General features: G+C 71.6%; 53 protein-coding genes (2 of these 53 running past the window's edge). 4 read left to right on the top strand and 49 right to left on the bottom strand.

Going from position 1 to position 56,610, the window contains the following annotated elements; translation table 11 throughout:
* The 7 genes from G514_RS0112175 to G514_RS0112145 all read right to left on the bottom strand — a co-directional run.
* Positions 1–647, bottom strand: the 5' portion of a protein-coding gene (locus tag G514_RS0112175) for a dihydroorotase (protein WP_028651962.1). The gene continues 637 nt to the left of window position 1, outside the view; 647 of the gene's 1,284 nt are visible here — the first part of the coding sequence; it begins with the start codon at positions 645–647; its stop codon lies off the left edge, out of view.
* The gene (locus G514_RS0112170) at positions 644–1,600 is read right to left on the bottom strand and encodes an aspartate carbamoyltransferase catalytic subunit (protein WP_028651961.1); all 957 of its coding nucleotides are present in this window, start codon (positions 1,598–1,600) and stop codon (positions 644–646) included. Before G514_RS0112170 ends, G514_RS0112175 begins: the two co-directional genes overlap by 4 nt.
* Complete coding sequence (gene pyrR / locus G514_RS26490) at positions 1,597–2,196, bottom strand: bifunctional pyr operon transcriptional regulator/uracil phosphoribosyltransferase PyrR (RefSeq protein ID WP_036564625.1); 600 nt, start codon at positions 2,194–2,196, stop codon at positions 1,597–1,599. Before pyrR ends, G514_RS0112170 begins: the two co-directional genes overlap by 4 nt.
* A gap of 193 nt (positions 2,197–2,389) precedes the next feature.
* Positions 2,390–3,511, bottom strand: coding sequence for an NAD(P)H-dependent amine dehydrogenase family protein (locus G514_RS0112160; RefSeq protein WP_245582186.1), 1,122 nt, complete (start codon positions 3,509–3,511; stop codon positions 2,390–2,392).
* Positions 3,512–3,543: 32 nt separating this feature from the next.
* Positions 3,544–4,563, bottom strand: a complete 1,020-nt coding sequence (locus tag G514_RS0112155; protein WP_028651959.1) for an NADPH:quinone reductase — start codon at positions 4,561–4,563, stop codon at positions 3,544–3,546.
* A gap of 27 nt (positions 4,564–4,590) precedes the next feature.
* Positions 4,591–5,928: a MinD/ParA family ATP-binding protein gene (locus G514_RS0112150; RefSeq protein ID WP_028651958.1), complete on the bottom strand. Its 1,338-nt coding sequence runs from the start codon at positions 5,926–5,928 to the stop codon at positions 4,591–4,593.
* A 124-nt stretch (positions 5,929–6,052) separates the two neighbouring features.
* On the bottom strand, positions 6,053–7,429 hold the full coding sequence (locus tag G514_RS0112145) for a dihydrolipoyl dehydrogenase family protein (RefSeq protein WP_028651957.1): 1,377 nt from the start codon (positions 7,427–7,429) through the stop codon (positions 6,053–6,055).
* Positions 7,430–7,503: 74 nt separating this feature from the next.
* Here G514_RS0112145 and G514_RS0112140 point away from each other — a divergent pair, with 74 nt between their 5' ends.
* On the top strand, positions 7,504–8,382 hold the full coding sequence (locus G514_RS0112140; RefSeq protein WP_157544762.1) for an MOSC domain-containing protein: 879 nt from the start codon (positions 7,504–7,506) through the stop codon (positions 8,380–8,382).
* Positions 8,383–8,437: 55 nt separating this feature from the next.
* Here G514_RS0112140 and G514_RS0112135 read toward each other — a convergent pair whose 3' ends face one another.
* The 4 genes from G514_RS0112135 to efp all read right to left on the bottom strand — a co-directional run bounded on the left by G514_RS0112135 (position 8,438) and on the right by efp (position 11,912).
* Positions 8,438–9,265, bottom strand: coding sequence for a DUF1206 domain-containing protein (locus G514_RS0112135; RefSeq protein ID WP_028651955.1), 828 nt, complete (start codon positions 9,263–9,265; stop codon positions 8,438–8,440).
* A 78-nt stretch (positions 9,266–9,343) separates the two neighbouring features.
* Positions 9,344–10,726: a dihydrolipoyl dehydrogenase family protein gene (locus tag G514_RS0112130; protein ID WP_028651954.1), complete on the bottom strand. Its 1,383-nt coding sequence runs from the start codon at positions 10,724–10,726 to the stop codon at positions 9,344–9,346.
* A gap of 180 nt (positions 10,727–10,906) precedes the next feature.
* Positions 10,907–11,335: a transcription antitermination factor NusB gene (gene nusB / locus G514_RS0112125; protein WP_028651953.1), complete on the bottom strand. Its 429-nt coding sequence runs from the start codon at positions 11,333–11,335 to the stop codon at positions 10,907–10,909.
* Between the two features lie 13 nt (positions 11,336–11,348).
* Positions 11,349–11,912, bottom strand: a complete 564-nt coding sequence (gene efp / locus G514_RS0112120; protein WP_028651952.1) for an elongation factor P — start codon at positions 11,910–11,912, stop codon at positions 11,349–11,351.
* Positions 11,913–12,055: 143 nt separating this feature from the next.
* On the opposite strand from efp, the gene G514_RS0112115 reads away from it, so the two are divergent.
* Positions 12,056–13,120 (top strand): tetratricopeptide repeat protein, encoded by a 1,065-nt coding sequence (locus G514_RS0112115; protein ID WP_028651951.1) that lies wholly within the window; start codon positions 12,056–12,058, stop codon positions 13,118–13,120.
* 8 nt (positions 13,121–13,128) lie between these two features.
* Here G514_RS0112115 and G514_RS0112110 read toward each other — a convergent pair whose 3' ends face one another.
* From G514_RS0112110 to G514_RS0111990, 25 genes are all read right to left on the bottom strand, one after another.
* Entirely contained in the window at positions 13,129–13,569 is a 441-nt protein-coding gene (locus tag G514_RS0112110) for a type II 3-dehydroquinate dehydratase (protein ID WP_028651950.1), read from the bottom strand.
* Positions 13,566–14,633, bottom strand: coding sequence for a 3-dehydroquinate synthase (gene aroB / locus G514_RS0112105; RefSeq protein ID WP_028651949.1), 1,068 nt, complete (start codon positions 14,631–14,633; stop codon positions 13,566–13,568). Before aroB ends, G514_RS0112110 begins: the two co-directional genes overlap by 4 nt.
* Entirely contained in the window at positions 14,630–15,100 is a 471-nt protein-coding gene (locus tag G514_RS0112100) for a shikimate kinase (RefSeq protein ID WP_036564808.1), read from the bottom strand. The genes aroB and G514_RS0112100 overlap by 4 nt, the downstream gene beginning before the upstream one ends.
* Before the next feature lie 53 nt (positions 15,101–15,153).
* The gene (aroC, locus tag G514_RS0112095; RefSeq protein WP_211222125.1) at positions 15,154–16,335 is read right to left on the bottom strand and encodes a chorismate synthase; all 1,182 of its coding nucleotides are present in this window, start codon (positions 16,333–16,335) and stop codon (positions 15,154–15,156) included.
* Positions 16,336–16,425: 90 nt separating this feature from the next.
* The gene (locus G514_RS29245; RefSeq protein WP_051247397.1) at positions 16,426–17,241 is read right to left on the bottom strand and encodes a prepilin peptidase; all 816 of its coding nucleotides are present in this window, start codon (positions 17,239–17,241) and stop codon (positions 16,426–16,428) included.
* Positions 17,238–18,065, bottom strand: a complete 828-nt coding sequence (locus tag G514_RS0112085; RefSeq protein ID WP_084152073.1) for a shikimate dehydrogenase — start codon at positions 18,063–18,065, stop codon at positions 17,238–17,240. Before G514_RS0112085 ends, G514_RS29245 begins: the two co-directional genes overlap by 4 nt.
* A 42-nt stretch (positions 18,066–18,107) precedes the next feature.
* Positions 18,108–19,262, bottom strand: a complete 1,155-nt coding sequence (gene mltG / locus G514_RS0112080; RefSeq protein WP_028651945.1) for an endolytic transglycosylase MltG — start codon at positions 19,260–19,262, stop codon at positions 18,108–18,110.
* A complete protein-coding gene (gene ruvX / locus G514_RS0112075) occupies positions 19,259–19,741 on the bottom strand; it encodes a Holliday junction resolvase RuvX (RefSeq protein WP_028651944.1) in 483 nt (160 codons plus the stop codon). Before ruvX ends, mltG begins: the two co-directional genes overlap by 4 nt.
* Before the next feature lie 130 nt (positions 19,742–19,871).
* The gene (alaS, locus tag G514_RS0112070; RefSeq protein WP_028651943.1) at positions 19,872–22,580 is read right to left on the bottom strand and encodes an alanine--tRNA ligase; all 2,709 of its coding nucleotides are present in this window, start codon (positions 22,578–22,580) and stop codon (positions 19,872–19,874) included.
* A gap of 11 nt (positions 22,581–22,591) precedes the next feature.
* Entirely contained in the window at positions 22,592–22,852 is a 261-nt protein-coding gene (locus G514_RS26480) for a DUF6167 family protein (protein WP_051247396.1), read from the bottom strand.
* Between the two features lie 73 nt (positions 22,853–22,925).
* Entirely contained in the window at positions 22,926–23,432 is a 507-nt protein-coding gene (locus G514_RS0112060; protein ID WP_028651942.1) for a hypothetical protein, read from the bottom strand.
* A gap of 11 nt (positions 23,433–23,443) precedes the next feature.
* A complete protein-coding gene (locus tag G514_RS0112055; RefSeq protein ID WP_084152072.1) occupies positions 23,444–24,823 on the bottom strand; it encodes a replication-associated recombination protein A in 1,380 nt (459 codons plus the stop codon).
* On the bottom strand, positions 24,810–25,919 hold the full coding sequence (locus G514_RS26475) for an ABC transporter ATP-binding protein (RefSeq protein ID WP_245582218.1): 1,110 nt from the start codon (positions 25,917–25,919) through the stop codon (positions 24,810–24,812). Before G514_RS26475 ends, G514_RS0112055 begins: the two co-directional genes overlap by 14 nt.
* Before the next feature lie 206 nt (positions 25,920–26,125).
* Entirely contained in the window at positions 26,126–27,241 is a 1,116-nt protein-coding gene (locus G514_RS26470; RefSeq protein ID WP_051247395.1) for an ABC transporter ATP-binding protein, read from the bottom strand.
* 22 nt (positions 27,242–27,263) lie between these two features.
* Positions 27,264–28,283 carry an ABC transporter permease gene (locus G514_RS0112040; protein ID WP_245582185.1) on the bottom strand — a complete coding sequence of 340 codons (1,020 nt, stop codon included), beginning with the start codon at positions 28,281–28,283 and terminating at the stop codon, positions 27,264–27,266.
* Positions 28,284–28,433: 150 nt separating this feature from the next.
* Positions 28,434–30,197 (bottom strand): ABC transporter substrate-binding protein, encoded by a 1,764-nt coding sequence (locus tag G514_RS0112035; RefSeq protein ID WP_028651939.1) that lies wholly within the window; start codon positions 30,195–30,197, stop codon positions 28,434–28,436.
* A 79-nt stretch (positions 30,198–30,276) separates the two neighbouring features.
* Positions 30,277–31,296, bottom strand: coding sequence for an ABC transporter permease (locus G514_RS0112030; RefSeq protein WP_028651938.1), 1,020 nt, complete (start codon positions 31,294–31,296; stop codon positions 30,277–30,279).
* A gap of 149 nt (positions 31,297–31,445) precedes the next feature.
* Positions 31,446–32,669: an ABC transporter ATP-binding protein gene (locus G514_RS26465; protein WP_425411444.1), complete on the bottom strand. Its 1,224-nt coding sequence runs from the start codon at positions 32,667–32,669 to the stop codon at positions 31,446–31,448.
* A 5-nt stretch (positions 32,670–32,674) separates the two neighbouring features.
* Complete coding sequence (locus G514_RS26460) at positions 32,675–33,880, bottom strand: ABC transporter ATP-binding protein (RefSeq protein WP_157544812.1); 1,206 nt, start codon at positions 33,878–33,880, stop codon at positions 32,675–32,677.
* 35 nt (positions 33,881–33,915) lie between these two features.
* Positions 33,916–34,911 (bottom strand): ABC transporter permease, encoded by a 996-nt coding sequence (locus G514_RS0112015; protein ID WP_028651937.1) that lies wholly within the window; start codon positions 34,909–34,911, stop codon positions 33,916–33,918.
* Positions 34,912–35,018: 107 nt separating this feature from the next.
* Entirely contained in the window at positions 35,019–36,800 is a 1,782-nt protein-coding gene (locus tag G514_RS0112010) for an ABC transporter substrate-binding protein (protein ID WP_211222124.1), read from the bottom strand.
* A 50-nt stretch (positions 36,801–36,850) separates the two neighbouring features.
* Positions 36,851–37,864 carry an ABC transporter permease gene (locus tag G514_RS0112005; RefSeq protein WP_028651935.1) on the bottom strand — a complete coding sequence of 338 codons (1,014 nt, stop codon included), beginning with the start codon at positions 37,862–37,864 and terminating at the stop codon, positions 36,851–36,853.
* 149 nt (positions 37,865–38,013) lie between these two features.
* Positions 38,014–39,807 carry an aspartate--tRNA ligase gene (gene aspS, locus G514_RS0112000; protein WP_028651934.1) on the bottom strand — a complete coding sequence of 598 codons (1,794 nt, stop codon included), beginning with the start codon at positions 39,805–39,807 and terminating at the stop codon, positions 38,014–38,016.
* The gene (gene hisS / locus G514_RS0111995; RefSeq protein WP_028651933.1) at positions 39,804–41,138 is read right to left on the bottom strand and encodes a histidine--tRNA ligase; all 1,335 of its coding nucleotides are present in this window, start codon (positions 41,136–41,138) and stop codon (positions 39,804–39,806) included. The genes aspS and hisS overlap by 4 nt, the downstream gene beginning before the upstream one ends.
* A 4-nt stretch (positions 41,139–41,142) precedes the next feature.
* Complete coding sequence (locus tag G514_RS0111990; protein ID WP_028651932.1) at positions 41,143–41,829, bottom strand: MBL fold metallo-hydrolase; 687 nt, start codon at positions 41,827–41,829, stop codon at positions 41,143–41,145.
* A gap of 94 nt (positions 41,830–41,923) precedes the next feature.
* Between G514_RS0111990 and G514_RS0111985 the strand changes: the two genes are divergently transcribed.
* On the top strand, positions 41,924–43,159 hold the full coding sequence (locus G514_RS0111985) for a DUF349 domain-containing protein (RefSeq protein WP_028651931.1): 1,236 nt from the start codon (positions 41,924–41,926) through the stop codon (positions 43,157–43,159).
* Positions 43,160–43,282: 123 nt separating this feature from the next.
* Here the strand turns inward: G514_RS0111985 and G514_RS0111980 are convergent, their stop codons facing one another.
* The 10 genes from G514_RS0111980 to ruvC form a co-directional block, all read right to left on the bottom strand.
* Positions 43,283–43,600, bottom strand: coding sequence for a DMT family transporter (locus G514_RS0111980; RefSeq protein WP_028651930.1), 318 nt, complete (start codon positions 43,598–43,600; stop codon positions 43,283–43,285).
* Positions 43,600–43,944 (bottom strand): DMT family transporter, encoded by a 345-nt coding sequence (locus G514_RS0111975; RefSeq protein ID WP_028651929.1) that lies wholly within the window; start codon positions 43,942–43,944, stop codon positions 43,600–43,602. The genes G514_RS0111980 and G514_RS0111975 overlap by 1 nt, the downstream gene beginning before the upstream one ends.
* Positions 43,945–43,995: 51 nt before the next feature.
* The gene (locus tag G514_RS0111970) at positions 43,996–46,227 is read right to left on the bottom strand and encodes a RelA/SpoT family protein (protein WP_028651928.1); all 2,232 of its coding nucleotides are present in this window, start codon (positions 46,225–46,227) and stop codon (positions 43,996–43,998) included.
* A 186-nt stretch (positions 46,228–46,413) separates the two neighbouring features.
* Positions 46,414–46,956 (bottom strand): adenine phosphoribosyltransferase, encoded by a 543-nt coding sequence (locus G514_RS0111965; protein WP_028651927.1) that lies wholly within the window; start codon positions 46,954–46,956, stop codon positions 46,414–46,416.
* 10 nt (positions 46,957–46,966) lie between these two features.
* A complete protein-coding gene (gene secF / locus G514_RS0111960) occupies positions 46,967–48,214 on the bottom strand; it encodes a protein translocase subunit SecF (protein ID WP_028651926.1) in 1,248 nt (415 codons plus the stop codon).
* The gene (gene secD / locus G514_RS0111955) at positions 48,214–50,097 is read right to left on the bottom strand and encodes a protein translocase subunit SecD (protein ID WP_028651925.1); all 1,884 of its coding nucleotides are present in this window, start codon (positions 50,095–50,097) and stop codon (positions 48,214–48,216) included. The genes secF and secD overlap by 1 nt, the downstream gene beginning before the upstream one ends.
* Before the next feature lies 1 nt (position 50,098).
* Positions 50,099–50,458: a preprotein translocase subunit YajC gene (gene yajC / locus G514_RS26455; protein ID WP_245582184.1), complete on the bottom strand. Its 360-nt coding sequence runs from the start codon at positions 50,456–50,458 to the stop codon at positions 50,099–50,101.
* 79 nt (positions 50,459–50,537) lie between these two features.
* Positions 50,538–51,569 (bottom strand): Holliday junction branch migration DNA helicase RuvB, encoded by a 1,032-nt coding sequence (gene ruvB, locus G514_RS0111945; RefSeq protein WP_028651924.1) that lies wholly within the window; start codon positions 51,567–51,569, stop codon positions 50,538–50,540.
* The gene (gene ruvA / locus G514_RS0111940) at positions 51,566–52,165 is read right to left on the bottom strand and encodes a Holliday junction branch migration protein RuvA (RefSeq protein WP_028651923.1); all 600 of its coding nucleotides are present in this window, start codon (positions 52,163–52,165) and stop codon (positions 51,566–51,568) included. Before ruvA ends, ruvB begins: the two co-directional genes overlap by 4 nt.
* Positions 52,162–52,674, bottom strand: a complete 513-nt coding sequence (ruvC, locus tag G514_RS0111935) for a crossover junction endodeoxyribonuclease RuvC (RefSeq protein WP_211222144.1) — start codon at positions 52,672–52,674, stop codon at positions 52,162–52,164. Before ruvC ends, ruvA begins: the two co-directional genes overlap by 4 nt.
* Positions 52,675–52,789: 115 nt before the next feature.
* On the opposite strand from ruvC, the gene G514_RS0111930 reads away from it, so the two are divergent.
* Entirely contained in the window at positions 52,790–53,950 is a 1,161-nt protein-coding gene (locus G514_RS0111930; RefSeq protein WP_028651921.1) for an SGNH/GDSL hydrolase family protein, read from the top strand.
* 122 nt (positions 53,951–54,072) lie between these two features.
* Here the strand turns inward: G514_RS0111930 and G514_RS0111925 are convergent, their stop codons facing one another.
* The 3 genes from G514_RS0111925 to G514_RS0111915 all read right to left on the bottom strand — a co-directional run.
* Positions 54,073–54,837, bottom strand: a complete 765-nt coding sequence (locus tag G514_RS0111925; protein WP_028651920.1) for a YebC/PmpR family DNA-binding transcriptional regulator — start codon at positions 54,835–54,837, stop codon at positions 54,073–54,075.
* Between the two features lie 31 nt (positions 54,838–54,868).
* Positions 54,869–55,471, bottom strand: a complete 603-nt coding sequence (gene pdxT, locus G514_RS0111920; RefSeq protein ID WP_028651919.1) for a pyridoxal 5'-phosphate synthase glutaminase subunit PdxT — start codon at positions 55,469–55,471, stop codon at positions 54,869–54,871.
* A 404-nt stretch (positions 55,472–55,875) separates the two neighbouring features.
* Positions 55,876–56,610 carry the end of an OmpL47-type beta-barrel domain-containing protein gene (locus G514_RS0111915; protein ID WP_028651918.1) on the bottom strand. The gene runs 1,857 nt beyond the window's last position, so the window shows 735 of its 2,592 coding nt (coding positions 1,858–2,592); its start codon lies beyond the right edge, outside the window — the gene reads right to left on this strand; its stop codon occupies positions 55,876–55,878.

The following is a 56,610-nucleotide window of genomic DNA, read 5'->3' as shown; positions in this document are numbered from 1 at the left end:
AGGCAGTCGCGGGCGATGATCGCCTCCTCGGCGACCGCGGGCCAGCCGGCCAGGCCGAGCCTGCCGGAGAGCTCGCCCTCGTTCATCTGGGCGTGCTCGGTGAGCCGGGGCTCCTGGGCGTGCTGGGCGACGACGCCGTCGAAGGCCTTGACGTACTCCAGCGCGCGCCGCATCAGCACGGCGTCGCTCACGCACTTGCCGTCGTCGGAGAAGACCCGGACCCGGGCAGCGGAGTCGGCCATCGCGCCGAGCTCGGCGAGCCGCTCCCCGGCCAGCCCGACGGTGACCGCGCCGACCGGGTAGACGTCGCAATGGCCCGCCTCGCGGCCCAGCCGCCAGACCTGCTCGACGACGCCGGCGGTGTCGGCCACCGGGTCGGTGTTGGCCATCGCGTGGACGGCGGTGAAGCCGCCCAGGGCCGCGGCCGCCGTACCGCTCTCGACGGTCTCGGCGTCCTCGCGGCCGGGCTCGCGCAGGTGGGTGTGCAGGTCGACCAGGCCGGGCAGGGCGACCAGCCCGTCGGCGTCGACGACCTCGGCGCCCGCCGCGGACAGGCCGCGGCCCACCTCCGCGATCACGCCGTCGTCGAGCAGCAGGTCGCTCGGCGTGCCGCCCAGGACGGCCGCGCCCTTGATGAGGTACTTCACTCGTCTCCTCCGACCGCGGGCTCGGACCCACCGAGCAACAGGTAGAGCACGGCCATCCGGACGGCGACGCCGTTGGTGACCTGCTCGACGATGACCGAGCGGGCCGAGTCGGCCACGTCGGCGGTGATCTCCATGCCGCGGACCATCGGCCCGGGGTGCATGACGATCGTGTGGTCCTGGAGCGTCGCCATCCGGCGGCCGTCGAGGCCGTAGCGGCGGCTGTACTCCCGCGCCGTGGGGAAGAACGCGGCGTTCATCCGCTCGCGCTGCACCCGCAGCATCATGACGGCGTCGGCCTTCGGGATGACGGCGTCGAGGTCGTACGACGTCTCGACCGGCCACGTCTCGACGCCGACCGGCAGCAGCGTCGGCGGCGCCACCAGCGTCACCTCGGCACCGAGGGTGCGCAGCAGGAGTGCGTTGGAGCGCGCGACCCGGCTGTGCAGCACGTCGCCGACGATCGCGACCCGCCGACCCTCGAGCCCACCGGGCTTGGACTCGCCGATGTGGCGCCACATCGTGAACGCGTCGAGCAGCGCCTGGGTGGGGTGCTCGTGGGTGCCGTCGCCGGCGTTGACCACGCTGGATCGCACCCAGCCCGAGTGCGCGAGCCGGTGCGGCGCGCCGCTGGCGCCGTGGCGGACCACGACGGCGTCCGCGCCCATCGCCTCGAGGGTGAGCGCGGTGTCCTTGAGGCTCTCGCCCTTGCTGAGGCTCGAGCCCTTCGCGGAGAAGTTGATGACGTCGGCGCTGAGCCGCTTGGCCGCGGCCTCGAAGGAGATGCGGGTGCGGGTGGAGTCCTCGAAGAAGAGGTTGACCACCGTGCGGCCGCGCAGCGCGGGCAGCTTCTTGATCGGCCGGTCGGCCAGGGAGCGCATCTCCTCGGCCGTGGTGAGGACGAGCTCGGCGTCCTCGCGGGTCAGGTCGGCGGCGCTGAGCAGGTGTCGTTTCATGACGTGGCGTCCTCGATGGTGACCGCGTCGGCGTCGTCGGGGCTGTCCGGGCCCGCGACGCTGACCTTGACCCGCTCCACGAGGGAGGTCGGGAGGTTCTTGCCGACGAAGTCGGCCCGGATGGGCAGCTCGCGGTGGCCGCGGTCGACGAGGACCGCCAGCCGGACCGCGCTCGGCCGGCCCACGTCGTTGAGCGCGTCGAGCGCCGCCCGGATCGTGCGGCCGCTGAAGAGCACGTCGTCGACCAGCACCACGACCTTGCCGTCGATCCCGCCCTGCGGGATCTCGGTCGGCAGGAGGGTGCGGGCCGGCTTGAGCCGCAGGTCGTCGCGGTACATCGTCACGTCGAGCGACCCGACCGGCACGTCGTAGCCCTCGACCGCGGCGATCCGCTCGGCGATCCGCGCCGCCAGCGGCACGCCGCGGGTCGGGATGCCGAGCAGCACGAGGTCGCGCGCTCCGCGGTTGCGCTCGAGGATCTCGTGGGAGATGCGGGTCAGCGCCCGCGCGATGTCACGGTCGTCGAGGACCGTCCGTCCGCCCGCCGGTGGCTGGGACGACGCTTCCTGCCGAGCAGGGCTGGGTTGTGCGCACATCAGTGCAATGACCCCCTTGTCCGCCTCTCTGGACGGCCCGTTGAAGGATGTCTGAACGTCGCAGACCCTACCGCCCCCTAGCCGACCGTGACACCCGGCTCACCGGTCCGTTGCGGGTCGGGCCGGGCGCTCGGGATAGTCCCTGACGTTCGGGCCCCTGGCGACGGCGTGTCGTGGACCCGAACGTCAGGGACTATCCCGACGACGGGTGCCGGCCCACCTCGGGTGCAGCGCGTCCGGCGATGAGCGGCAGGTCGAGGTAGGTCCTGATCCCGGGCTCGGCGGCCACGACGTAGGGGATCGCGCTCACGCAGTGGTTGGCGGTCGACACGATGCCGGGGTTACGGACCAGGCCGGCCTCGACCGTCTCGGGCTGCAGCCCCTTGAAGGTCAGCTTCACGCTCGGGTCGCCGGTCACCTCGACCTCGAACCGCTCGCCCTCGGGCCCGAAGCCCCAGTCGGGGTCGAGGTGCTCCTCGCCCATCAGCCAGTTCACGGTGGCGGTGACGACCGGGACGCCGTCGACGAGCGCCCGCCAGTGGAACCGCCGGGCCGCGACCAGCCCCGGCTCGATCACCCCGATCGGCGACTCGATGGGCGCGGTCGCGACCGCGACCTCCTGCAGCGTCTCGACGTGCGGGTCGGCGTCGAAGCCGAGCTCGGCCACGACCATCCGCACCGACGCCCGGAAGCCGCTGCCGAGCAGCGCCGCCATCGGGCTCGCCAGCGCTTCTTCCGGCGTACCGCCGAAGGCCATCACGTGCCGGATCACGTCGGGTGCGCCGTAGGTCCGGATGTCGGAGAACTCCTCGGCCCGCACGTGGGTGATCCGCGCGCTGACCGCCGAGAGCATCAGCGGGAAGCGCTCGGTGATCCCGCCCGGGTGGATGCCGGTGCCGTGCAGCGTCGACCCGCCCTCCGCGCAGGCCGCCTCGATCGCCCCGACCTTGGCCGGGTCGGGGTAGATCCAGCCGACCGGCGTCACGACGTTCTTGCCCGACCGCAGCAGCGCGGCGACCTCCTCGTCGTTCGGCACGAGCGGGCTGTAGACGACGCAGTCGGCGTCGAGCGCGAGGATCTCCTCGGCGCTGGTGGTCGCGGTCACGCCGACCTGCTCCGTGCCGAGGAGGTCGCCGACGTCGCGGCCGTGCTTGTCCGCCGCGTGCACCCAGCACCCCACCAGCTCGAGGGCGGGGTGGCTGAGCACCCCCTCGATGGCCGCCCTGCCCACCCCGCCGGTGGCCCACTGCACGACCTTCAGCGGTCGCCGAGCCTCGGGCTGCACCGACGGCAGCGCCGCCTGACCGTCCGTCACCGGCCCGATTCAGCCGGGTCGACTGACACGTGTCAAGAGATGTCGAGCAGCACCTTGCCGACCACGCCGGCCTCGACCGCGTCGTGCGCGGCCGCGGCCTCCTCGAGCGGGAAGTGGTGGAGGGGCACACCGGCCTCCTCCCCCACCCGCAGCGCACCCGCGCGGACCGCCTCGGAGACGTCCTCGACCGCCGCCCGCAGGAACCGGTCGTCGAGCGTGTAGAGGATGAGGAACTGGTAGCGCAGGTTCTTCGAGAACGTCGCGCGCAGCGGCAGGGTGAGCTCGTCGCCGCCGTTGTTGGCGTAGATCGCGATGGTGCCGTGCACCTTGGTGACGGCGTTGTCGAGGTCGTTGTTCTGCGCCGGCGCCACCTCGACGACCAGGTCGACGCCGTCCGGTGCCACCGCGCGGATCGCCGCCTCGGCGTCGCTGTCGCGGTAGTTGACGACGTGGTGGGCGCCCGCCGCGGTCGCGAGCGCGGCCTTCTCCGGGCTGCTGACCGTCGTCACCACCGTCGCTCCCGACCACGCGGCCAGCTGGACGGCGGCGTTGCCCACCGCGCCGGCTCCGCCGGCGACCAGCACCGTCAGGCCGTCCATGGTCCCGGGGCCGAGCCGCGACGGGCCGAGGTCGGCGGAGGTCAGCGCGCGGTGCGCGGTGACGGCGGGGACCCCGAGCGAGGCCCCGAGGTCGAACGACGCGCCGTCCGGGAGCGGCACGACGTGGTCGGCCGACTGCACGGTGTGCTCGGCGGCGGTGCCGTGAGCCCGTTCGCGCTGGGCGAGCACCACCCACACCCGGTCGCCGACGGCCAGGCCGTCGACCCCCTCACCGACCCCCTCACCGACCGCGTCGACGTACCCAGCACCGTCCTGGCCCGGGGTGACCTCATCGTGGTCGAGGGGGTTCTGGCGGCGCTTCCAGTCGGTCGGGTTGACGCCCGACCGCACCAGCCGGACCCGCACCTCCCCCGGGCCGGGCTCGGGCAGGTCGCGCTCGACCACCCTCATGACCGACGACGGACCGGGCTCGGTGAAGACGACGGCGCGCATGTGCCGACGGTATCCGGCAGCGTGCGGCTACAGCGCGGACGCCATCCCGGCGCAGGCGCGCAGCCAGCTCATCCGGGTGCCGTGGGAGAGCTCGTTGTACGGCAGCACCGAGCCGGCGACGAGCGCCGGGTCGTAGGGCACGCGGTAGACCCCGCGCGTGCGCTGTTGGTAGACGTCGACCAGGTCGGCGGCCAGCTTGCTGTCGACCGTCGTCGACGGGTCGGAGAGCACCGTCACGGTCTTGTACTTGAGGTTCTGGTAGCCGGCGTCCTGGAGCGCGTCGAGCATCCACAGCCCGCTGTAGCCGGTGTCCTCGCGCACCGTGGAGGTGACGACGAGCAGGTCGGCGGCGTCGGCGGCGGCCAGCCAGTTCTCCGCGCGCATGTTGTTGCCGGTGTCGACGAGGATGACGCGGTAGAACCGGGTCAGCAGCTGGTGGATCGAGTTGAAGTCGTCGGCGTGGATCTGGCCGGTGACGTTGGCGCTCTCGTCGGAGGCGAGCACGTCGAAGTGGGCGTCGCCCTGGCTGCGCACGTAGGACCCGAGGTCGCCGATGCGCGACTGCGAGACGTCGGAGAACTTGTCGAGGTCGGCGAGCAGCTCCTTGGTCGTCTTGGTGTGCGAGCTGCGCGACCCGCGGATGCCGAGGGTGCCGCGCGTCTCGTTGTTGTCCCACGCGACCACGCCGCCGCCACGGACCGTGCCGAACGTGTAGCCCGCCGCCAGCACGCCGGTCGTCTTGGCGGCGCCGCCCTTGGGGTTGATGAACGCGATCGTGACCGGGCCGTCGAAGTCCTTCTGGATGAGCGCGCGGTCCTGGGTGTAGGCGCGCTCGGCGGAGCCCATCCGCGGCTTGATGGCGCCGCCGCTCCAGCGGCGGACCCGCCCGCGCCAGCCCCACGTGGCCGGGCCGGGCTCGGCGGCGTCGGCACGCCGGTCGAGGAAGTCCGTGGCGGTCATGAAGCGCTTCGGCTCCGCGCCCGCCGGGGGTGTGGCCGGGGGTGCCGCCGGCGGTGCGGCCGGTGGCGCCGACGGCGGGGCGCCGGGGGGCGGCCCGGAGGGCGGGCCGCCCGCGGGACGCGCGGGAGGCGCCGGCGGGGGCCCGCTGGGCGGTCCCGCCGACGGACCCGCCGGGGTGACCTGGCGCGGCGGGGTGGCGGGGGCGGCGGGCGGCGGCGGGAGCACCGGGCGGGGTCGGATCACGGTGTGCTCGACGTCGGAGATGGGGTCGGTGAGCGGGTCGGGGCGGCTGACGCCGCCCGGCTCGTCGGCCGGCGGCTCCGCCGCGGCGTACGACGCCAGCTCCTCGGGCGTGTAGAGCCGGTCGCTGGTGTCGTCGGACAGGTGGTGCATCGGGTGCGACATGGCTCCTCCTCGCGGCCGTCCTCACGGGGGCACGGTCGATGGGCTTCCTACCCCTCCGCCACCGTTCTACACGTGGCGGGCTCCGGTCTGGTCCAGCACCCCGGGCGGGAGCCGGCCAGCCCCGTCAGGCCAGCCGCTTCAGCGCGGCCTCGATGGTGCGGTGGAAGGTCGGGTAGGCGTAGTGCATCGTGCGCAGCCGCGACACCGGCACCTCGCCGTGGACAGCGGTGACGAGCATCCCGACCACCTCCCCGCCGTACGGCGCCACGACGGTCGCGCCGACCAGGACCCCGCGGTCGGCGTCCTCGACCACCTTGACCAGCCCGGTCGTGCCCGGGCCGTGCAGCCAGCCGCGGGCGGACTTCTCGACCTGGGCGAGGCCCACCCGCACGGAGAGCCCGGCGTCGCGCGCCTGCTGCTCGGTCAGGCCGACCGCCGCCAGCTCGGGGTCGCTGAAGACCACCCGGGAGACGGCGCCGTAGTCGGCCGGCGGGCCGTCGTGCCCGAGGATGTCCGCGACCGCGCCGGCCGCCTGGTAGCGCGACACGTGCGTGAACGCGCCCTTGCCCGTGATGTCGCCGACCGCCCAGAGCCGCTCGCCGGCGCGCAGGTGCCCGTCGACGTCGATGGTCTCCGCCTCTGGGTCGAGCCCGACCGTCTCGAGCCCGATGTCCGTCAGGTTGTTGCGACGGCCGGTCACCACGAGCAGCTGGTCGGCGTCGAGGACCTCGCCGCCCACCCGCAGGTGGAACTCGCCGTCGTGGTCGACGCGCTCGACCTCCGCCCCTGCCCGGACGTCGACGCCCTCGTCGCGCAGGATCCTGGCGAGCAGCTCGCCGGCCTCCGGCTCCTCCTGCGCGGCGACCCGGTCGGCCGCCTCCAGCAGCGTCACCCGCGCGCCGAAGCGCGCGAACACCGTGGCCAGCTCGAGCCCGTTGGGCCCGCCGCCGAGCACCACCAGCCGGTCGGGGACCTCGGTGACCTTCATCGCCTCGCGGTTGGTCCAGTACGGCGTGTCCGCGAGCCCGTCGATCGGCGGACGCATCGGCTCGGTGCCGGTGTTGACCAGCACGCCGCGCGTGGTGCGCAGCACGGTCGTGGCTCCGTCGAGCTCGACCCGCACCGTGCCGGGCCCGTCCAGCCGGCCGTGGCCGCGGACGATACGCACCCCCGCGTGCTCGAGCGGCTCGACGTGCTGGTGGTCGCTCCAGTCGTGGTTGGCCTCGCGGATCCGGGCCGCGACCAGCGACCAGTCCGGCCGGATGCGTGCGTCGCCGGCCAGGCGGTCCGCGCGGTGCACCTCGGCGACCAGGTCGGAGGGTCGGACCATCAGCTTGGACGGCGTGCAGCCCCAGAACGGGCACTCGCCGCCGACCAGCCCACGGTCGACGCCGACCACGTCGAGGCCGGCCTCCGCGAGCTTGCGGGCAGCGTACTCCCCACCCGGACCCACACCGAGCACGACCACGTCGCACTCGCGGACCGACTCCGTCGCCGTCATGGCGACAGCCAACCATCCGGGTCCACAGCGCGGGCCCGCCGGTGGAGGGGGTCAGGGGCTGGGAGACTGTCGTCGTGACCGACCCGGGAGCGCTGACCCTCACCGAGCTGCGCCGCTACCCGGTGAAGTCGTGCCGGGGACAGGGGCTCGAGACCGCGGTCGTGGAGCCGTGGGGACTCGCGGGCGACCGGCGCTGGATGCTGGTCGACGAGACCGGGGAGACCGTCACCGCGCGCGAGCACCGGGAGATGCTGCTCGTCTCGCCCCGCCTGCGGGCCGACGGCGGTCTCGAGGTCAGCCCGCCGCCGGGCAACGACCAGGGCGAGCTCGTCGTGCCGCGGCCGCCCGCCGGGGGCCGCCTGGTCGAGGTGACCGTCTTCGGTCGCGCGTCGTTCGGCGCCTCACCGGCCGGCCACGAGGCGGACGCGTGGTTCAGCAAGCTGTTGTCCGAGCCCGTGCGGCTGGTCTTCGCCGACGACCCGAACCGTCGCCAGGCCAACCCGGCCTACGCCGGCCCCGGGGTGCCGATGCACTTCGGCGACGGCTACCCGCTGCTCCTGGCCACCGAGGCGTCGCTGGCCGCGCTCAACGACCTGGTCGCGGCCGGCCCGAAGGCCGACGAGGGGCCGTTGCCGATGGTGCGGTTCCGTCCCAACCTCGTCATCGGCGGGGGCCTCCCCTGGGCCGAGGACGGCTGGCTGCGGCTGCGCGTCGGCGAGGCGGAGCTGCGCGTCGTCAAGGGCTGCGACCGGTGCGCGATCCCGACGACGGACGAGACGACCGCCGTACGTCGCAAGGAGCCGACGTACACCCTGGCCCAGCACCGCCGCTGGGACGGCGCGGTGTGGTTCGGCATGAACGTCGTGCCGCTCACGCCGGGCGCCACCCTGCGCGTCGGCGACCCGGTCGAGGTCCTCGACTCCCGGGCGGCCCCGGACGGGCCGCCTCGCTGACCGACGTGGGTGAACGCTCATCAACCTCACGGGTTGATGAGCGTTCACCCACCTGTCAGTCGTTGAAGTGCCGGGCGCGCGCGAAGCAGAACAGCCCGTAGCAGGCGAGGCCGAGCGCGATGACCACGAGGAGGAACGGACCGAACGGCTGCTGGAGCACCTTGTGCAGCGCCTGGTCGAGCCCACCGGACTTCTTCGGGTCGTGCGTGAGGCCGGCGTAGAGGAACAGGGCGCCGACGACGCCGAAGGTGACGCCCTTGGCCGTGTAGCCGGCCTTGCCGAACCACAGGTAGGCCTTCCCGGTCTCGCCGGTCTTGCCCTCGGCGTTGATGTGCTTGGCGAACTTCTCCGTCCACGCGCGGTGCACGAGGTAGGCGCCCATGCCGATGATCACCAGGCCGACGACCACGACGATCGCCTGCCCGCCCGGCCAGCCCATGATCTTGGCGGTGGTGGAGTCGGTGCCGTCCTTCTGCGACGACGAGGGTCCGGTCGCCGCCCGCACGGCGCTCACGCCGATGACGACGTAGACCACCGCCTTGCCGGCGGCCGTGACGCGCTTGCGGACCCGGGTGAAGCCCTGCTCCTGCCGGTAGCCGAACAGCGCCTCGAGGGCCTGCCAGAGCGCGAGCAGGAACATGCCGATGCCGACGGCCCACACGAGCGCCTCGCCGAACGGCTGCTCCGCGAGCTGCTGGACGGCGCCCTGGGAGTCGGCCGAGCCCTCGTTGTCGCCGAGCGCCAACTGCACGGCGAGCCAGGCGAGGACCAGGTGGACCAGGCCGTAGGCGACCAGGCCGATCCGCGCCGCGTGGTCGAGCCACTCGCTCTGGTGGGCCTGGCGCCCCACCGATCCGGCTTGCGTCGTGATGCTGTTCGTCATGGTCCCTGTCTCCCTTTCCCCCAGGACCAGATACCCGGTGGGGTGAGCAGTCATGCGGGAGGCACGACGTCGGGAGGGTCAGGACAGGTCGGCCAGCGCGGCCTCGATGGCCCGGTGGAAGGTCGGATACGCATAGATCATCGAGCGCAGCGTGTCGACCGGGACCGCGGCGTGCACCGCCACGGCGAGGAACCCGATGATCTCCCCGCCGCCCGGCCCCACGACCGTGGCCCCGACCAGCACCCCGCGGTCGGCGTCCTCCACCACCTTGACCAGCCCGCGGGCGCCCGGGCCGTGGGTGAAGCCGCGCGTCGACTCCTCGAGCCTGGTCCGCCCCACCCGCAGGGTGAGCCCGGCCTCGCGCGCCTGCGCCTCACTCAGCCCGACGGCGGCGACCTCGGGGTCGGTGAAGGTCACGTGCGGGAGCGCGTGGTAGGCCGCGGGCGGGCCCTCCTCGCCGAGGATGTCGCGCCGGGCGATGGCGTTCTGGTACATCGCGACGTGCGTGAAGGCGCCCTTGCCCGTGACGTCGCCGATCGCCCACAACCCCTCGCCCGCCCGCATCCGGTCGTCCACCTCGATGGTGCGCGCCGCTGGGTCGAGCCCGACGGTCTCCAGCCCGAGGTCGTCGAGGTTGGGCGTGCGACCGGCCGCGACGAGCACCTGGTCGGCCTCGAGCTCCTCCCCGGTGCTGGTCGTGAGCCGGAACCGCCCCGAGGCGTACGACGTCCGCGTGAGCTCGACGCCCAGCAGCACGCGGATCCCCTCCTCGGCGAACACCTCGGCGAGCAGGGCCGACGCCTCGGGCTCGTTGACGGCCAGCAGGCGGTCACCGTGCTGGACGATCGTGACCTGCACCCCGAACCGCGCGAACACCTGCGCCAGCTCGCAGCCGATCGGGCCGCCGCCGACCACGACGAGCGACCCGGGCACCTCGGTGACCTGCACGGCGTCGCGGTTCGTCCAGTACGGCGTGCCGGCCAGTCCCTCGACCGGCGGCGTCGCCGGCCTCGTGCCGGGGTTGAGCACCACGCCGCGGGTCGCCTCGTAGGTCACCGGGTCCGAGCCGTCCGTGGGCGTCACGGTCACCCGGCGTACGCCGGCGAGCCGCGCCACGCCGTGCAGCACGGTCGCGCCGGCCTTCTGCAGCCGCTCGACCGCCACCCGGTCGTCCCAGTGGTCGGTGGCCTGCACGGAGACGCGCTCCGCGACCGGAGCCCAGCTGGACCGGACGGTCACGTCACCAGCCAGCTCGGCGGCCCGCCCCGCCTCGGCCAGCGCGTCGGAGGCGCGGACCATCATCTTGGTCGGCACGCACCCGTAGTAGGGGCACTCGCCCCCGACCAGGTGCTTGTCGACCGCGACGACCGCGAGCCCGGCGCCGGTCAGGGCGTTCGCCAGGGCCTCGCCTCCCGGCCCGAGCCCGACGACCACCACGTCCACCTGCTGCGCGTCGCTCATGGAACACAGACTGCCGCACCTTGGTCAGTCGATGACCGGGCCACCGCTGGTCGACCTTGTCGAGACCTCCGCAGCAAGGGCCTTTGGGTGGGTTCCAGCGCGGGTTGCGGAGTGTTTCGACCCGCTGTCGCGACTTCGTCCCTCAGTCGCGACGCTTGCTCAACCTTCGCGAGCCCACGGTCACCGCTCGTCCCTCGCGGTGCCCTGCTCGCGAACCTTGTTGCGCACCACGGCACCCAGCACGCCGTTGACGAACGGCGGCGACTCGTCGGTGGACAGGTCGCGGACCAGCGCCATCGCCTCGCTCACCGCGACCGCGTCGGGCACGTCGTCCACGAACAGCAGCTCGAAGATCCCCAGCCGCAGCACGTTGCGGTCGACGACCGGCATCCGGTCGAGCGTCCAGCCCTCGCTGTAGGCCGCCAGCACCTCGTCGATCCGGGCCTGGTGGTCCACCACCCCGCGCACCAGCTCGGAGGTGTAGTCGTTGGTCGGCCCCTCGCCCTGCTCGATCGCGCGGTCGAGGGCCTCGGCCGCCGACTCACCGCGCAGCTCGGAGGCGTAGAGCAGGTCGAGAGCGCGCTTGCGCGCCTTGGAACGGGCGGCCACTACAGAGCCGTCATCAAGAGGTGACGCGGCCGAGGTAGGAGCTGTCGCGCGTGTCGACCTTGATCCGCTCCCCGGTGGTGATGAACAGCGGCACCATCACCGTCGCGCCGGTCTCGACCGTCGCGGGCTTGGTGCCGCCGGTCGAGCGGTCGCCCTGCAGGCCCGGCTCGGTGTAGGTGACCTCGAGCTCGACCGAGGCCGGCAGCTCGATGTAGAGGACGCGGCCGTCGTTGCTCGCGACGATGGCCTCCTGGTTCTCCAGGAGGAAGTTGGCGGCGTCGCCCACGATCTCCGGCGAGATCTCGACCTGGTCGAAGGTGCCGGTGTCCATGAACACGTACGACGTGCCGTCGTTGTAGAGGTACTGCATCGTCCGCTTGTCGACGTTCGCCACCTCGACCTTGACGTCGGCGTTGAAGGTCTTGTCGACGGTCTTGCCCGACTCGACGTTCTTGAGCTTGGAGCGCACGACCGCGCCACCCTTGCCGGGCTTGTGGTGCTGGAACCAGATGACCTGCCAGAGCTGGCCGTCGAGGTTGAGCACCATGCCGTTCTTCAGGTCGTTCGTCGTTGCCATGTGGTGGGGTTCGGCCTTCTCGTCGAGTTGTCGAAGCGCGTACGTCGGTGGTCGCTGGACCAGCGCAGGAGTCTACCCAGTCGCGGCCCGATCGCCCGCTTCGCCTCTGGCGCGACGAGTCGTGCTGGGCTTGACTGACACAGGTGACGGGGGAGCTGGATCGCGCGCACGCGCTGGTGCTAGATCCACGCCGGTTCGGGACGGTCGCCGAGCGGGCCGAGTACCTCGCCGCCCTCGAGGCCCGCTACCTCGACGTCGAGACCGCGATGAACCTGCTGATGGCGCTGCCGTCCTGGGACGAGCGCTCGCGCACGTGGGTCGACGACCAGCTGACCCTCGCGACGGCGGTGGTCCACCAGGTCGGCACGCTGCGCGGAGAGTACGACGACGCGCAGGCCTGGGGCGACCGCGCGCTCGACCTCGGGCGGGACGGCTCCCTCCTCCCCCGGGCCGACCTGATGCTGCACCTCTCCGAGGTGCACCGCGTGACCGGCCGGGCCGAGCGCTCCGCGGCGCTGGTGCGCGAGGCCGCGGGGCTGCTCCGGCTGCACGACCTCTCCCCCGAGGACCTCGACGCGCTCGCCCCGGTCACCTGCCACGCGCTGTTCTGCCTGGGCTCGCTCGCCTACCGCGAGGGGCGGCACGAGGAGGCCCGGCCGCTGCTGGGCCATGCCTGCGCGCACGGCGGCGACTCGGTCCCGCACCTGTGGTCTCTCGTCAACCACGCCCTCGTGCTCGCCGACAACGGCGACCACGGGGCCGCGCTCGCCTTCGAGGACGCCGCGACCGAGATGGCCGAGCGGCTCGGCGACGCGCTGGCCGGCACGGCGGTCCGCAACAACCGCGCCTGCACGCTGCGCCGTCTCGGCCGCCACCAGGAGGCGTACGACGAGTTCGCGCGGCTGCTCCCGGAGATCCTCGCCGACGACATCCCCGACGCCGTGCTGACAAGCTGCGAGGACTTCGCCTGCGTGCTGTTCGACATGGGCCGCGACGCCGACGGCGCCCTGCTCGTCGGCGCGGCGCTGGCCGAGCGCGACGGCGTCGGTGTGCCGCGCATGACGTTCCAGGAAGCCGCGCTCGCGCCGTCGGTGGAGGTCGGCTGCCGCCGCCTCGGTGACGAGTGGGAGACGCTGCTCGCCCGCGGCGCCGAGCTCGGCGTGCTCGCCGCGGTGGCCTCGGCGCTGCAGCCTGCGGAGAGGAGCTAGGCCGTGGCCTAGTCCCGCTCGGTGGCGGCGATCCGCTCGAGCGCCATCCGGTAGCCGTCGACGCCGTGGCCGGCGTACACCGCCAGCGCGTGCGGGGTCACCAGGGAGGTGTGCCGGAACTCCTCCGGTCGCTGTGACGGGTCGGAGATGTGCACCTCGACGAGCGGCGCGGTGAGCTGGGCGCAGGCGTCGAAGAGCGCGTAGGAGTAGTGGGTCCACGCGGCGGCGTTGAGGACGACAGGCCGGCCGTCGTCGGCGGCCTGGTTGAGCCAGTCGAGCAGCTCGCCCTCGTGGTTCGTCTGCCGGACGAGGACGTCGAGCCCGAGCTCGCGGCCCCACTCGACGCACCTCTGCTCGAGCTCGACATGCGTGGTGGTGCCGTAGATCTCCGGCTCGCGGCGGCCGAGCCGGCCCAGGTTGGGGCCGTTGAGCACCCAGACGGAGGTCATGACAGGGCCTCGTAGGCGGACCGCAGCAGCTCTTCGGACGGGCCGCTCAGCACGGCCGGTCGGGCCAGGCCGTCGAGCACGACGAACCGCAGCGTGGCGCCACGGGCCTTCTTGTCCACCCGCATCACGGCCAGCAGGTCGTCGAACGGCGCCCGGTGCCACCGGGTCGGCAGCCCGACCGAGGCCAGCACGGACGCGTGCCGCGCGGCGGTCTCGTCGTCCAGCCGGCCGGCGAGCCGCGCGAGCTCGGCGACGTAGACCATGCCGAGCGAGACCGCCTCGCCGTGCCGCACGGTGTAGCCGGTGACCTTCTCGACCGCGTGCGCGAGCGTGTGGCCGTAGTTGAGCACCTCGCGGCCGGGGTGCCCGTCGCCGCCCCCGGTCTCGCGGAGGTCGCTCGCGACGACGTCGGCCTTGACGCGAATCGACCGCTCGACCAGCTCGGCCAGCACGTCCGACGCCGGGTCGAGGACGGCGACGGCGTCCTTCTCGACCAGCGCCAGGATCTCGGGGTCGGCGATGAAGCCGCACTTCACGACCTCACCGAGCCCACTGACGAGCTCGGCCTCCGGGAGCGTCACGAGGAGGTCGAGGTCGCAGAGCACGCCGGCGGGCTCGTGGAACGAGCCGACGAGGTTCTTGCCCGCACCGGTGTCGATGCCGGTCTTGCCGCCGACCGCCGCGTCGACCATGCCGAGCAGCGAGGTCGGCACGTGGACGACGCGGACGCCGCGCAGCCAGGTCGCCGCCACGAAGCCGCCGACGTCGGTGGTCGCTCCCCCGCCCACGGTCACCACGGCGTCGGAGCGGGTGAAGCCCGCCGCGCCGAGCCGCTCCCAGAGGTCGGCCACGACGGCGGCGCTCTTCGCGCTCTCGCCCTCGGGGAGCTCGACGTCCAGCACGTCGTAGCCGGAGAGGTCCACCGAGAGACCCGGCGCGTGCAGCAGCGCCACCCGGCGCACGTCGTCGCCCAGGAGGGCAGGCAGGCGGTCGCGGACGCCGTGCCCGACCTCGACGTCGTACGGCGCGGCGCCGGCGACGCGGATCGTGGTCGCGGCGCTCACGCCAGCACCCGCACGATCTCCGCCGCGACGTCGTCGGCCGTGCGGTCGTCGGTGTCGACCACGTGGGTGGCCACGGACTCGTAGACCGGCGTGCGCTCGTCGAGCAGCGCCTTGATCCGGCCGCGCACGTTGCCCAGCAGCAGCGGGCGCGACGAGCCGAGCCCGACCCGCTTGACCGCCTCCGAGAGGCCGACCTTCAGGAAGACGACGCGGTGCCCGGCCAGCAGCTCACGGGTGCTCGGGTCGAGGACCGCTCCCCCGCCCAGGGCCAGCACGCCGTCGTGGGTCGCCAGTGCCTCCGCGACCGCCTTGCGCTCGAGGTCACGGAAGTGCGCCTCGCCCGACTCCACGAAGATGTCGGAGATGCTGCGCCCCTCGAGGGCCTCGACGTCCGCGTCGGTGTCGCGCGCCGCGACCGCCCACGCATCGGCCAGGAGCGCGGCGACCGTCGACTTGCCGGCGCCCATCGGGCCGACGAGCACCACCCGCGGCCCGCTCACCGGCCCGCTCACCGGATCGCTCACCGGAACCTCAGCGTGTCGAGGTAGGACTCGGCGTTGCGCCGGGTCTCCTGGACCGAGTCGCCGCCGAACTTCTCGAGCACCGCGTCGGCCAGCACCAGCGCGACCATCGCCTCGGCGACGATCCCCGCAGCAGGGACCGCACAGACGTCGGAGCGCTGGTGGTGCGCCCGCGTCTCCTCGCCGGTGGCCACGTCGACGGTGCGCAGGGCACGCGGGACGGTGGCGATCGGCTTCATCGCGGCGCGGACGCGGAGCACCTCACCGGTGGTCATGCCGCCCTCGGTGCCGCCCGAGCGGCCGCTGAGCCGGTGGATGCCCCCGTCGGTCATCACCATCTCGTCGTGCGCCTGCGACCCCGGCGTCGCGGCCAGGGCGAAGCCGTCGCCGACCTCGACGCCCTTGATGGCCTGGATGCCCATCAGCGCGCCGGCCAGGCGGGAGTCGAGGCGTCGGTCCCAGTGGACGTGCGACCCGAGGCCCGGCGGCAGCCCGTGCACCACCACCTCGACGACACCGCCGAGCGTGTCGCCCTGCTCGTGGGCCTCGTCGATCCGCGCCACCATCTGCGTGGCGGTGTCGGGGTCGAGGCAGCGGACCGGGTCGTCGTCGAGCCGCGCCACGTCGTCCGGCTCGGGCCACAGGCCGTCGGGCGCGCGGACGCCGCCGAGCTCGATCACGTGGGAGACGAGGCGGGCGCCGACCGACTGCTCGAGGAAGTTGGAGGCGACCCGTCCCAGGGCCACGCGGGCCGCCGTCTCGCGCGCCGACGCCCGCTCCAGGACCGGGCGGGCCTCGTCGAAGGCGTACTTCTGCATCCCCGCCAGGTCGGCGTGCCCGGGGCGGGGTCGGGTCAGGGGGGCGTTGCGGGCCGAGCCCGCGAGGATGACGGGGTCGACGGGGTCGGCGGACATCACCTGCTCCCACTTGGGCCACTCGGTGTTGCCGATCTGGATCGCGACCGGGCCGCCCTGGCTCTCGCCGTGCCGGATGCCGCCGACCAGGGTGACCTCGTCCTGCTCGAACTTCATCCGCGCGCCGCGGCCGTAGCCGAGCCGGCGGCGCGCCAGGGCGTCTCGGACGTCGTCGGAGGTCACCCGGACGTGGGCGGGCAGGCCCTCGAGGATCGCCACCAGGGACGGGCCGTGGGACTCACCCGCGGTCAGCCAGCGCAACGTCATCTTCCGGGCTCCCAGCCGAAGAGTGCTTCATCCGCGCGGAGCGCGTCCGGCGCGCGCTTTCGTGGGGTGGACGACATGCGGACAAGTGTCTCAGCCGTAGAGGGCGTCGATGACCGGCTGTCCGAGGAAGACGCCGAGCAGCGCCCCGACGAGCATGAACGGACCGAAGGGGAACGGCACCCGCATCAGGCGGTAGTCCCGCTTGGCGAGCGAGACCAGCACCCCGGGGAGGCCGAAGACGAGGAACCCGATCCAGACCCCGAAGAACACCTCGGCGGGTCCGAGCCAGCCCAGCACGAACCCGATCAGCGCGGAGAGCCGGACGTCGCCGAACCCCATCCCGGCGGCCCGGATGAACCACATCACCCAGAAGAACGAGCGCACCACGGCCAGCGAGACCGCCGCCCGCAGCAGGTCGTCGTGGTCTCCCGTGACCGCCCAGACGGCCAGGCCGGCGGCGACGACGTACGCCGTCGCGGGGAGCACGAGCCGGTTGGGGACCAGCCGGGCGCGCCAGTCGACCACCGCGATCGCGACCCCGACCGGGACCACGGGTGCGACGACCGCCAGTGCAGGATCGGCGCCGATCCACCAGCCGAGCAGCCCCCCGACCACCGCGCAGGCCAGCACGCACCCCACGAGCAGCCCGCGGACCCGCGCCATCTCGCGGTAGGGCTCCTTGTCGCGCTCGACGGCGTGCATGCCCCAGAGGGAGAAGTCGGGCACCGGCCGCCGCGGCCGGCGGCCGGCCGGCTCGACGTCTCGGCCGGGATCGGTGCCCTCCGCGGCCGGCTCCTCGGTCGGCTCCGGAGCCGACGGCTCCGGCAGGTGCCCGATCACCCACGGGACCGCCGCACCGCCGAGAGCGGCACCCGCGGCGCACGCCGCGGCGACCACCGCGCTCATCCGCCCGACCTCGCGGCCATGGCCTCCTCGGCCGCCCGGCGCATCGCGCCGACGGGCACGTCGAAGCGGCCGGTCATGGCGACCACCTGGTTGACCGCCTGCGCCACCAGCAGGTCCAGGCCGCTGAGCACGGTCCTGCCGGACCTCTGCGCCGCCACGGCCAGGGGCGTGGGCCACGGGTCGTAGACGACATCGAAGACGAGCGGCACCCTCGCCGTCGCCGCGACGAGCCCGGGCACCTGGGCCGACGCCGGCACCGTGGAGACCAGCACGTCCGCCTCGAGCTCCTCGACCTCGTCGAGCGCGGCCACGTCCACCGTCGGCGCCGAGCGGTGGGCGGCGACCGCGCCGACCGTGTCGGCCGCGCGGTCGGGGTCGCGGACGAGGAGGGTGGCGTGCGCCATCCCGCGCTCGGCCAGCGCGAGGAGCATCGAGGTCGCGGTGGCACCGCCGCCGAGCACCACGGCCCGCGTGACCGGCACGTCGTGCTCGCCGAGCACCATCAGCGCGCCGGTGACGTCGGTGTTGAGCCCGTGCCGGCTCCCGTCGGGCTCGAGCAGCACCGTGTTGCAGGCGCCGGTGTCGCGGACCCAGTCGTCGTGGGAGCCGAGGAGCGGCAGCGCTTCGCGCTTGAGCGGCATCGTGAGCGAGAGGCCGCGCCACTCGGCGGGGTCGAGGCCGTCGAGGAACCCCGCGAGGCCGCCGGCGGGCACCGGCACCGCGTCGTACCGCCAGTCGTCGAGGCCGAGGGCGGCGTAGGCGGCCCGGTGGATCACCGGCGACAGCGAGTGGTCGATCGGGTCACCCAGGACGGCGCAGCGCACAGCCCGCAACCTACAAGCCGGCGGCCTCGCCGAGAGCCGAGGTCAGCAGGCCTCGGAGGTCTCGCAGTACTGGAGGTACTCCTGCTTGTACTCCTGGAAGGTGTCGTAGTCGTCGGTGAACTTGGTCTCGCCGGTCTTGAGGTTCACCGTGACGTACCACAGCCACGGGCCGTCGGCCGGGTGCAGCGCGGCCTGGATGGCGTCGTCACCAGGCGAGTCGATCGGCCCGGGCGGGAGGCCGGGGTACTTCCGGGTGTTGTACGGCGAGTCGACCTCGAGGTCCTCGGAGGTGAGGCCGAGGCCGATGTCGTCGCGGCCGAGCGCGTAGTTGACGGTCGCGTCGATCTCGAGCAGGCCGTTGGTCAGCCCGTTGTCGGGGTTCTCGAGGCGGTTGTAGATGACGCGGGCGATCTTGGTGCGGTACTCCCCGCGGCCCTCGGCCTCGATCAGGCTCGCGATCGTCATGATGTCGTGGGTGCTGTAGCCGAGCGCCTCGGCCGCGGCGTCGAGGCCGTCGTCGTTCGCCGACTGCTGCCAACGCGCCACCATGTCGTGGAGCATGTCGGCCGGCTTCTTGTTCGGGCCGAAGGAGTACGTCGCCGGGAACAGGTAGCCCTCGGCGTTGCCCTCGGCGGCGGCGGGCAGGCCCAGCGCCTTGGGGTCCTTCAGCGCGGCCTCGAACTCGGCCTTCTTGAAGCTGGTCTGCTTCGCCAGCCGCGCGACGATCTGCTTGACCGTGAAGCCCTCCGGGATCGCCACCGTGGTGGTGTCGATGTTGGCGGGGTCGATGAGGACGTCGACCACGGCGGAGGCCTTCATCTCCTTCTCCAGCGCGTAGAAGCCGGCCTGGATCCTGTTGGCCTTCGGGTTCGCGCCCGCGGCGTCGATGAACGCCTCGACCGAGGCGACGACGCCGGCAGCCTTCAGGCCGCGGCCCATGTCGGCGATGCTGTCGCCCTGCTTGACCTCGAAGCTGACCGCCTCGCCGTTGCCGGTGCCGGAGTAGTCGTCGGCCGAGCTGAACTGGTCCTGGATCTTCTCGATGCCGGTGCTGACGCCCCAGTAGGCGACACCCGCGAGCACCGCGAGGATCACCAGCGCGATCAGGCAGCCCGGGCCGCGTCGGCGGGGCCGCTCGGCACGACGGCTCCCGCCTGTCGGCGTCTCGTCACCGAGGAGGCTCTCCATGTCGGTCATGGTTCGTCTGTCTCCTCGATGATCTCTCCCGGCGCGAGGCCGCTGGCTCGTTCGGTGTCCAGCACGTGCTGCAGGATCACCACCGCGGCGGCCTGGTCGACCACAGCACGGCGCTTGGCCCCCGACCGCCCACGGTCGCGCAGCATAGCCTCCGCGCTCACGGTGGTGAGCCGCTCGTCGGCCAGCCGCACCGGCACCGGTGCGACCGCGCGCGCCAGCCGCCGCGCCCAGTCGCGGACCTTCACGGCGGCCGGCCCCTCGGTGCCCGACAGCGAGCGCGGCAGCCCCACGACGATCTCGAGCACCCGCTCGGGGTCGCCGTCCTGCGCCTCGGCGAGCAGCTCGCGGATCCGTGCGAGGTCGCCGCGCCCGCGCCGGACGGTCTCGACGGGCGTGGCCAGCAGGCCCGACGGGTCGCTCTGCGCCACGCCGATCCGCGCGTCCCCCGGATCCAGTCCGAGCCGCACGCCCTGCCTCACGCCGCCCCACCCCGCCGAGTCGTCGTTACTGATGAGCAGTAACGCCGACTCGGCAACGACCCAGCCCGGCGAGTCGTCGTTACCGATGAGCAGTAACGCCGACTCGGCGTCGTGGGGCGGGCGGGTGCGGTCAGGAGGCTGCCTTCGCGACCTCGGAGCGGACCAGGGCGAGGGCCTCGTCGATCCGGGAGGCGTCGGTGCCGCCGCCCTGCGCCACGTCGTCCTTGCCGCCGCCCTTGCCGCCGACCAGCGGGCCGACGGCGCGGACGAGCTCGTTGGCGCTCACGCCGCGGGCCCGCGCCTCGTCGTTGACCGCTGCGACGACCGCCACCTTGCCGTCGGCCTCGCCGATGATCACCACGACGCCCGGCTGGCCCGCGGGGAGCCGGCCGCGCACGTCGAGCGCGAGCGTCCGCGCGTCACCGCCGGCCGCGCCCGGCGCAGCGGTCGCCACGAGAGCGATCCCGCCGACCTGCTCGGCCGCCGACGCGAGCTCGCCGGCCCGGGCGAGCAGCTGCCCCACCCTGACCTTCTCGAGCTCCTTCTCGGCGACGCGCAGGCGCTCGACGATGTCGTTGACCCGCTCGGGGAGGTCCTCCGGCCGCGCCTTGAGCGCCTCGGAGAGCTGCGCGACCAGCACGTGCTCGCGCGCCAGGAAGCGGTAGGCGTCGGCACCGACCAGCGCCTCGACGCGGCGTACCCCGGAGCCGATGCTGGACTCGCCGAGCAGCTTGATCACGCCGAGCTTGCCGGAGCTCCCGGCGTGGGTGCCGCCGCAGAGCTCGCGGGCCCACTCACCGACCGAGACCACGCGGACCCGGTCGCCGTACTTCTCGCCGAACAGCGCCATCGCGCCGGACTTGACCGCCTCGGCCTGGCTCATGATCTCGGCGTGCACCGCCAGGTCGTCGAGGATCACGTCGTTGACCCGCGCCTCGACGTCGGTCATCACCGACGCCGGCACTGCGCCCGCCGCGGAGAAGTCGAACCGGAACCGGCCCGGCGCGTTCTCTGAGCCCGCCTGGGTCGCGGTCTCCCCCAGCGCCTCGCGGAAGGCCTTGTGCACCATGTGGGTCGCGGTGTGAGCGCGCGAGATCGACAGCCGTCGCTCAAGGTCGACGACCGAGTGCGACTCGAGGCCGGGCGTGACCTCGCCGTTGAGCACCGTCGCTTGGTGCACGACCAGCCCGTTGATCGGCGCCTGCACGTCGTCGACGCGCAGCCGGGCGCCGTTGGAGAGCTCGATGATGCCGTGGTCGGCGAGCTGGCCGCCGCCCTCGGCGTAGAACGGCGTCCGGTCGAGGACGATCTCCACCTCGTCGCCCTCGGTGGCGCTGTCGACCACGCCGTCCGCGGTGACCAGGCCGCGCACCGTGCCGTCGGTGACGACCTCGCTGTAGCCGGTGAAGTCGACCGGCGCGCCCATCGCGTCGGCGACGGCGCGGTACGCCGTGGCGTCGCGGTGCGCGCCCTTCTTGGCGCGGGCGTCGGCCTTGGCGCGGTCGCGCTGCTCCTGCATGAGGCGCCGGAAGCCCACCTCGTCGACCGCGAGGCCCTGCTCGGCGGCCATCTCGAGGGTCAGGTCGATCGGGAAGCCGTAGGTGTCGTGCAGCGCGAACGCGCGGTCCCCGGACAGCTCGGTGCCGCCCGCCTGCTTCACCTCGCTCGCCGCGGTGTCGAATATCGTGGTGCCCGCGCGGAGCGTCTGCCGGAAGGCTTCCTCCTCGGCGAAGGCGACCTTCGCGATGCGCTCCCAGTCGCGGTGCAGCCCGTCGTAGGTCTCGCCCATCTTGTCGCGGCTGACCGGCAGCAGCTCGGGGAGCACCGGGTCCTCGCAGCCGAGCAGCCGCATCGAGCGGATCGCGCGGCGCATCAGCCGGCGCAGGACGTAGCCGCGGCCCTCGTTGCCCGGGGTGACGCCGTCGCCGATGAGCATCAGCGAGCTGCGCACGTGGTCGGCCACGACCCGGAAGCGGACGTCGTCCTCGTGGTCGGCGCCGTAGGTGTGGCCGGTGATCTCCTGGGCGCGCTCGATGACCGGGAACATCACGTCGATCTCGTACATGTTGTCGACGCCCTGCAGCAGGAACGCCACCCGCTCCAGGCCCATGCCGGTGTCGATGTTCTGCTTCGGCAGCGGCCCGACGATGTCGAAGTCCTCCTTCGACCGGACCGCGCTGAGCTCCTCCTGCATGAAGACGAGGTTCCAGATCTCGAGGAGGCGGTCCTCGAGCTTGAACGGCATGTCGGGACCGAGCTCCTCGGGCGTGAAGTCGGGCCCGTGGCTGCCGCCGCGGTCGTAGAGGATCTCCGAGCACGGTCCGCCGGGGCCGGGCACGCCCATCGACCAGTAGTTCTCCTTCTTGCCCAGCTTGAGGATCCGCGACGCCGGGAAGCCGGTGACCTGCTGCCAGATCGCGAGCGCCTCCGGGTCGTCGACGTAGACCGACGGGTAGAGCTTGCTCTCCTCGAGCCCCCAGCCGCCCTCGCTGCGCGGCTTGGTGACCAGGTCCCAGGCCAGCTCGATCGCGCCCTGCTTGAAGTAGTCGCCGAAGGAGAAGTTGCCGCACATCTCGAAGAACGTGCCGTGCCGGGTGGTCTTGCCGACGTCCTCGATGTCGGGGGTGCGCACGCACTTCTGCACGCTCACGGCGCGGGGGTACGGCGTGGCCTCCTGACCGAGGAAGTACGGCTTGAACGGCACCATGCCGGCGTTCACGAAGAGCAGCGTGGGGTCGTCGAGCAGGAGCGAGGCGGACGGCACGGCCGTGTGGCCACCCCAGCGCGTGTCGTTCTCGAAGTGCGCGACGAAGTTGCGCCTGATCTCGGCCGTGCTCATCGACGGTTCCATCAGCTCCTGCCCTCCTCTTCCTGTCTCGATGTGAGCTCTGGTCGTCCATGAGGCGCGAGGGCGAACCGCTCGCGCAACCCCGTTTCGGCCTCGGCCTTGCCCTGGGCCACCTCGTCGCGGAACATGCGCACGCCCACGGCGAGCCCGTTGAGACGGTCCTGCATCCCGTCGACGGTCAGCGCCTCGGCAGCGCGGCGCCCGCGGATCATGACGTAGATCCCGGCCCCGGCCCCGGCGACGAACCAGAGGCCGCCCCTCATGCTCTTGGGGTCCCCGCGGGATTGTGCGCGGGAGGAGCGCAGCGGGGGGAGCGCAGAATCTCGTGGGGTGTCTTCATGCTGCCGAGCCCTCCGGCTCGTCGGCGGCCATGGCGGCTCGCTGCCGCGCCGCCCACTCGCGGCGTACCTCCCGCAGCTCGGTGCGGCGCTGCTTGCGCGAGCGCTTGACCTCCTGGCGCATGTGGAAGCGGATCCGGTTGCGGGTCTCGGCCGACAGCGCCCGCCGCAGCCCCTGGAACAGCGAGGCCGTCTGCACGACCGACTCCTTGAGCAGCAGGTCCGCGAAGACCGGCCCGGGCAGGGCCGGCACCGGCTCGGCCACCTCGGGCTCGGGCTCCGGCTCGCCGACCCGGGTGATGACGAACTCGGGGGCCGGCGGGTCTGCGTCGAGTGACCCGTCTGGCAGGTCTTCCACAGGGAATCGCCTGTCGATCGGGTCACTCGACGTCAACAGGCGGGCGACATGGGCCTCCAGGCGGCGGACCCGGAGGGCCAGCACGGCGACCAGCACGCCGACCAGCACCGCCAGGACGGCGGTCACGGTCACCAACACCCACGCCATGAGCAAAGACCCTACCGGCCGCGGATGATGCGGCGGACCCGCGCCCAGCGCTCCTTGATGGCCGCCTCGGCGCCGAGCTCGGTCGGCTTGTAGTACTCCGCGTCCAGGACGACGTCGGGCGCGTACTGCTGCTCCGCGATGCCGAACGGCGCGTCGTGGCTGTAGGCGTACGACGAGCCGTGGCCCAGCCTCTTGGCGCCCTGGTAGTGGGCGTCACGGAGGTGGGCCGGCACCGGCCCGATCTTGCCGGCCCGCACGTCCGCGGAGGCGGCCTCGATCGCGGTGATCACGGCGTTCGACTTGGGGGCGATCGCCAGCGCGATCGTGGCCTGGGCGAGGTTGAGGCGCGCCTCCGGCATGCCGATGAGCTGGACCGCCTGCGCCGCGGCGACGGCGGTGGTCAGCGCGGTCGGGTCGGCGAGGCCGATGTCCTCGCTCGCCAGGATCACCAGCCGGCGCGCGATGAACCGCGGGTCCTCACCCGCCTCCAGCATCCGTGCGAGGTAGTGCAGCGCGGCGTCGACGTCGGACCCGCGCAGCGACTTGATGAAGGCGCTCGTCACGTCGTAGTGCTGGTCGCCCTGGCGGTCGTAGCGGACCGCGGCCTGGTCGACCGCGGTCTCCGCGGTCTCGAGGTCGATGGTCGTGCTCCCGCGGGCCGACGCCGCGCCGGCGGCGGCCTCGAGGTAGGTCAGCGATCGGCGGGCGTCGCCACCGGCCAGCCGGACCAGGTGGTCGAGGGCGTCGGGGTCGACGTCGTAGGCGCCGCCGAGGCCGCGCTCGTCGGTGAGCGCGTGGTCGAGCACCTCGCGGATGTCGTCGTCGGTGAGCGACTCCAGCCGGAGCAGCAGGCTGCGCGACAGCAGCGGCGAGATCACGGAGAAGAAGGGGTTCTCGGTGGTGGCCGCGACGAGCGTGACCCAGCGGTTCTCGACGCCGGGCAGCAGGGCGTCCTGCTGGGCCTTGCTGAAGCGGTGCACCTCGTCGACGAACAGCACGGTCTCGTGGCCGGTGGCGACCAGCTCGCGGCGCGCGGCGTCGATCGCCGCGCGCACCTCCTTCACGCCGGCCGACACGGCGGACACCTCGACGAACCGCCGGTCGGTCTGCTGGCTCAGGATCGCCGCGATCGTGGTCTTGCCGGTGCCGGGCGGGCCCCACAGCAGCAGCGACATCGACTGGTCGCCCTCGACCAGCTGGCGCAGCGGCGAACCGGGGGCACGCAGCTGGCTCTGGCCGACGAGCTCCTCCAGCGACCGCGGCCGCATGCGTACGGCGAGCGGCGCGGCCGCGTGCGAGGCCGAGCTCAGCGCACCGGCACCCGCGGCCTCGGTGGTGCGCCGCGCCTGCAGCCCACCGGTCTCGAAGAGCTCGTCGTCACCCTCGGGCAAACGACTTCGTGCCCAGGTCGTACCAGGTGTCTGCGTAGCCGGGGTGCGACAACTGGTCGTGGTCGGTCACGGAGCCGGTCGCGTCGACGTTCCCCTGGTTGTCGAGACCGAGCAGCGGTGCGGTCACCGGCTCCTTGGGGTGGTTGGTGATCTCACCCGGGAAGTGGCACGCGACCTTGTGCTTCGGGCCGATCTGGAGCAGCGGCGGCTCGACCTTCGCGCAGATCTCCTGGGCGATCGGGCAGCGGGTGCGGAAGCGGCAGCCCGAGGGCGGGTTGATCGGCGACGGGACGTCGCCGGTCAGCCGGATCCGCTCGCGGCGGCCACCGAGCGCGGCCTGCTTCACGTCGGGCACCGCCGAGAGCAGCGCCTGCGTGTAGGGGTGGTGCGCCTTGAGGTAGATGCTGTCGCGGTCGCCGATCTCGACGATCTTGCCGAGGTACATCACCGCGACCTCGGGGCAGAAGTGGCGGACGATCGCCAGGTCGTGGGCGATGAACAGGAACGCGACGCCGAACTCCTGCTGGATGCCCTGGAGCAGGTTGACCACCTGCGCCTGGATCGACACGTCGAGCGCGGAGACCGGCTCGTCGGCGACCAGCAGCTTGGGGTTGAGCGTGAGCGCGCGGGCGATGCCGATGCGCTGGCGCTGACCGCCGGAGAACTCGTTGGGGAACCGGTTGTAGTGCTCGGGGTTGAGCCCGACGATCTCGAGCAGCTCCTTGACCCGGCCGAGGACCTGCTTCTCGGGCACGATCTTGTGGATGCGCAGCGGCGCACCGATGATCGAGCCGACCGTGTGCCTCGGGTTGAGCGAGGTGTAGGGGTCCTGGAAGATCATCTGGATCTCGCGCCGCAGCGGCTTGAGCTCGCGCTGGCTGATCTGCGCGATGTCGCGGCCGTCGAAGTCGATCGTGCCGCCGGTCGGCGTGAGCAGCCGGGTGATCAGCCGGCCGGTCGTCGACTTGCCGCAGCCGGACTCGCCCACGAGCCCGAGCGACCCGCCCTCGACGACCTGGAACGACACGCCGTCGACGGCCTGCACGTGGCCGACCGTGCGGTGGATGACGCCCTGGGACTTCACCGGGAAGTACATCCGCAGGTTGTCGACGGTCAGGATCGGCTTCGCGTCCTTGGGCGCCTCGGTCGCCGCGCGGCCCTCGAAGGGGTCGATCGCCGCGTCGGTGACGAACGTCGACTCGCGGGCCTCGGCGGCGTCCTTCGCGGCGTCCTTCGAGGCGTCCTGCGTGGGCTCCCCCGCGTCGTCGGAGCCGGTGCTCTCGGTGTGCTCGGCCGTGGACATCAGGTGTTCTCCTCGGCCAGGAGGTCGACGAGGTCGGGTGCGATCTCGGGCAGGACCTCGGTCTGGTAGATGCTCTCGGGGTCGGCGAGGTGGCAGCGCTTGAGGTGGCTGGACCCGCGACCACCGGGCGCGAGCTCGGGGGTGGTGGTGCGGCACAGGTCGCCGGGCACCTTGTCGCGGAACGCGCACCGCGGGTGGAAGTGGCAGCCCGAGGGCGGGTTGAGGAGGCTCGGCGGGCTGCCGGGGATCGGGATCAGCTTGGCGCTGGTGTCGCCGGTGACCTCGGGCACGCTCGAGAGCAGACCCCACGTGTAGGGCATCTCCGGGTGGGTCAGGATCTCCGAGGTCTTGCCGTACTCGACGGCCCGGCCGCCGTACATGACCAGGGTGTCGTCGGTCATCTCGGCCACCACGCCGAGGTCGTGGGTGATGATGATGACGGCGGAGTTGAACTCGCGCTGGAGGTCCTGGAGCAGGTCGAGGATCTGCGCCTGCACCGTCACGTCGAGGGCCGTGGTCGGCTCGTCGGCGATCAGCATCGAGGGGTCGTTGACCAGCCCCATGGCGATCATCGCGCGCTGGCGCATGCCGCCGGAGAACTGGTGGGGGTAGTCGTCGACGCGGCGGTCGGGCTGCGGGATGCCGACCCGGTCGAGCAGGTCGATGGCCCGCCGGCGCGCGACCTTCTTCGACACGCTCTGGTGGACGCGGTAGGCCTCGATGATCTGGGAGCCGACCGTGAAGTAGGGGTGCAGGGCGGAGAGGGGGTCCTGGAAGATCATCGCGACGTCGCGGCCGCGGAGCCGGCGCATCTCGTCCTCGCGCAGCGTCAGGATGTCGGTGCCGTCGAGCACGATCTGCCCGGAGAGCTGGGCGTTGCTGCCGTGGAAGAGCCCCATGATCGCCGAGCTCGACACCGACTTGCCCGAGCCCGACTCGCCCACGATCCCGAGCGTCTTGCCGCGTTCGAGCGTGTAGCTCAGGCCGTCGACCGCCTTGACGACGCCGTCGGCGGTCGGGAAGTGGACGCGCAGGTCCTTGACGACGAGGAGCGGGTCGCCGGGCTGCCCGCCCTGAGCGGGCTCAGCGCTGAGCTGAGCTGTGGAAGAGGACACGTGAGTACCTAACCGGATTCGATCAGCCGAGCCGGACGCGGGGGTCGATGACGGCGTAGAGCAGGTCGACGACGATGTTGGCGACGATGACGAACGACGCCAGCAGCAGCACGATGCCCACGATCAGCGGCAGGTCGTAGCGCTGCACGGCGGTGAACGACAGCTTGCCCACGCCATTGAAGTTGAAGACGGTCTCGGTGATGATCGCGCCGCCCAGCAGGCCCGCGAGGTCGAGACCGGAGAGCGTGACCAGCGGCGTCAGCACCGCGCGTAGCGTGTGCTTGCCGATCACCACCCGCCGGGTGAGCCCCTTGGCCCGGGCGGTGCGGATGTAGTCCTCGCTCATCGTCTCGAGGACGAAGGCGCGGGTCATCCGGATGTAGCCGGCCATGTAGACCAGCGCCAGGGTGATCGCCGGCAGGATGAGCCCGGACACCCACAGGAACGGGTTGTCGGTGAAGTCGCTGTACTTCGGCAGCTCGACGATCCCCCACCGGATCGCGACGAACTTGAGCAGCAGGAGCCCGATGAAGAACGTCGGGAACGCGAACGCCAGCAGGGAGAGGCCGACGATCGCCTTGTCTATCAACCTGCCCTTGAACAACGCGGCCGTGATGCCGAGGAGCACGCCGCCGGCGATCCAGATCACGAACGCCGAGATCGCCAGCGAGACCGAGATCGGGAGCTTGTCCTTGATCAGCGTGTTGACCGGCTTGCTGTAGCCGTAGGAGTAGCCCAGGCAGCCCCGGGGGCACTCGACGACCTGCTCGGGCGCCGCCTTGCGGAGCTTCTCATCGTCGGGGAACTCGCGGCCCGCGACGAAGCCCTTGGCGAACTTGCCCCACTGCACGATCGTCGGCTCGTCGTAGCCGAGGGCGCGCTTGGTCGTGTCGAGCTGGGTCGGCGTGCACTTGGGCCCGCAGGCGAAGCGCTCGGGCGTCGAGGAGCTCGCGTAGAAGAGGTAGAAGGTGACCACGCTCATGACCACCAGGAGCAGGATGCCGCTGATCACGCGGCGGATGGTGTAGGCGAACACGGGCACCTCGGGGAGCGTGTGGTTGGGATCCGTGGGTCCGGGTCCCGTGCGGCCCCACCTGGGTGGGGCCGCACGGGCCGGTCTTGCGGGTGTTACCGCGTCAGGTGACGCGTTGGTGCTGGTGGATCAGTGGGTCGGGGAACCCGACCCGGTCGATCACTTGCCGCCGTCGACCACCGAGAGCACACCGAGGTCGGTGTAGCCGTTGGTGCCCGCCGAGTTCACGTAGTTCTCCAGCCCCGAACCGTGCAGGAAGTAGAACTTGGTGGTGTCGAGCGGGATGTAGGCGACGTCCTCGGCCAGCATGTTGTCCACCTCGGACCACATCTCGTTGGCCTTGTCGATGTCGGTCTCCGCGGCGGCCGCGTCGATCGCAGCGTTGACCTCGTCGCTGGCGTAGTTGCCGTAGTCCTGACCGTTGGAGGCCTTGGTGATGTTGACCCGGCTGTCGAACAGCGGCGGGATCACCGTGGAGACCGACGGCCAGTCAGAACCCCAGCCACCCCAGATGAGGTCGCTGTCGGAGCCCGGCTTCTGGATCTGCTCGTAGTAGGGACCGGACGGGTCCAGACCGTCGAGCGTCACGTCGAAGCCGGCCTCGTCGTAGGTCGCCTTCAGAGCAGCGAACGCCTTGTCCGTGGCGTCCGACCCGATCGGGTAGGTGAGCTTGATCGGGTAGGGCAGGGTCTCGCCCGACTCCTCGAGGAGAGCCTTGGCGCCCTCGACGTCGCCGCCCTCGGCCTTGCCGAAGTTCGGGTTGGCGACGTAGCCCGGCGTCGACGGGTTGACGATCGACAGCGACGGGGCCGAGGCCTTGTCGCCACCGAGCGCACCGACGTACGCCGCGCGGTTGGTCGCGGCCGCCAGCGCCTGGCGCACCTTGAGGTTGGTCAGGCGGTTGAAGTTCGGCACCAGGTAGTTGCTGAACGGCGACTCGAAGTTGACCGCACGCGCCTCCACGTCACCCGTGATCTGCGGGTACTGGGCAGGCGTCACGCTGCGCGAGGTGAAGGCGAACTTGTCGTTGCCCTCGTCGGCGATGAGCCGGTCGATGATGACCTCGGTCTCGATGCCGATCTCGAACGTGATGGTGTCGAAGTTGGCGTCGCGGTTGGTGTCCTCGCTCGCGTCCCACTCGGGGTTGCGGACGAAGGTGCCGCCCGAGTCCTCGTTCCAGCCCTTCTCGTCGAGCATGTAGGGGCCGTTGGAGAAGACCGAGAGCTTGGACTTGTCGCCCTTGTCCTGGTCCGCGCGGTAGGGGTCGAACGACCGCAGCGCCGCGACGGCGTACGGGAAGTCCGGCCACGGCTTCTTGAACCGGTAGGTGATGGTGTTGCCGTCGCAGGTCACGGCCTGGTCGAAGGCGTCCTGGCCCTCACCGGTGTAGGGACCCTTGTAGACGGGCTGGCCGTCGGCGTCCTGCGGGACGTCGAGGTAGCCGATGATGTAGTTGGGCCCACCGGTGATGACGTCGGTCGCGAAGGTGCGGGAGACGCCGTACTTGAGGTCCTCGCACGTGACCGGCTTGCCGTCCTGCCACTTCGGGCCGTCCTTGAGCGTGAAGGACCACTCGGTGGCGTCCTCGTTGCTCTGACCGGTGTCGGTGGCGAGGTCCGGGATCGGGGTCTGACCCTCGATGTTGTCGGTCACGCCCTTCGGGAAGTCCACCAGGCTGCGGTAGACGAGCCGGCTCTGGTTCGAGAGGTCGCGTCCGGTGTAGGTGCGCTGCGGGTCCCACGCCTGGGTGACCGCCGTCTCGAGGGAGAAGACCGCACCGCCCTTGGTGGCCTCGGTCACCTCCTGGTCGGTCTGTCCCTTGGGTCCGGACCCGTCGCCCGAGTCACCGCCGCAGCCGGCGAGGCTGACGGCGACGACCATGGATGCGGCTGCTGCTACCAGCCGCTTCCGATTGGTTCCCATCTGTTTTCTCCTTCGGAGGGTGTGTCTCGCCGTGGTCCGGCGCTTCTTTCCTGCGGAAAGCGTGGTGGGGCCGCTCGTGCTAGCGGCCGGCCTTCGGGTCGAGCGCGTCACGCGCGCCGTCGCCGAGGAGGTTGAACGAGATGACGATGGCGGCGATCACGGCCGCGGGCACGAAGAAGAAGAAGAAGTCGGTGTAGGCGTACTCGAGCGCGCCGCCGAGCACGTTGCCGAGCGTCGGCGTGGGGTTCTTGATGCCGACACCGAGGTAGCTGAGCGCCGCCTCGGCCGAGACGTAGGCAGGCATCAGCAGCGTGAAGTAGACCAGGAGCGGCGCCCACAGGTTGGGCAGGATCTCCTTGAAGTAGATCCGGCGCCGCGAGGCGCCCATGAGGATCGCCGCGTCGACGAACTCGCGCTCACGGATGGAGAGCACCTGGCCGCGGATCAGGCGGGCGATGGGTGGCCAGCCGAACGCCGACAGCACGATCACGATGTAGAGGCCGTTGACGGTGGCGCCGGCCGGGACGCCGAGGTCGGTCATCCGGTCGACGACCACGCCGGAGAGCGCCAGCAGCATCAGCGTGGCCGGGAAGGACAGCGTGAGGTCGATGAGCCGGCCCACGGCGCTGTCGACGATCCCACCGGTGAACCCGGCGATGATGCCCAGGATCGTGCCGATCGCGACCGTGATCAGCGCGGCCGAGAGCGCGATCGTCAGCGACAGCGTGGCGCCGTACATCAGGCGGGAGAGCACGTCGCGGCCGAGACCGGGCTCGACGCCGAGCGGGTGGCTCCAGCTCATGCCGCCGCCGAACCCCTTGGGGTAGTTGCCGGTGGCGTAGTCGAGCAGGTCCTGGTGCGGGGTGTAGGGGTCGATCACGCCGAGCCGCTTGAGGATCGGCGAGGAGATCGCCATGAGCGCGAAGAGCGTGGTGACGACCAGGGCCGCCATCGACAGCTTGTCCTTGCGGAACCTGGCCCACGCCAGCCGGAGCGGGGAGCGGCCCTCGACGTCGACCTTGCCGGAGCGCTCGTCCTCCTCCGCGTCGACGAAGTGATCGTCGCCGTGCGACTCCAGGTTCGATGCGGTGAGCGTCACCTGGTCTCCCTTCCGCAAGGTGAACCCGTGGGTCCAAGCCCCACTGGCTCTGGAACTCTATGTGACCTGGGCCTCGCCGCAAGTCGCGGCGCGGTAACGATCTGGTCTCGGGGAGTGAGACCGTTGGATGCCATCGATCGTCCGGTCGATCAGGGCTGCGTGCGCAGATCGTCCGTCGTGCCGGTGCCGCCGCCGGTGACGTTCCGCCCTCCGGCCACCACGTGCCCGGCGTCGAGGTCGAGCCACCGCGGGCCGTAGCCGACCTCGCCGCTGACCTCCTCGAGGCGCCGTCCATCTTCGGTCGGACCCCCGTCGGCGAACATCGGCGCGGTGACCGGCTGCGCGGGGTGGTGGCCGATCTCGCCCGCGAAGTGGCAGGCCACCTTGTGCCTCGGCCCGATCTGCATCAGCGGCGGCTCGTGCCGCGCGCAGATGTCCTGGGCCAGCGAGCAGCGGGTGCGGAACCGGCACCCCGACGGCGGGTCGATCGGGCTCGGCACGTCGCCGGTCAGCCGGATCCGCTCGCGGCGCCCGCCGATGGCCGCCTGCTTCACGTCGGGCACCGCGGAGAGCAGCGCCTGGGTGTAGGGGTGGGCGGAGTGGTTGTAGAGCGAGTCGCGGTCGGCGATCTCCACGATCTTGCCGAGGTACATCACCGCGACCTCGGGACAGAAGTGGCGCACCACCGAGAGGTCGTGGGCGATGAAGAGGAAGGCGATGTTGAACTCGCGCTGCACGTCCTGGAGCAGGTTGACCACCTGCGCCTGGATCGACACGTCGAGCGCCGAGACCGGCTCGTCGGCCACGAGCAGCTTGGGGTGCAGGGCGAGCGCGCGGGCGATGCCGATGCGCTGGCGCTGGCCGCCGGAGAACTCGTTGGGGTAGCGGTTGTAGTGCTCGGGGTTGAGGCCGACGACCTCGAGCAGCTCGCGCACCCGGTCGAGCACCTTGTTCTCCGGGACCATGTTGTGGACCCGGAGCGGGATGCCGATGATCGTGCCGACGGTGTGCCGCGGGTTCAGCGAGCTGTAGGGATCCTGGAAGATCATCTGGATCTCTTTGCGCAGCGGCAGCATCTGCTTCTTCGTCAGCCTGGCCATGTCCTGGCCCTCGAAGAGCATCGCTCCCGACGTCGGCTCGTAGAGGCGGGTGATCACCCGGCCGGTCGTCGACTTGCCGCAGCCGGACTCGCCGACCAGGCCGAGCGAGCCGCCGCGCGGGACCGCGAAGGACACGCCGTCCACCGCCTGCACCTGCCCGACCACCCGGCGGATCACTCCGGAGGAGTGCACCGGGAAGTACTTCACGAGGTCGCGGACCTCGAGCAGGGTCTCGCCGCCGGCGACGGCGGTGTTGGGACGTTCGATGGACATGTCGGTCATGGCTTCTCGGGGTCCGCGCGGACGTGGTCGCCTCCGCGCGGAGCGCTCCGTCCGGGCGCTTTCGTGGGGTGGTCGTGGGTCTCCTGCTGGATCTCCTCGAGCTGCACCTGGAGCTCCGGGATCAGCTCTCCGGTCTCCTCGTCGATCAGGTCGGGAGCGGCCTCGGGCAGGACTTCCTTGAGGTAGATCTCGTCGGGGTTCACCAGGTGGCAACGCTTGCGGTGGCCCGGGTGGGTGGCCTGGGTGAGCTCGGGCAGCGTCGTGCGGCAGAGCTCGCCGGGGACCTTGTCCACGTGGGGGCAGCGCGGGTGGAACGAGCAGCCGGTGGGCGGGTTGAGCAGACTCGGCGGGGTGCCCGGGATCGGGATCAGGCGTACGTCGGTGGCGCCGGTGATGTCCGGCACGCTGCTGAGCAGGCCCCACGTGTAGGGCATCTCCGGCAGCGTGAGGATCGCCTTGGTCGGCCCGGTCTCGACCGCCCGTCCGCCGTACATCACCAGGACGTCGTCGGCCACCTCGGCGATCACGCCGAGGTCGTGGGTGATCATCACGATGGCCGAGCCGTACTCCTGCTGGAGGTCCTGGAGCAGGTCGAGGATCTGGGCCTGCACCGTCACGTCGAGCGCCGTGGTCGGCTCGTCGGCGATGAGCAACTGGGGGTTGTTGACCAGCGCCATCGCGATCATCGCGCGCTGGCGCATGCCGCCGGAGAACTGGTGCGGGTAGTCGTCGACGCGGCTCGAGGCCTGCGGGATGCCGACCCGGTCGAGCATGTCGATCGCGCGCCGGCGGGCCTCGGCCTTCGAGATGTCGTTGTGCATCCGGGCCGCCTCGGCGATCTGCTTCCCGACGGCGTAGAAGGGGTGCAGCGCGGTGAGGGGGTCCTGGAAGATCATCGCCGCGTCGTTGCCGCGCAGCGACCGCAGCGTCTGCTGGTCGGCGCCGATGACCTCGGTGCCGCCGACGCGGATCGAGCCGGAGAGCCGGGTCGACTGGGGGTTGTGCAGCCCCAGCACCGCCATCGACGAGACCGACTTGCCCGAGCCCGACTCCCCCACGATGCCGAGGGTCTGCCCGCTGCGGACGGTGTAGCTCAGGTCGGTGACGGCCTGCACGATGCCGTCGTGGGTCGGGAACTGGACCGTGAGGTTCTCGACGACCAGGTAGGGGTCGTCCTGCGCGGCCGGGCGACCGAACTCCATCGTGCCGGCGGTCGCGCCGGCCTGCTCGGGGGCGGTCATGCGAGCCGGACCCGGGGGTCGATCACCGCGTAGAGGAGGTCGACGATGAGGTTGGCGAGCACGATGATCACCGCACCGAAGAGCACCGTCGCCGAGACGACCGGGAAGTCCACGGGTGAGCGGAGCGCCTGGATGGCCCACTTGCCGACGCCGTCGATCTGGAAGATCACCTCGGTGAAGATCGTGCCGGTCAGGAGGAAGGCGAAGTCGAGCCCGAAGATCGTGATGATCGGGACGATCGCGGCGCGCAGGGCGTGCCGGATCACGACCCCTCGCTCGGAGACGCCCTTGGCCACCGCGGTGCGCACGTAGTCCTCCCCCAGGGTCTCGATCATCTGGCCGCGCGAGTAGCGGGCGTAGGCGGTCGACGAGGTGAGCCCGATGACCGCCCAGGGCAACGCGAGCCCGGTCGCCCAGTGCAGCGGATCGGACGTGATCGGGTGGTAGGACGTGTCCTCGATCAGCTTCCACTGGAGTGACACGTAGATCCAGACCATCAGGGCGATCACGTAGTAGGGCACGGCCGAGACGGTGACGCTGAAGGTGACCAGCGATCGGTCGAGCAGCGTGCCGCGTCTTCGCGCCGCGAGGGTGCCGAGCAGCACGCCGAGCGTGAGGTAGATGGAGGCGCCGCCCACGGCGATCGACAGCGTCGCCGGGAACTTCTCGACCAGCTCGCTGGTCACCTCGTTGCGGGTGCGGAAGGAGATGCCGAGGCAGGGCGCGTCGCAGTGGTACTTGGGGCCGAAGCTGATGGTGCGGTCGTGGAAGAACCCGCCGACGTAGATGCCGTACTGGTGCACGACCGAGTCGTTGTAGCCGAGCTGCTCGGTGAGGATCGCCAGCTTCTCCGGCGTGCACTTGCCGTTGAGGTTGCACAGGGGCTCGGCCGGGTTGGAGGGGCCCTTGAAGAAGAGCAGGAACACGAACATGGACGTCAGCACGACGACCAGGAAGGCCGACATGAGCCGACGCACGATGTAGCCCAACATCGCCGGGGAGCCTCCGTCGCGAGATCTGGTTCCCTCGGCTCCGGGGCGGGCCGCACGGCCCGCCCCGGAGCGTCGGGACTGGTGTTACTGGTGGATGTCGACCGGGGTCAGCCGGCGTTCACCCAGATGTCGCGGAACGACGGCATGCCGAGGGTGTTGTCGATGACGACGCCCTCGATCGCGGAGCCGTGCATCTGCACGACACCGCCGTAGTAGCGCGGCACGACCGGGAGGTAGGTCGTCATGATCTCCTTCTCCAGGTCGTTCCACGCCGCAGGCTGCTCGTCGACCGGGAGGGCGGAGACGTCCTCGATCTTCTGGTCGATCTCCGGGTTGTTGAAGGCGGACTCGTTGGTGCCGAAGCCCACCTCCTCCAGGTCGGTCGACTGGAAGATCGGCGGCACCCAGGTCGCACCCGACGGCCAGTCGGAGCACCAGCCGTAGGAGCGCATGTTGATGTCGCCGTTCACGTCGTCACGGTCGGAGACGCTGTCGGCCAGGGTGGTCGCGACCGGCGTGGCCTTGAAGCCCGCGGCCTCGAGGCCCTTGACCAGCACGTCCTTGCCGGCCACCGAGACGTCGGAGTCGGTCGAGTAGAGGAACTTGATCTCGTAGCCCTCGTTGCCGGCGTCGGCCAGGATCTGCTTGGCCTTCTCCGGGTCGGTCTGGAACGGTCCGTGACCCTCTACCGGGTCGTAGGGCTCACGGCCCGGGACGCCCGGAGGCATGAGGTTCTGGGTCGCGACCGCGTTGACGTCGGGGATCAGGCCGGTGGCCACGATCTGGTCGTTGTACGGCAGGGCCCAGGTCAGCGCCTCGGCGATGGACTTGTCCGGCACCTTGCGCTGGTCGAGCGCGTAGAAGTAGGTGCAGGGCTGGCCACCGGTGACCAGGCGACCGGTCTCGTTGGCCTTGCGGTAGTTCTGGGCGAGCACGTCGTCGTAGGCGAGCGTGGTCTTCGCCTCACCCGAGTCGGCCAGCAGGATCTGGTCGATCTGCTCGGACTGGAGACCCACCTTGAAGACGTACTTGTCGGGGTAGGCCGTGCGAGCCGGGTCGGTGTTGGGGTCCCACTGGTCGTTGCGGACCAGCGTCAGCGTCTTGCCGATGGTGTACTGCTCGATCTTGTAGGGACCGGTCGACAGCGGGTGCTGGGCGTACTTCGCCGGGTCGCTGACGGCCGGGTCGGTCGGGATCGGGCCGATGGCCGGGAACGACGCATAGAACGGGAAGTCGGGGAACGGCTTCGCCATCTTCACCGTGATGGTGTTGCCGTCGACCGTGACCGCCTGCTGCTCCGCGTCGGGCGCGGTGTAGGGGCCCTTGTAGTCCTCGCCACCCAGGAAGTACGGGTTGCTGTAGTAGAGGCCGGGCCCGTTCGGGAAGGTCTTGCCGTCCATCGAGCGGATGATGCCGAAGGCGACCTCGTCAGCGGTGACCGGTGCGCCGGTCTCCCACTTGATGCCGTCGCGGAGCGTGAACTTCCACTCCGTGAAGTCGTCGTTCGGCGTGCCGAGGTCGGTCGCCAGGTCCGGCACCAGGATCATCTGGCCGCTCTCCTGGTCGTAGGCGTACTGCGTCAGCTGACGCGTCACCAGCGAGGTCAGGATCGCGTTGGTGTCGGTGTAGTAGAGGTCCGACGGGTCGATCGGCGTGGTCAGGCCGGGCGAGCTGAGCACGGTGACCGTGCCGCCCTCCTTGGCGCCCTCGATGGTCGCCGGACCCTCACGGGTCGGGTCGGTGCCACTGCCCGTGTTGCCGAGGTTCTCCGTGTCGACGCTGGGGTTGTCACTGCTCTTCTTGTCGTCCCCGTCGCCGTCACCACCACATGCCGCGAGGACGAGCATGCTGGCTGTGGCCAGGGCCACCGCCGATCTCTTCAGGCGCATTGCCTTTTCACCTTTCGTTGGAACTGCCACAGCCATGTCGCCGACGTGCGTCAGCGACGAGTCCTCGGGTCGAATGCGTCACGCACCGAGTCACCGAGGAGGTTCAGGGAGAGCGTCAGCAGCGCGATCGCGCCGACGGGGAGCCAGAGGTAGAGACCGTAGTCGGCGTAGTAGGGGGCGGCGTCGGAGACCATCTTGCCCAGCGACGGGTAGCCCGAGATCCCGAGCCCGAGGAACGACAGCCCGGCCTCGGCGGCCACGAACCCGGGCAGGCCCAGCGAGATCGAGATGACGATCGGCGCGATCAGGTTGGGCAGCAGCTCCTTGAACAGGATCTGCCGGGTCGGGACGCCGATGACCTCTGCGGCGAGGATGAACTCGCGCTCGCGCAGCGAGAGGACCTGGCCGCGGATCAGGCGCGCCAGGCCCATCCAGCCGAAGATGATCAGGATCGTGATGAGCGAGGTGATCGTGGCGATCCGCAGCTTGTCCTGGTCGGTCGAGAACCGCGAGGTGATGATCGGCGAGAGGGCGAGCATCGCGAGCAGGAACGGGAACGCGAGCAGCAGGTCGGTGATGAACGAGATGACCCGGTCGACCCAGCCCCGCGAGAAGCCGGCCATCAGGCCGAGCACGACACCGATGATCGTGGAGATCACGGTGGCCGCGACGCACACGATCAGCGAGGTGCGCAGGCCGTAGACGAGGTAGGCGAGGTTGTCGTAGCCCAGGCGCGGGGCGACGCCGAGCGGGTGGTCCCACGTGAAGGAGTTGAACGGCGGCCCGACCTTCGGGTAGCCGTCGAAGGCCAGCACGTCGGTCGTGTTGGGGGCCTTCGGGTCGCTGACGTTCCAGTAGACGCCGAAGATGCGGGTGATCACGGGGGCGAGCACCGCGACCAGGACGAGCAGCACGATCACCGCGATGCAGAGCGTCGCGACCTTGTCCTTGCGCAGGCGGCTCAGGGCGATCTGGGTGGGCGACTTGCCCGCGATCTCCTTGGCGGCTTCGGGCTGGTCCTCGAGCGACGGGTCGTGACCGAGAACAGACTCCTGCTCGATCATTTCTCCACGGTCAAGGGTCACAGCCACCTCCGAACGGACTCCGGGACCCGAGCGTTGTCACGCGGGCAACTCGGCTGACTGTAAACCAGTTGACACCCGCATCTGCCACCGGACGAGGTAACAAATGGGTCTCAGAAGGTCGAGAAACGTCAGGCGGATTCGGTCGGGTCCGGGAGATCTTCCGTCGCAACGGCGTCCACACCGGCTTCCTCGCGCTGTGCGGCCGTGATCGGGGCCGGCGCCGCGGTCAGCGGGTCGACGCCCCCACCCGACTTGGGGAACGCGATGACCTCGCGGATCGAGTCGGTGCGCGCGAGCAGCGCGGTGATGCGGTCCCAGCCGAAGGCGATGCCGCCGTGCGGCGGCGCGCCGTAGGTGAAGGCGTCGAGCAGGAACCCGAACTTCTCCTGCGCCTCCTCCTCCTCGAGGCCCATCACGGCGAAGACCCGCTTCTGCACGTCCTGGCGGTGGATACGGATCGACCCGCCGCCGATCTCGTTGCCGTTGCACACCACGTCGTAGGCCCACGCCAGGGCCGAGCCGGGGTCCTGGTCGAAGGTGTCGAGGTCCTGGGGCGAGGTGAACGCGTGGTGCACGGCCGTCCACGCACCCGCGCCCACCGCCACGTCGCCGGCCGCGGTCGCGTCATCGGCGGGCTCGAAGAGCGGCGCGTCGACGACCCACAGGAAGCTCCAGGCGTCCTCGTCGATGAGGCCGCCGCGGCGCCCGATCTCCAGCCGCGCGGCGCCGAGGAGGGCGCGGCTCGGCTTGGGCAGGCCGGCGGCGAAGAAGACGCAGTCGCCGGGCTGCGCACCCACGTGGGCGGCAAGCCCGGCCAGCTCGGTCTCGGAGAGGTTCTTGGCCACCGGTCCCCCGAGCTGGCCGTCCTCCTGGACGAGCACGTAGGCGAGGCCGCGGGCGCCGCGCTGCTTGGCCCACTCCTGCCACGCGTCGAGCTGCTTGCGGGGCTGGCTCGCGCCGCCGGGCATCACGACCGCGCCGACGTACGGCGCCTGGAACACCCGGAACGGCGTGTCCTTGAAGAACTCGGTGCACTCGACCAGCTCGAGGCCCATCCGCAGGTCGGGCTTGTCGGTGCCGAAGCGGGCCATCGCGTCGGCGTACGTCATCCGCGGCAGCGGTCGCGGCAGCTCGTGCCCGACCAGCGCCCACACGGCGGCCAGCACGTCCTCGGCCACGGCGAGGACGTCGTCCTGGTCGACGAAGCTCATCTCGATGTCGAGCTGGGTGAACTCCGGCTGCCGGTCGGCGCGGAAGTCCTCGTCGCGGTAGCAGCGCGCGATCTGGTAGTAGCGCTCCATGCCGGCCACCATCAGGAGCTGCTTGAACAGCTGGGGGCTCTGCGGCAGGGCGTACCAGCTGCCCGGGCGGAGCCGGGCGGGCACCAGGAAGTCGCGGGCGCCCTCCGGCGTCGACCGCGTCAGCGTCGGCGTCTCGACCTCGACGAACCCGTGGTCGTCGAGCACGTCGCGGGCCGCCTTGTTGACCTTGCTGCGCAGGCGGAGGGCCTGGTTGGGGGCCGTGCGGCGCAGGTCGAGGTAGCGGTACTTCAGCCGTGCCTCCTCCCCCACCTCGCCGCCCGACGACGCAGCGTCGGAGATCGGGAACGGGAGCGGCGCAGAGGCGTTGAGCACCTCGACCTCGCTCGCGACGACCTCGACGTCGCCGGTCGCGAGGTTGGGGTTCTGGTTGCCCTCCTTGCGCAGCGTCACCTCGCCGGTGACCTTCAGGCAGTACTCCGCCCGGAGCTGGTGGGCGACGGCCTCGTCGCGGATGACCACCTGGACGACGCCGCTCGCCTCGCGCAGGTCGATGAACGCGACGCCGCCGTGGTCGCGCCGGTTGGCCACCCAGCCGGCGAGCGTCACGGTCTGGCCGGCGTCCTCGGCACGCAGGCTCCCGGCGTCATGGGTGCGGATCACTGCACGATCTCCTCTGTTGCTGCGTCTGGTGGGGTCCAGCTCGTCGGGTCGGCAGGCTGCTGCTCGCCGCTGCGGATGTCCTTGACCTCGTGCGCCTCGCCGGGGAACCACACGAACGGGATGCCCCGCCGCTCGGCGTACCGGATCTGCTTGCCGAACTTCTGCGCGCTCGGAGCGACCTCGGTGGCGATGCCGCGCCGGCGCAGCGCGGTCGCGACGTCCTCGCTGACGGCCCGCGACTCCTCGTCGACGAGGGCGACCAGGACGACGCTCGGCACCTTCGGGCCGGGCGCGAGCGCGCCGTCGCCGAACAGCGGCACGAGCGTGCGCGAGACGCCGAAGCTGATGCCGACGCCGGGGTACGTCGTCCGGCCGTCGCTGGCGAGCGCGTCGTAGCGGCCGCCGCCGGCGACGGACTTGAGCCGCTCGTAGCCGGCCATGAAGACCTCGAGCACGGTGCCGGTGTAGTAGTCGAGTCCGCGCGCGATCCGCAGGTTGGCTTCGACCGTGACGTGGTCGCTGACGACGCCGGCGCAGCCCTCGACGACGGCTGCGAGCTCGCTGAGCCCGACGTCGAGCAGCTCGTCGGCGACGCCGCACTCGTCGGCCAGGGCACGGACCCGCTCGACGAAGCTCGTGTCGGCGACCCGGATGGTGGCGAGCTCGAGGCAGCGGTCGGCCTGCTCCTCGGTCGCACCGGCCTCGCTGACCAGCAGCGCCTTGACCGCCTCGGCCGGCTGCTTGTCGAGCTTGTCGATCTGCCGGATCGCCGCCGTGACCTCGGGGATGCCGAGACCGCGGTAGAAGCCCTGGATCAGCTTGCGGTTGTTGACCTGGAACGACAGGTTCGGCAGCGGCAGGGCGTCGAGCGCCTCGACCATGACGCGCACGACCTCGACGTCGTGGTGGAACGCCAGCTCGTCGCGTCCGACGATGTCGATGTCGGCCTGGGTGAACTGGCGGTAGCGGCCGTCCTGCGGCCGCTCGCCGCGCCAGGCCGGCTGGATCTGGAAGCGCCGGAAGGGGAACTCGAGCTTGCCGGCGTGCTCGAGCACGTAGCGCGCGAACGGCACGGTGAGGTCGAAGTGGAGCGCCAGCCCCGAGTCGCCCGCGGAGTCGTCGGCCTGGAGGCGGCGCAGTGCGTAGATCTCCTTGTCGATCTCGCCGCCCTTCGACAGCCGGTCGACGGTCTCGACGGCCCGGGTCTCGATGTTGGCGAACCCGTGCAGCTCGAAGGTGCGCGACAGGCTGGCGATCACCTGCCGCTCGACGGCGCGGTGCTCGGGCAGCAGCTCGGGGAACCCGCTCAGCGGGGTGGGCTTGTCGGTCATGGGCTCAGCGGTGTGCGGGGAGGTCGAGGAGGAACGGGTTGGTGGCGCGCTCGCGCCCGATGGTGGTCTGCTCGCCGTGGCCCGGCAGCACCACGACGTCGTCGGCCAGCGGCAGCACCTTGGTGGCGAGGCTGCGCAGCATCGTCGGGTGGTCGCCGCCGGGGAGGTCGGTGCGGCCGATCGACCCCGCGAAGAGCAGGTCGCCGGAGAACATCACCTCGGAGACCTCGTCGACGTCGGGGTACGGCGAGCGGAAGGTCACCGAGCCCTCGGTGTGGCCCGGCGTGTGGTCGACCACGAACCTGAGGCCCGCCAGCTCCAGCTCCTGGAGGTCGCCGAGCTCGCGGACGTCGTCGGGCTCCTCCCAGGTGTAGTCGCCGCCCAGCATCATCCGGGCGGTCTCCGGGGACATGCCCGCCAGCGGGTCGGTGAGCAGGTGCCGGTCGCGCGGATGCACCCAGGCCGTGGCGTCGTACGCCCCGGCGACGGGGGCCACGCAGAACATGTGGTCGACGTGGCCGTGGGTCACCAGCACGCTCACGGGCTTGAGGCGGTGCTCCTCGACGACGCGCGCGACACCCTCGGTGGACTCCATGCCGGGGTCGATGACCACGCACTCGGAGCCGGGCGCCGTCGCCACGACGTAGCAGTTGGTGCCCCACGGACCTGCGGGGAAACCGGCGATCAGCACCGGTCGACTCTATAGGCCGGGAGGTCACGCCCGCGCATCGGTTGGGGGCGGCCGATAGGTCCTGGACATCTGCGTTGACTACCATGCCGCAGTGATGAGCCAGGGGTCGCTGCACGAATGGGGTCGCGTCGACGCGGACGGGAACGTCTTCGTCCGCACCGCCGACGGCGAACGGCCGGTCGGGCAGTACCCCGCCGGCACCCCGGACGAGGCCTTGACGTTCTTCACCGAGCGCTTCGAGGCGCTCGCCTTCGAGGTCGAGCTGCTCGAGCAGCGGATCCGCTCCGGCGTGTTGTCGCCCGAGGAGGCCCTCGAGTCGGTCAAGACCGTCTCGGGGCAGGTGACCGACGCCAACGCCGTCGGCGACCTCGCCTCGCTCACCGCCCGGCTCGAGGCGCTGCGGCCGGTGATCGAGGGCCAGCGCGAGGCCCGCCGGGCCGAGCGCCAGCAGAAGTCCGCCGAGGCCAAGGTCGCCAAGGAGCGGCTGGTCGCCGAGGCCGAGAAGATCGCCGAGGGCAGCGACTGGCGGGCCGGGGCCAACCGGCTCCGCACGCTCCTCGACGAGTGGAAGGCGCTCCCCCGCATCGACCGCGCGAGCGACGACGCGCTGTGGAAGCGGTTCTCGAGCGCCCGGACGTCGTACACCCGGCGGCGCAAGACGCACTTCGCGGAGCAGAACGAGAAACGCGACGCCGCCCGCGAGGTCAAGCAGCGCCTGGTCAAGGAGGCCGAGTCGCTCGCCGACTCGACGGAGTGGGGTCCGACCGCGGGCCGCTACCGCGACCTGATGCGGCAGTGGAAGGCCGCCGGCCCGGCGCCCAAGGACGTCGACGACGAGCTGTGGCGCCGCTTCCGCGCCGCCCAGGACACCTTCTTCGGCGCTCGCGACGCCACGAACGCCGCGCTCGACGCGGAGTACGCCGCCAACGCCGAGGTGAAGGAGCAGCTCCTCGTCGAGGCCGAGGCGCTGCTCCCCGTCACCGACCTCGACGCCGCCAAGCGCGGGCTCCGCGACATCGCCGAGCGCTGGGAGGCGGCCGGCAAGGTGCCGCGCGAGAAGATCAAGGAGCTCGAGGGCCGGATGCGCGCCGTCGAGCAGGCGATCCGCGGCGTCGAGGACGAGCAGTGGCGCAAGTCCGACCCCGAGAAGTCCGCCCGCGCCGACGACATGGTCACCCAGCTCGAGGCCGCCATCGCCCAGGTCGAGGCCGACCTCGCCAAGGCCCGCGAGGCCGGCAACGACAAGCAGGTCAAGGAGCTCGAGGAGAACCTCGCCTCCCGCCAGTCCTTCCTCGAGATGGCCCGTCGGGTCTCCGCCGACTACAGCTGACGTCGACGCCGAGTCGGCGTTGCTGCTGACGAGTAACACGCCGAGTCGGCGCTACTGCTCATCAGTAACGACGACTCGGCCGGTTACTCATCAGCACGAACGCCGACTCGCGGGTCGGCGGCGTCAGCCGTGGCCGGTCTCGAGGAGGACGACGCCGGCCGCGATGAGGGCGATGCCGAGGAGCATGGTGCGGGTCAGGGGCTCGGCGAAGAGCCGGTGGCTCAGGACCGCGGTGAGCGCGACGCCGACAGCGGTCCAGATGCCGTAGGCGACACCGATGCCGAGGCCTTCGTGCAGGGCCAGCGACAGCAGCGCGAACGACGCGACGTAGCCGAGGACGACCCCGGCGTACCAGCGCGGGCGGCCCGCGGCGGCCACGCGGAGGGCGAGCGTCGACGCGATCTCGAGTGGGATCGCACAGGCGAGGTAGACCCACTCCATCAGGCCGCCTCTTTGCCGGTCGCCCGCGGGTGCGAGCCGACGTCCACCAGGACCACGCCGCCCACGATCAGCAGCAGCCCGAGCACCATCGGTCCGGTGAAGGCCTCGTCGAACAGCACCGACGACAGCACCGCGGTCGCGCCGACGCCGAGGGCGCTCCAGATGCCGTAGACGACGCCGAGCGCCATGCCGGTCTGCAGCACCTTGACGAGCAGGTAGAACGACGCGGCCTCGCCGACGACCGTGCCGGCGTAGAGCCAGGCGTGGTCGACGGCGCCGCGCAGCGAGATCGTCCCGGCCACCTCGGTGACGATCGCCCCCGCGAGGAGCCACCAGCGGTTCACCGGGCCATCACCCGGACAGCATGACCTACTGACTCGCGAGTCAGTAACTCCTCACTGGGTGACGCGGTAGGCGTCGAAGACGCCGGGCACCGAGCGCACCGCCTTGAGCACCGTGTCGAGGTGCTTGGCCTCGGCCATCTCGAAGGTGAACCTGCTCTTGGCCACGCGGTTGCGGGTCGTCTGCAGGTTGGCGCTGAGGATGTTCACGTGCGCGTCGGAGAGCACCATCGTGATGTCGGCGAGCAGGCGGGCCCGGTCGAGCGCCTCGACCTGGATGTTGACCAGGAACGTCGACTGGCCGGTCGGCGCCCACTCGACCTCGAGCAGCTTCTCGGGGTGCGTGCGCAGCTCGCCGGCGTTGGTGCAGTCGGTGCGGTGCACCGAGACGCCGCCGCCCTTGGTCACGAAGCCGAGGATGTCGTCGGGCGGCACCGGGGTGCAGCACTTCGCGAGCTTGACCCACACGTCGGGCGCGCCCTTGACCACCACGCCGGCGTCGCCGCCCGTGGGGGTCTTCGCGCGACCCCGCCGGCCGGTGATCGTGACGGCTTCGGCGAGGTCCTCGGAGGCCCCGTCGGCGCCGCCGTGCTCCTCGATCACCCGGCGCACCACGGCCTGGGCGGACAGGTTGCCCTCGCCGACCGCGGCGTAGAGCGCGGAGACGTCGGCGATCTTGAAGTGTGCGGCCGCGAGCATCAGCGACTCGTGGGACATCAGCCGCTTGAGCGGCAGCCCCTCCTTGCGCATCAGCTTGGCGATCTGCTCCTTGCCGCGCTCGACCGCCTCCTCGCGCCGCTCCTTGGTGAACCACTGACGGATCTTCGAGCGCGCCCGCGGTGAGCGCACGAAGGTCAGCCAGTCGCGCGACGGGCCGGCGTTGGGCGCCTTGGAGGTGAAGACCTCGACCACGTCGCCGTTCTCCAGCGTCGACTCGAGCGGCACCAGGCGGCCGTTGACCCGGGCGCCGATCGTGTGGTGGCCGACCTCGGTGTGCACGGCGTACGCGAAGTCGACCGGCGTCGCACCCGACGGCAGCGCGATCACGTCGCCGCGCGGGGTGAAGACGTAGGTCTCGGCACGGTTGATCTCGAAGCGCAGCGACTCGAGGAACTCACCGGGGTCCTCGACCTCGCTCTGCCAGTCGAGCAGCTGGCGCACCCAGTTCATGTCGTCGATGTCGCCGAGCTTCTCGGTGTCGACCCCGGCGCGGCCGTCCTCCTTGTACTTCCAGTGCGCCGCGACGCCGTACTCCGCGCGCCGGTGCATGGCGAAGGTGCGGATCTGCATCTCGACCGGCTTGCCCTGCGGCCCGATCACCGTCGTGTGCAGCGACTGGTACATGTTGAACTTCGGCATCGCGACGTAGTCCTTGAACCGGTTGAGGACCGGGTTCCAGCGCGAGTGGAGCACGCCGAGGACCGAGTAGCAGTCGCGGTCGTCCGCGACCAGGATGCGGATGCCGACCAGGTCGTAGATGTCGGAGAACTCGCGGCCGCCGACGATCATCTTCTGGTAGATCGAGTAGTAGTGCTTGGGCCGGCCGGTGACGGTGGCCTTGATCTTCGCCTCGCGGAGGTCCTTCTCGACCTCACTGATCACCTCGGCCAGGAACTGGTCGCGCGACGGCGCGCGCTCGGCCACCATCCGCACGATCTCGTCGTAGATCTTGGGGTGGAGGGTCGCGAACGCGAGGTCCTCGAGCTCCCACTTGATCGTGTTCATCCCGAGCCGGTGGGCCAGCGGCGCGTAGATGTCGAGCGTCTCGCGGGCGACCCGCTCCTGGGTCTCCTGCCGGACGTAGCGCAGCGTCCGCATGTTGTGCAGCCGGTCGGCCAGCTTGATGACCAGCACCCTGATGTCGCGCGACATCGCGACGATCATCTTGCGGATGGTCTCGGCCTGCGCCGAGTCGCCGTACTTGACCTTGTCGAGCTTGGTCACGCCGTCGACGAGCTGGGCGACCTCCTCGCCGAAGTCGGCGCGGACCTGCTCGAGGGTGTACGGCGTGTCCTCGACCGTGTCGTGGAGGAGCGCCGCCACGAGCGTCGGCTCGGTCATGCCGATGTCGGCGAGGATCGTCGTCACCGCGAGCGGGTGGGTGATGTAGGGGTCACCGCTCTTGCGCATCTGCGTGCCGTGCATCTCGGCCGCGGTGGTGTAGGCACGCTCGAGGAGGGCGAGGTCCGCCTTGGGGTGGCTGGTGCGGATGGCGCGGAACAGCGGGTCGAGGACGGGGTTGCCGGGCTGGCTGCGGCTGGCGACCCGGGCCAGGCGCGAGCGCATCGACCGCGTCGCCGCGGGGCCGGGGCTGGTCGTCGTGCCCTCGCCGCGCTCCTCGGCACGCGCCGGGTTGCGCCGCGCCCGCAGCCGCTCGGCCGGCTTCGCGGAGGTCTGCTCCTGGGGCTGGTCGTCGGTCGGGGCGGCGCGCTCCTCGGTGCGCTCCTCCGTCACCCGTCCAGCGTACGCGGGTCAGATCGTGAGGAGCGTGTGGACAGGGAGGTCGCCGACGGTGGCCCGGCCGGGCAGGAAGGACAGCTCCATCAGGACGGCCACGCCGACGGCGACGCCGCCGCACGCCTCGACCAGGCTCCGGGTCGCCGCGACCGTGCCCCCGGTGGCGAGCACGTCGTCGACCAGCAGCACCCGCTCCCCCGGCGCGACGGCGTCGCGGTGCACCTCGAGGGTGGCCTCGCCGTACTCCAGCGCGTAGGAGACGGCGTGCGTCTCGCGGGGCAGCTTGCCGGCCTTGCGGACCGGGACGAAGCCGGTGCCGAGCGCGAGCGCCACCGGCGCGGCCAGGATGAAGCCACGCGCCTCCATGCCGACGACCTTGTCGACGACCGTGGCGCCCGACCCGTCGCGGCCGGCCGCCGCGAGGGCGTCGATCACCTCGGTGAACGCCGTGTGGTCGGCCAGCAGCGGGGTGATGTCCTTGAACACCACGCCGGGCGCGGGGTAGTCCGGGACGTCGACGATCAGGCGCTCCAGCGCCTCCCGGGCCGCGGCGGTCACCGGAGGTCGGTCACTTGCGCTTCGAGCGCGACTGCCGGGTCGGCTGCTGCCGTCCGGAGGCACGGCTCTGGCCGACCGGGCGCTGCGTGGTCGGCACCGTGCGGCCCCGGCCCGTCGCCTCGGGCGCCGAGGCCGGCCGCGGAGCGTCGTCCTCGTCGTCGAAGTCGTCGAGGTCGTCGTCGACCATCAGGGCACCGGGCACCGGCCCGTCAGGCTCGGCGATCGGCATGTCCTCCTTGAACACCGGCACCGAGGCGTAGCGGTCGACGTTGCGGCGCTCGCGCGCCTTGGCGCGGCGCTCGGCGAGGACGACCTCGCTCTCGGTCGACTTCAGGTGCACCAGCAGCGGCGTCGCGATGAAGATCGAGGAGTAGGCGCCGGCCGCCATGCCGACGAACAGCGAGAGCGCGAGGTCCTTCAACGAGCTCGCGCCGAGCTGGACCGCGCTGACGTAGAGGATCGCGCCCACGGGGATCAGCGCGACCACCGAGGTGTTGATCGACCGGACCAGGGTCTGGTTGACCGCGAGGTTGGCGGCCTTGGCGTACGTCGTGCGGCTCGCCCGGAGGCTCTTGGTGTTCTCGCGGACCTTGTCGAAGACGACCACGGTGTCGTAGAGCGAGAAGCCGAGGATCGTCAGCAGGCCGGTGACGGTCGCGGGCGTGACCTCGAAGCCGGAAAGCGCGTAGACGCCGACGGTGATGATGACGTCGTGGGCCAGGGCCACGATGGCCGCCGCCGACATCTTCCACTCCCGGAAGTAGGCCCAGATGAAGAGGACCACGAGGAACAGGAAGACGACCAGGCCGAGGATGGCGCGGTCCTTGACCTCGTCACCCCAGCTCGCGCCGATCTGGTCCTGAGAGATGTCGTCGGTGCTCGCACCGACGGTGTCGATGATCGTCTGGGTGACCTCGTCGCTCTCCTCGTTGGTGAGCTCCTCGGTCTGCACGAGGATCGAGGTGTCGCCCGACGTGTTGACCACGGGCGAGCCGGCATTGTCGATGCCGAGCCCGCCGACCGCCTCGCGCAGGGCGTCGGCGTTGTCCTGGGTGACCTGGTCACTGGGCAGGGTCACCTTGTACTGGGTGCCGCCGGTGAACTCGATGCCGTAGTTGAGGCCCTTGACGGAGAGGCCGATGACGGCGAGCAGCACGATGAGGGCCGAGACGGCGTACCAGAGCCACTTGCGCCCGACGAAGTCGATGGAGCGCGAACCGTTGTAGAGGCTGTTGCCCAGCCGGCTGATCCTGCCCATCAGGCCGTGCCCTCCTGGCTCGTGCGGGTGGCGGCCGCCACCCGTGGTCGGTCGGGAGCGATCTTGTCCACGCCGAGGGTCTCGGCGCTGAGGCCGGACCACTTGCCCCCGCCGTTGAAGAAGGAGGTCTTGGCGAGGACGGAGACCAGCGGCTTGGTGAACCAGAAGAACACCACGATGTCGATCAGCGTGGAGAGACCCAGCGCGAACGCGAACCCGCGCACCACGCCGGCCGCGAAGATGTAGAGCACGATCGCCGCGAGCAGCGAGACGGCGTCGGCCGCCAGGCAGGTCGCCCGGGCGCGGACCCAGCCCGCCTCGACCGCGACCCGCATCGACTTGCCGTCGCGCATCTCGTCGCGGATGCGTTCGAAGTAGACGATGAACGAGTCGGCGGTGATGCCGACCGCGACGATCAGACCGGCGATGCCGGGGAGGGTCAGCGTGAAGTTCGCGGTCTTGGAGAGCAGCAGCACCATGGCGTACGTCGCCGCGCCCGCGACCAGCAGCGAGCCGATCACGACGATGCCGAGACCGCGGTAGTAGAACATGCAGTAGATCATCACCAGGATCAGGCCGACGATGCCCGCGGTGATGCCGGCCGTGAGCTGGTCACCGGCGAGCGAGGGCCCCACGGTCTCGACGCTGAAGTCGGTGAACGTGACCGGCAGCGCGCCGTACTTGAGGCTGGTGGCCAGGCTCTTGGCCGAGGCCTGGGTGAAGTTGCCCTCGATCTGCGCCTGGCCGTTGGTGATCAGCGAGTTCATGGTCGGCGCGGAGATCACCTGGCCGTCGAGGACGGCGGCGAACTGGCGGCACGGCGGCACGGTGCCGCTGGGGCACACGAGGGCCTCGGAGATCTGGGTGAACGCCTTGGTCCCGCCACCGTCGAAGTCGAGCGAGACGACGTAGTTGACAGAGTTCTGCGGGATCTGGGCGCTGGCCGAGTCGAGCTCGTTGCCCTCGATCATCGAGGCGGAGAGCAGGTACTTCTGCGCCACCCCGGACTCGGCGTCCCACTCACAGGTGACCAGCGGCTTGGCCGGGTCGTCGTCGACGTTGACCGGCGTGCCGTCCTGCGGGCAGGTGAAGGCGTTGTAGGCGTCGATCGCCTCCTGGTTGGGGGCGTCGATCCACTTCAGGGGGTCGGCGACGTCGGGGCCGCCCTCGGGGCTCGGGATGACGGGCGCGCTCGTGGGCGTGCCGGCGTCGCTGGGCGCGGTGGCACCGTCGGACGGGTCGTCGGACGCGTCGGCAGCCGGGCTCTCGCTGGCGCCGTCGCTCGCGCCGTCAGTTGCGCTGGGGCTCGGGCTGTCGGTGCCGTCGGCGAACCCGACCGGGGCGCGGTTGGCCGAGCCGGAGGCGGTGGCGGTGTCGCTGGGAGCGGCGTCCGTGGCTGCGTCGGACGGCGCGGCGCTGTCGGAGGGTGCGGCCGGAGCGGTCACCCCGGCACCGGTGCCGGTGTCGGGCGCGGTCGGGTCCTGGGGCGCCTGCGCCCCACTGCCCGGGCAGCGGCTGGGGTCCTGGTCGGAGCATGCGACCAGCCGGAACCTCAGCTGGGCCTGGCGCTTGACCGTGTCGACGAGGTCTCGCCGGCTGTCGCCCGGGATCTCGACGACGATGTACTTGTTGCCCTGCACGGTGACCTCGGCCTCGGCGACGCCGGAGCCGTTGACGCGCTGGTCGATGATCTTGCGGGCCTCGTTGAGGGACTCCGAGCTCGGGCTGCCCTTGGGGGTCAGCCGGATGCTGGTGCCGCCCTGGAGGTCGAGTCCCAGCTCGGGCTTCCAGGTGCCGGCGAGGGCCACCAGCCCGAAGGCGATCGCCAACCCGAGGAAGAACACCCCGAGGGTGCGTCCGGGCCGGGCGGTCTTGCGTGCCATCTCAGTTCTCCTCCGAGGCTTCCCCGTCGCGGGTCTGCGCGGTGCCGGTGGTGCCGTCTGTCTCGTCCGTGCCGTCTGCGTCGTGGTCAGCGGGGCTGTCGACCTCGCGGACCACCTGGCCGACCGCGCCGCGGGCGACCCTGATGGCCACCCCGTCGGCGATCTCGACCTGCGCGACGCCGTCCTCGAGGCCGCGCACCGTGCCGTAGACACCCGAGGTGAGGATCACCTCGTCACCCACCTCCAACGTGGACTGCAGGTGGACGAGTTCCCGCTGTCGGCGGACCTGTGGGCGGACCAGCAGCAGCCAGAACAGGAGCGCGATTCCGACCAGGAACAGCACAGGAGTCAGATCTTGCACGAGGGGGGAGTCTACGGCGGGACGCCGCTATCGCCGCATCGGGAGTGCGATCCGGGTCACTCCCCGGCCGGCCGCCTGCTCACTCCTCGAACAGCGTGGGCTCGCCGGTGGCCGGTGCGGTCAGCCCGAGGTGACGCCACGCCGCCGCGGTGGCGACCCGTCCCCGCGGCGTCCGGGCGAGGAACCCCTGCCGGACGAGGAACGGCTCGGCGACCTCCTCGACGGTCTCGCGCTCCTCGCCGACGGCGACCGCCAGGGTGGAGAGGCCGACCGGCCCGCCACCGAACCGCCGGCACAGCGCGTCGAGCACGGCCCGGTCGAGGCGGTCGAGGCCGAGCTGGTCGACCTCGTAGAGGTCGAGCGCGGCGTGCGCGACCTCGAGGGTGACCGTGCCGTCGGCGCGGACCTGGGCGTAGTCGCGCACCCGGCGCAGCAGGCGGTTGGCGATGCGGGGGGTCCCCCGCGACCGCGACGCGATCTCGGCGGCACCCTCGGGCGTGATGGGTACGCCGAGCAGCCCGGCCGAGCGGTGCACGATCCGGTCGAGCTCGTGGACGTCGTAGAACTCGAGGTGGCCGGTGAAGCCGAACCGGTCGCGCAGCGGACCGGGGAGCAGGCCGGCCCGGGTGGTGGCCCCGACCATGGTGAACGGCGGGATCTCCAGCGGGATCGCGGTGGCACCGGGCCCCTTGCCGATCACGACGTCGACCCGGAAGTCCTCCATCGCGAGGTAGAGCATCTCCTCGGCGGCGCGGGACATCCGGTGGATCTCGTCGACGAACAGCACGTCGCCGTGGTTGAGGCCGGACAGGATCGCCGCGAGGTCGCCGGCGTGGGTCAGCGCCGGGCCGCTCGTGAGCCGCAGCGGGACGCCGACCTCGGCGGCGATGATCATCGCGAGCGTGGTCTTCCCGAGCCCGGGCGGGCCGGAGAGCAGCACGTGGTCGGGCGCGCGCTCGCGCAGCCGGGCGGCCTCGAGCACCAGGCCGAGCTGGTCGCGGACGCGCTGCTGGCCCACCACCTCGTCGAGGGTGCGCGGCCGGAGCGCGGCCTCGATGACCCGCTCGTCGGGCTCGGCGTCGGGCGCGGTGAGGTCGAGGTCGTGGGTCATGCGCGGCTCAGCGTCTGGAGGGCGGCACGCAGCAGCGCGCCGACGTCGGGATGGTCGCCGGCCTGGTCGGCCACGGCGTCGACCGCGCGGTCGGCCTCGCGGGCCGGCCAGCCGAGGCCGGTGAGCCCCTGGTGGACCTGGTCGCGCCAGGTCGCGGCCGCGGGCGCCGCGCCGGGACGGGCGGTCGAGCCGAGCGGCGTGCCGAGGCGGTCCTTGAGCTCGAGGATGATCCGCTGCGCCACTTTCTGGCCGATGCCGGGCACCTTGGTGAGCGTCTTGACGTCGTCGGCGGCGACCGCGCGGCGCAGGTCGTCGGGGTCGAGCACGGCGAGCATCGCCTGCGCGAGCTTGGGGCCGACGCCGCCGGCGGTCTGCACGAGCTCGAAGGTGGCCTTCTCGTCGTCGTCGAGGAAGCCGAACAGGGTGAGGGAGTCCTCGCGGACCACCATGCTGGTCGGCAGCGTGGCGACCTGGCCGGTGCGCAGCGTCGCCAGGGTGCCGGGCGTGCACATCAGCTCGAGCCCGACTCCCCCGACCTCGACCACGGCGCTCGACAGCGTCACCTGGGCGACGGGCCCACGCACGAACGCGATCATCGGGTCCTCCCCGCGGCCGCCAGGGCCGCCTCGATCCGGGACTGCGCGCCACCGCGCCAGATGTGCGTGATCGCGAGCGCCAGGGCGTCCGCGGCGTCCGCCGGCTTGGGGGTGCTGTCGAGGCGCAGGATCCGGGTGACCATCGCGCCGACCTGGGCCTTGTCGGCCCGGCCGCTCCCGGAGACGGCGGCCTTGACCTCGCTCGGCGTGTGCAGCGCGACCCGCACGCCCCGGCGCGCCGCGCACACCATCGCGATGCCGCTGGCCTGCGCGGTGCCCATCACCGTGCTGACGTCGGAGCGCGCGAAGACCCGCTCCACCGCCACGACGTCGGGCCGGTGCTCCTCGATCCACGCGTCGAGCGCCTCCTCGATGCTCAGCAGGCGCTGGGCGATCGCGAGGTCCGCCGACGTGCGGACGACGCCCACGTCGACCAGCCGCAGCGGGCGCCCGGTCTCCCCCTCGACCACGCCGACCCCGCACCGGGTCAGCCCGGGGTCGATGCCCAGCACGCGCATGGGGGAAGCCTCTCGTCAGCGGACCGGTCCGAACAGGTGTTCGTACGGAACGCTAACGGCGGCGGGCGGAGGATCGGCGCAGACACGCCTGCGAAAGGCTGGAGGCATGTCCGCGCGCCTGCCCACGCCGATCACCGCCGAGCTGGTCCGCGGCGCCGCCGAGCTCGAGCGCACCGAGCACGGGCTGCTGCCGCACCGCCTGCCCGCCTGGGCGCGCGCGCAGTGCCCCGACGCGCAGCTGCTCATGGCCGAGTCGCAGCCGGCCGGCGTACGCCTGGCCTTCCGGACCCGGGCCACGGAGGTCGAGCTCGACGCGCACCGCGTGCTGACCAACTACCAGGGCGTCCCGCCCCGGCCGGACTGCTTCTACGACCTCTGCGTCGACGGCGAGCTGGTGGCGCAGATGACGGTGACCGGCGGCGACGAGGTCGTGCTCGACTTCGAGGGCGGGGCGCAGACGCGGCGCGGGGCGACCGGCACGGTGCGCTTCGCCGGGCTGCTCGAGCGCGACAAGCTCGTCGAGCTGTGGCTGCCGTGGAGCGAGACCACCCACCTCGTCGAGCTGCGCACGGACGCTCCCGTCGTGCCCGCTGACGACGTACGCCGCGTGTGGCTGCACCACGGCAGCTCGATCAGCCAGGGGTCGATCGCCGACAGCCCGAGCACCACCTGGCCGGCGCTCGCCGCGCGACAGGGCGGCGTCGAGCTCGTGAACCTCGGCCTCGCCGGCAGCGCGCTGCTCGACCCGTTCACCGCCCGGACCATGAGGGACACCCCGGCGGACCTCGTGAGCGTGAAGATCGGCATCAACCTGGTCAACCTCGACCTGATGCGGCGGCGTGCGCTCGGTCCGGCGGTGCACGGCTTCCTCGACACGCTCCGCGAGGGCCACCCGGACGCTCCTCTGCTCGTCGTGTCGCCATTGTTGTGCCCGATCCACGAGGAGACGCCCGGGCCGGGCACCTTCGACGTCGAGGCGTTCGGCCGGGGCGAGGTGCGGTTCCTGTCGACCGGCGACCCCGCGGAGGTGCCGGCCGGCAAGCTCACGCTGCAGGTGATCCGCGAGGAGCTGGCGCGCGTCGTCGCCCAGCGCGCCGCGACCGACCCGGCCCTCCACCTCCTCGACGGCCTCGACCTGTACGGTTCCGCCGACCACGAGCGGCTGCCGCTCCCGGACGCCCTGCACCCCGACGGCGAGACCCACCGGCTGATCGCCGACCGGTTCGTGGCAGCGGCCTTCGGGCCCGGCGGGCCGTTCCGCGGCTGACCTGCTCACGACCGAATCAGCGCATTCGCGCCGGATCGGTCGTGTTTCACGCGTGAAACGAGGCCGATCGGGCGCGAATGCGCTGATTCGGTCTTGGTAGCACCCGCCGACCGACCGACCGGTCAGGCCTCCAGGGCCTCCATGACCTCGTCGGAGACGTCGTAGTTGGCGAAGACGTTCTGCACGTCGTCGAGGTCCTCGAGGGCCTCGACCAGGCGGAACACCTTGGCCGCGGAGTCCTGGTCGAGCTGGACCTCGGTGTCGGGCACGAACGACGCCTCGGCCGAGTCGTAGTCGATGCCGGCCGCCTGCAGCGCGGACCGCACGGCGACGAGGTCGGTCGGCTCGGAGATCACCTCGAAGGTGTCGCCGAGGTCGTTGACGTCGTCGGCGCCGGCCTCGAGGGTCGCCTCGAGGATGGCGTCCTCGTCGACCTTCTTGCCGTCCTGGTCGACCGGCACGATCACGACGCCCTTACGGTTGAACAGGAACGACACCGAGCCCGGGTCGGCGAGCGAGCCGCCGTTGCGGGTCATCGCCGTCCGGACCTCCATCGCCGCGCGGTTGCGGTTGTCGGTGAGGCACTCGATGAGCATTGCGACGCCGGCCGGGCCGTAGCCCTCGTAGGTGATCGTCTGGTAGTCCGCGCCGCCGGTCTCCGCACCGGAGCCGCGCTTGACCGCGCGGTCGATGTTGTCGTTGGGGACCGACGACTTCTTGGCCTTCTGGATCGCGTCGTAGAGCGTGGGGTTGCCCGCGGGGTCTCCCCCGCCCATCCGCGCGGCGACCTCGATGTTCTTGATCAGCTTGGCGAACATCTTGCCGCGGCGGGCGTCGATGACGGCCTTCTTGTGCTTCGTGGTCGCCCACTTGGAGTGGCCCGACATGGTGCTACCTCCCGGGTAAGGACAGAGCCTGCTACGCGTGCTGGGCGACCAGGTCGACGAACATCTGGTGGATCCGCGATCCGCCGCCCACCTCCGGGTGGAACGAGGTCGCCATCAGCGGGCCCTGACGGACCGCGACGATCCTACCTGCGGCCGGCCCCGCCTCCACCGCGGCGAGCACCTCGACCCCGGCGCCGACCGACTCCACCCACGGCGCCCGGATGAACACGGCGTGCACCGGCTCGGCCAGGCCGTCCACGTGGATCTCCTCCTCGAAGGAGTCGACCTGGCGCCCGAAGGCGTTGCGCCGCACCGTGATGTCGAGCCCGCCGAGGGTCTCCTGGCCCGCGACGCCGTCGAGCACCTCGTCGGCCAGCAGGATCATCCCGGCGCAGGTGCCGAACGCCGGCATGCCCGCCGCGATCCGCTCGCGCAGCGGCTCGATGAGCTCGAAGGTGCGCGCCAGCCGGATCATCGTGGTCGACTCGCCGCCCGGCAGCACCAGGCCGGCGACCTCGGCGACCTCCTCGGGCCGGCGTACGGCGACGGCGGGCACGCCGAGCGAGGTCAGCAGCCGCAGGTGCTCGCGGACGTCACCCTGGAGGGCCAGGACTCCGATCGGCGACGAGGACACCGCTCGATGGTAGGGAGCGCCGCGGTGCGCGCCGCGATCGGGACCGGAAGCTCCGCACGCAGGCCACCGCGAGGGCCACGCCGAAGAACAGCGGGCCGAGCCCGAGGTTGGCGCCGGTCGTGTCGCTGACTAGCCATGCCGCCAGGACCGCGAGCCCGCCGGCGACGAGCAGCCACGCCGTCACGGTCCGCTTCGTGCTGACCACCCCGTTGCCTCCTGCCTCGGGCACTCCCCCATGAGTGCCGCCTGACCATGAGACCGCAACGGGAGCGCGCAGGTTCCCTGAACACCGCGGTGTTCCGCCGATCGGCGGCCCCGATCTGACCCGTTGGAGCCGGCACCACCCGAACGGGCCACTGGGGCGGGTGTGGGCCCGCCCCAGTCGGCCCGTCAGGGGGGTGACCTCAGGGGGTGTTGAAGTTGCGGGTCAGGGTGGTGAGGTTGCCGGCCCGGTCGTAGATGTAGACCGTGACGGTGTAGCCGTTCCACTGGAAGAAGCCGTCGCCCGGCAGCGCGCCGGTGGCGTAGCCCCAGTTTCCTGCCCCGTCGAGCGTCGCGGTGAGGTTGGTGTCGCAGGCGGCGGCCGACCAGGAGCCGTTCGGCGCGAGGCAGCGGTCGTTGGCGAGGATGAAGCCCTGCTGCCGCAGCTCGAACTCGACCCGGTCGACCCCGCTGCCGGTGTCCGTCGCGGTGCCGCACAGGTCCCAGATCGCCGGGGTGCCGCACCCGGCCAGGGAGTAGGTGCTCCCCGACGGGTTGGTGATCGTGCCCGTCGGGGGCGCGCTCTCGACCGTGAACGTCGTGGTGAGCGGTGCCGCGGCGTTGCCGGCGTTGTCGGACGCGGCGAACGTGACCGTGTAGGTCCCGTCGGTCATGCCCGCCAGGGCGTTGCCGCCGCTGCGGTACTGCGCGCCCGACGCCGCCGTCATCGCCTGGGCGGCACAGCCCGTGCCGGCGACGAAGGTGGAGCCGTTCCAGCACTGGTTGGTGCTCGTCCGCACCAGCTTGAACGTCACGCTGCCGGCGTTGAGCCCGCTGCCACCGGCGTCGTTGACGTCGACGCACACCCGGTTCGCGAACGTGCCGGACTCGCAGTCGATGTTCACCCAGGCGCTGGCGGCGGTGCTGTTGGCGGGCAC

Origin of the sequence: Nocardioides halotolerans DSM 19273 (genome assembly GCF_000422805.1) — a bacterium.
Lineage (GTDB): Bacteria > Actinomycetota > Actinomycetes > Propionibacteriales > Nocardioidaceae > Nocardioides > Nocardioides halotolerans.
Note: the sequence above shows the minus strand (reverse complement) of the source record. Positions and strands in the feature narration are given on the sequence as shown.

Excerpts from the sequence above, each read along its gene's own strand:
- hisS (WP_028651933.1), bottom strand. The coding sequence starts at position 41,138 with ATGACCGACAAGCCCACCCCGCTGAGCGGGTTCCCCGAGCTGCTGCCC.
- G514_RS0111985 (WP_028651931.1), top strand. The coding sequence starts at position 41,924 with ATGAGCCAGGGGTCGCTGCACGAATGGGGTCGCGTCGACGCGGACGGG.
- secD (WP_028651925.1), bottom strand. The coding sequence starts at position 50,097 with ATGGCACGCAAGACCGCCCGGCCCGGACGCACCCTCGGGGTGTTCTTC.
- secF (WP_028651926.1), bottom strand. The coding sequence starts at position 48,214 with ATGGGCAGGATCAGCCGGCTGGGCAACAGCCTCTACAACGGTTCGCGC.
- ruvB (WP_028651924.1), bottom strand. The coding sequence starts at position 51,569 with ATGACCCACGACCTCGACCTCACCGCGCCCGACGCCGAGCCCGACGAG.
- alaS (WP_028651943.1), bottom strand. The coding sequence starts at position 22,580 with ATGAGCACGGCCGAGATCAGGCGCAACTTCGTCGCGCACTTCGAGAAC.
- G514_RS0112170 (WP_028651961.1), bottom strand. The coding sequence starts at position 1,600 with ATGAAACGACACCTGCTCAGCGCCGCCGACCTGACCCGCGAGGACGCC.
- G514_RS26465 (WP_425411444.1), bottom strand. The coding sequence starts at position 32,669 with ATGTCCATCGAACGTCCCAACACCGCCGTCGCCGGCGGCGAGACCCTG.
- G514_RS0111930 (WP_028651921.1), top strand. The coding sequence starts at position 52,790 with ATGTCCGCGCGCCTGCCCACGCCGATCACCGCCGAGCTGGTCCGCGGC.
- G514_RS0111970 (WP_028651928.1), bottom strand. The coding sequence starts at position 46,227 with ATGCGCTCGCGCCTGGCCCGGGTCGCCAGCCGCAGCCAGCCCGGCAAC.
- G514_RS26475 (WP_245582218.1), bottom strand. The coding sequence starts at position 25,919 with ATGTACTTCCCGGTGAAGTCCCAGGGCGTCATCCACCGCACGGTCGGC.
- mltG (WP_028651945.1), bottom strand. The coding sequence starts at position 19,262 with ATGACCGACATGGAGAGCCTCCTCGGTGACGAGACGCCGACAGGCGGG.
- G514_RS0112005 (WP_028651935.1), bottom strand. The coding sequence starts at position 37,864 with ATGATCGAGCAGGAGTCTGTTCTCGGTCACGACCCGTCGCTCGAGGAC.
- G514_RS0112015 (WP_028651937.1), bottom strand. The coding sequence starts at position 34,911 with ATGTTGGGCTACATCGTGCGTCGGCTCATGTCGGCCTTCCTGGTCGTC.
- G514_RS0112060 (WP_028651942.1), bottom strand. The coding sequence starts at position 23,432 with ATGGCGTGGGTGTTGGTGACCGTGACCGCCGTCCTGGCGGTGCTGGTC.
- G514_RS0112135 (WP_028651955.1), bottom strand. The coding sequence starts at position 9,265 with ATGACGAACAGCATCACGACGCAAGCCGGATCGGTGGGGCGCCAGGCC.
- G514_RS0112035 (WP_028651939.1), bottom strand. The coding sequence starts at position 30,197 with ATGGGAACCAATCGGAAGCGGCTGGTAGCAGCAGCCGCATCCATGGTC.
- G514_RS0112100 (WP_036564808.1), bottom strand. The coding sequence starts at position 15,100 with ATGGGCGCCGGCAAGTCGACGGTCGCCGCGCTCCTGGCCGATGCGTGG.
- G514_RS26480 (WP_051247396.1), bottom strand. The coding sequence starts at position 22,852 with ATGAGGGGCGGCCTCTGGTTCGTCGCCGGGGCCGGGGCCGGGATCTAC.
- G514_RS0112110 (WP_028651950.1), bottom strand. The coding sequence starts at position 13,569 with ATGACCTCCGTCTGGGTGCTCAACGGCCCCAACCTGGGCCGGCTCGGC.
- efp (WP_028651952.1), bottom strand. The coding sequence starts at position 11,912 with ATGGCAACGACGAACGACCTGAAGAACGGCATGGTGCTCAACCTCGAC.
- G514_RS26460 (WP_157544812.1), bottom strand. The coding sequence starts at position 33,880 with ATGGAGTTCGGTCGCCCGGCCGCGCAGGACGACCCCTACCTGGTCGTC.
- G514_RS0112150 (WP_028651958.1), bottom strand. The coding sequence starts at position 5,928 with ATGTCGCACCCGATGCACCACCTGTCCGACGACACCAGCGACCGGCTC.
- aroC (WP_211222125.1), bottom strand. The coding sequence starts at position 16,335 with ATGACGTTGCGCTGGCTGACCGCGGGTGAGTCCCACGGCCCGTCCCTG.
- G514_RS0112130 (WP_028651954.1), bottom strand. The coding sequence starts at position 10,726 with ATGAGCGACGCGCAGCAGGTGGACGTGGTGGTCGTCGGGCTCGGGCCG.
- G514_RS0111925 (WP_028651920.1), bottom strand. The coding sequence starts at position 54,837 with ATGTCGGGCCACTCCAAGTGGGCGACCACGAAGCACAAGAAGGCCGTC.
- G514_RS0112145 (WP_028651957.1), bottom strand. The coding sequence starts at position 7,429 with ATGACGGCGACGGAGTCGGTCCGCGAGTGCGACGTGGTCGTGCTCGGT.
- G514_RS0112155 (WP_028651959.1), bottom strand. The coding sequence starts at position 4,563 with ATGCGCGCCGTCGTCTTCACCGAGCCCGGTCCGTCGTCGGTCATGAGG.
- ruvA (WP_028651923.1), bottom strand. The coding sequence starts at position 52,165 with ATGATCGCGTTCGTGCGTGGGCCCGTCGCCCAGGTGACGCTGTCGAGC.
- pyrR (WP_036564625.1), bottom strand. The coding sequence starts at position 2,196 with ATGTGCGCACAACCCAGCCCTGCTCGGCAGGAAGCGTCGTCCCAGCCA.
- G514_RS0111980 (WP_028651930.1), bottom strand. The coding sequence starts at position 43,600 with ATGGAGTGGGTCTACCTCGCCTGTGCGATCCCACTCGAGATCGCGTCG.
- G514_RS0112010 (WP_211222124.1), bottom strand. The coding sequence starts at position 36,800 with ATGCGCCTGAAGAGATCGGCGGTGGCCCTGGCCACAGCCAGCATGCTC.
- G514_RS29245 (WP_051247397.1), bottom strand. The coding sequence starts at position 17,241 with ATGAGCGCGGTGGTCGCCGCGGCGTGCGCCGCGGGTGCCGCTCTCGGC.